Annotated in this window: 45 protein-coding genes; 6 read left to right on the top strand and 39 right to left on the bottom strand. The window is 37.8% G+C overall.

The genetic code is table 11. The features are described 5' to 3' along the window. Nucleotides 1–188 precede the first annotated feature (188 nt). The 21 genes from V7127_RS22150 to paaA form a co-directional block, all read right to left on the bottom strand. Nucleotides 189–1,340, bottom strand: a complete 1,152-nt coding sequence (locus tag V7127_RS22150; protein ID WP_335348133.1) for a homogentisate 1,2-dioxygenase — start codon at nucleotides 1,338–1,340, stop codon at nucleotides 189–191. Between the two features lie 14 nt (nucleotides 1,341–1,354). Then, entirely contained in the window at nucleotides 1,355–2,266 is a 912-nt protein-coding gene (locus tag V7127_RS22155; protein WP_335489697.1) for a fumarylacetoacetate hydrolase family protein, read from the bottom strand. Nucleotides 2,267–2,270: 4 nt separating this feature from the next. Beyond that, on the bottom strand, nucleotides 2,271–2,891 hold the full coding sequence (locus V7127_RS22160; protein WP_335489701.1) for a flavin reductase family protein: 621 nt from the start codon (nucleotides 2,889–2,891) through the stop codon (nucleotides 2,271–2,273). Continuing rightward, nucleotides 2,866–4,035: a histidinol-phosphate transaminase gene (gene hisC, locus V7127_RS22165; RefSeq protein WP_335489703.1), complete on the bottom strand. Its 1,170-nt coding sequence runs from the start codon at nucleotides 4,033–4,035 to the stop codon at nucleotides 2,866–2,868. The genes V7127_RS22160 and hisC overlap by 26 nt, the downstream gene beginning before the upstream one ends. Beyond that, nucleotides 3,992–5,113 (bottom strand): 4-hydroxyphenylpyruvate dioxygenase, encoded by a 1,122-nt coding sequence (gene hppD, locus V7127_RS22170; RefSeq protein ID WP_438824054.1) that lies wholly within the window; start codon nucleotides 5,111–5,113, stop codon nucleotides 3,992–3,994. Before hppD ends, hisC begins: the two co-directional genes overlap by 44 nt. An 82-nt stretch (nucleotides 5,114–5,195) precedes the next feature. After that, entirely contained in the window at nucleotides 5,196–6,626 is a 1,431-nt protein-coding gene (lpdA, locus tag V7127_RS22175; protein WP_335489706.1) for a dihydrolipoyl dehydrogenase, read from the bottom strand. Next, complete coding sequence (locus V7127_RS22180) at nucleotides 6,627–7,838, bottom strand: dihydrolipoamide acetyltransferase family protein (RefSeq protein WP_335489709.1); 1,212 nt, start codon at nucleotides 7,836–7,838, stop codon at nucleotides 6,627–6,629. Nucleotides 7,839–7,848: 10 nt separating this feature from the next. Then, complete coding sequence (locus V7127_RS22185; RefSeq protein WP_335489712.1) at nucleotides 7,849–8,844, bottom strand: alpha-ketoacid dehydrogenase subunit beta; 996 nt, start codon at nucleotides 8,842–8,844, stop codon at nucleotides 7,849–7,851. Continuing rightward, entirely contained in the window at nucleotides 8,841–9,911 is a 1,071-nt protein-coding gene (gene pdhA, locus V7127_RS22190) for a pyruvate dehydrogenase (acetyl-transferring) E1 component subunit alpha (RefSeq protein ID WP_335489715.1), read from the bottom strand. Before pdhA ends, V7127_RS22185 begins: the two co-directional genes overlap by 4 nt. A gap of 99 nt (nucleotides 9,912–10,010) precedes the next feature. Next, the gene (locus tag V7127_RS22195; RefSeq protein WP_335489718.1) at nucleotides 10,011–11,117 is read right to left on the bottom strand and encodes a Leu/Phe/Val dehydrogenase; all 1,107 of its coding nucleotides are present in this window, start codon (nucleotides 11,115–11,117) and stop codon (nucleotides 10,011–10,013) included. Between the two features lie 116 nt (nucleotides 11,118–11,233). Next, nucleotides 11,234–11,617, bottom strand: coding sequence for a thioesterase family protein (locus V7127_RS22200; RefSeq protein ID WP_335489721.1), 384 nt, complete (start codon nucleotides 11,615–11,617; stop codon nucleotides 11,234–11,236). Nucleotides 11,618–11,806: 189 nt separating this feature from the next. Then, nucleotides 11,807–12,601 carry an ABC transporter ATP-binding protein gene (locus tag V7127_RS22205; RefSeq protein ID WP_335355351.1) on the bottom strand — a complete coding sequence of 265 codons (795 nt, stop codon included), beginning with the start codon at nucleotides 12,599–12,601 and terminating at the stop codon, nucleotides 11,807–11,809. After that, the gene (locus V7127_RS22210) at nucleotides 12,594–13,607 is read right to left on the bottom strand and encodes an ABC transporter permease (protein ID WP_335489724.1); all 1,014 of its coding nucleotides are present in this window, start codon (nucleotides 13,605–13,607) and stop codon (nucleotides 12,594–12,596) included. The genes V7127_RS22205 and V7127_RS22210 overlap by 8 nt, the downstream gene beginning before the upstream one ends. An 18-nt stretch (nucleotides 13,608–13,625) precedes the next feature. Further along, entirely contained in the window at nucleotides 13,626–14,684 is a 1,059-nt protein-coding gene (locus V7127_RS22215; protein ID WP_335489727.1) for an ABC transporter substrate-binding protein, read from the bottom strand. Nucleotides 14,685–14,962: 278 nt separating this feature from the next. Continuing rightward, on the bottom strand, nucleotides 14,963–15,838 hold the full coding sequence (gene paaX, locus V7127_RS22220; protein WP_335346494.1) for a phenylacetic acid degradation operon negative regulatory protein PaaX: 876 nt from the start codon (nucleotides 15,836–15,838) through the stop codon (nucleotides 14,963–14,965). A 124-nt stretch (nucleotides 15,839–15,962) separates the two neighbouring features. Then, a complete protein-coding gene (locus V7127_RS22225; protein ID WP_335489730.1) occupies nucleotides 15,963–16,742 on the bottom strand; it encodes an enoyl-CoA hydratase-related protein in 780 nt (259 codons plus the stop codon). Next, nucleotides 16,735–17,043, bottom strand: coding sequence for an EthD family reductase (locus tag V7127_RS22230; RefSeq protein WP_335346496.1), 309 nt, complete (start codon nucleotides 17,041–17,043; stop codon nucleotides 16,735–16,737). Before V7127_RS22230 ends, V7127_RS22225 begins: the two co-directional genes overlap by 8 nt. Nucleotides 17,044–17,069: 26 nt before the next feature. Further along, a complete protein-coding gene (paaD, locus tag V7127_RS22235) occupies nucleotides 17,070–17,564 on the bottom strand; it encodes a 1,2-phenylacetyl-CoA epoxidase subunit PaaD (protein ID WP_335489733.1) in 495 nt (164 codons plus the stop codon). 18 nt (nucleotides 17,565–17,582) lie between these two features. Then, complete coding sequence (paaC, locus tag V7127_RS22240) at nucleotides 17,583–18,398, bottom strand: 1,2-phenylacetyl-CoA epoxidase subunit PaaC (RefSeq protein WP_335489736.1); 816 nt, start codon at nucleotides 18,396–18,398, stop codon at nucleotides 17,583–17,585. Further along, nucleotides 18,385–18,741 carry a 1,2-phenylacetyl-CoA epoxidase subunit PaaB gene (gene paaB, locus V7127_RS22245; protein WP_335489740.1) on the bottom strand — a complete coding sequence of 119 codons (357 nt, stop codon included), beginning with the start codon at nucleotides 18,739–18,741 and terminating at the stop codon, nucleotides 18,385–18,387. The genes paaC and paaB overlap by 14 nt, the downstream gene beginning before the upstream one ends. 32 nt (nucleotides 18,742–18,773) lie before the next feature. Next, complete coding sequence (gene paaA / locus V7127_RS22250) at nucleotides 18,774–19,679, bottom strand: 1,2-phenylacetyl-CoA epoxidase subunit PaaA (RefSeq protein WP_335489799.1); 906 nt, start codon at nucleotides 19,677–19,679, stop codon at nucleotides 18,774–18,776. A 411-nt stretch (nucleotides 19,680–20,090) separates the two neighbouring features. Between paaA and V7127_RS22255 the strand changes: the two genes are divergently transcribed. Further along, entirely contained in the window at nucleotides 20,091–21,464 is a 1,374-nt protein-coding gene (locus tag V7127_RS22255) for a dipeptidase (RefSeq protein ID WP_335489743.1), read from the top strand. 35 nt (nucleotides 21,465–21,499) lie between these two features. On the opposite strand, the gene V7127_RS22260 is transcribed toward V7127_RS22255, so the two are convergent. The 7 genes from V7127_RS22260 to V7127_RS22290 all read right to left on the bottom strand — a co-directional run bounded on the left by V7127_RS22260 (nucleotide 21,500) and on the right by V7127_RS22290 (nucleotide 28,665). Then, nucleotides 21,500–22,765, bottom strand: a complete 1,266-nt coding sequence (locus V7127_RS22260; protein ID WP_335489746.1) for an MFS transporter — start codon at nucleotides 22,763–22,765, stop codon at nucleotides 21,500–21,502. A gap of 189 nt (nucleotides 22,766–22,954) precedes the next feature. Further along, nucleotides 22,955–23,320 (bottom strand): hypothetical protein, encoded by a 366-nt coding sequence (locus tag V7127_RS22265; protein ID WP_335489749.1) that lies wholly within the window; start codon nucleotides 23,318–23,320, stop codon nucleotides 22,955–22,957. 166 nt (nucleotides 23,321–23,486) lie between these two features. Further along, on the bottom strand, nucleotides 23,487–24,368 hold the full coding sequence (gene sdaAA, locus V7127_RS22270) for an L-serine ammonia-lyase, iron-sulfur-dependent, subunit alpha (protein WP_335354636.1): 882 nt from the start codon (nucleotides 24,366–24,368) through the stop codon (nucleotides 23,487–23,489). Nucleotides 24,369–24,582: 214 nt separating this feature from the next. Then, a complete protein-coding gene (gene sdaAB, locus V7127_RS22275; protein WP_335489752.1) occupies nucleotides 24,583–25,245 on the bottom strand; it encodes an L-serine ammonia-lyase, iron-sulfur-dependent subunit beta in 663 nt (220 codons plus the stop codon). A gap of 197 nt (nucleotides 25,246–25,442) precedes the next feature. Then, nucleotides 25,443–26,150 (bottom strand): helix-turn-helix transcriptional regulator, encoded by a 708-nt coding sequence (locus V7127_RS22280; RefSeq protein ID WP_335489755.1) that lies wholly within the window; start codon nucleotides 26,148–26,150, stop codon nucleotides 25,443–25,445. Between the two features lie 128 nt (nucleotides 26,151–26,278). Further along, nucleotides 26,279–26,512, bottom strand: coding sequence for a hypothetical protein (locus V7127_RS22285; protein ID WP_335346506.1), 234 nt, complete (start codon nucleotides 26,510–26,512; stop codon nucleotides 26,279–26,281). Between the two features lie 176 nt (nucleotides 26,513–26,688). Beyond that, on the bottom strand, nucleotides 26,689–28,665 hold the full coding sequence (locus V7127_RS22290; RefSeq protein ID WP_335489758.1) for an LTA synthase family protein: 1,977 nt from the start codon (nucleotides 28,663–28,665) through the stop codon (nucleotides 26,689–26,691). A gap of 307 nt (nucleotides 28,666–28,972) precedes the next feature. Here V7127_RS22290 and V7127_RS22295 point away from each other — a divergent pair, with 307 nt between their 5' ends. Both V7127_RS22295 and V7127_RS22300 read left to right on the top strand, forming a co-directional pair. Further along, entirely contained in the window at nucleotides 28,973–29,158 is a 186-nt protein-coding gene (locus V7127_RS22295) for a hypothetical protein (RefSeq protein WP_335354641.1), read from the top strand. Nucleotides 29,159–29,265: 107 nt separating this feature from the next. Then, entirely contained in the window at nucleotides 29,266–29,880 is a 615-nt protein-coding gene (locus tag V7127_RS22300; protein WP_335489761.1) for a hypothetical protein, read from the top strand. Here V7127_RS22300 and V7127_RS22305 read toward each other — a convergent pair. Further along, on the bottom strand, nucleotides 29,877–30,011 hold the full coding sequence (locus V7127_RS22305) for a hypothetical protein (RefSeq protein WP_335489764.1): 135 nt from the start codon (nucleotides 30,009–30,011) through the stop codon (nucleotides 29,877–29,879). The genes V7127_RS22300 and V7127_RS22305 overlap by 4 nt on opposite strands. Here V7127_RS22305 and V7127_RS22310 point away from each other — a divergent pair. Beyond that, nucleotides 30,005–31,054 carry a M42 family metallopeptidase gene (locus V7127_RS22310; protein WP_335489767.1) on the top strand — a complete coding sequence of 350 codons (1,050 nt, stop codon included), beginning with the start codon at nucleotides 30,005–30,007 and terminating at the stop codon, nucleotides 31,052–31,054. The two genes, V7127_RS22305 and V7127_RS22310, sit on opposite strands and share 7 nt — an antisense overlap. Before the next feature lie 67 nt (nucleotides 31,055–31,121). Here V7127_RS22310 and V7127_RS22315 read toward each other — a convergent pair whose 3' ends face one another. The 8 genes from V7127_RS22315 to V7127_RS22350 form a co-directional block, all read right to left on the bottom strand. After that, nucleotides 31,122–32,081, bottom strand: a complete 960-nt coding sequence (locus tag V7127_RS22315) for a C40 family peptidase (protein WP_335489770.1) — start codon at nucleotides 32,079–32,081, stop codon at nucleotides 31,122–31,124. A 257-nt stretch (nucleotides 32,082–32,338) separates the two neighbouring features. Further along, a complete protein-coding gene (gene selB / locus V7127_RS22320; RefSeq protein ID WP_335489773.1) occupies nucleotides 32,339–34,231 on the bottom strand; it encodes a selenocysteine-specific translation elongation factor in 1,893 nt (630 codons plus the stop codon). A 10-nt stretch (nucleotides 34,232–34,241) separates the two neighbouring features. After that, nucleotides 34,242–34,961: a YwaF family protein gene (locus V7127_RS22325; RefSeq protein WP_335489776.1), complete on the bottom strand. Its 720-nt coding sequence runs from the start codon at nucleotides 34,959–34,961 to the stop codon at nucleotides 34,242–34,244. A gap of 40 nt (nucleotides 34,962–35,001) precedes the next feature. Continuing rightward, nucleotides 35,002–35,688, bottom strand: a complete 687-nt coding sequence (locus V7127_RS22330; protein ID WP_335343754.1) for a diphthine--ammonia ligase — start codon at nucleotides 35,686–35,688, stop codon at nucleotides 35,002–35,004. A gap of 103 nt (nucleotides 35,689–35,791) precedes the next feature. Beyond that, nucleotides 35,792–38,926 (bottom strand): SMC family ATPase, encoded by a 3,135-nt coding sequence (locus V7127_RS22335; RefSeq protein WP_335489780.1) that lies wholly within the window; start codon nucleotides 38,924–38,926, stop codon nucleotides 35,792–35,794. Next, a complete protein-coding gene (locus V7127_RS22340; RefSeq protein ID WP_335489783.1) occupies nucleotides 38,923–40,068 on the bottom strand; it encodes an exonuclease SbcCD subunit D in 1,146 nt (381 codons plus the stop codon). The genes V7127_RS22335 and V7127_RS22340 overlap by 4 nt, the downstream gene beginning before the upstream one ends. A 232-nt stretch (nucleotides 40,069–40,300) precedes the next feature. Further along, complete coding sequence (locus V7127_RS22345; RefSeq protein ID WP_066288596.1) at nucleotides 40,301–40,501, bottom strand: cold-shock protein; 201 nt, start codon at nucleotides 40,499–40,501, stop codon at nucleotides 40,301–40,303. A gap of 201 nt (nucleotides 40,502–40,702) precedes the next feature. After that, entirely contained in the window at nucleotides 40,703–40,840 is a 138-nt protein-coding gene (locus V7127_RS22350) for a YvrJ family protein (protein WP_066288600.1), read from the bottom strand. A 196-nt stretch (nucleotides 40,841–41,036) separates the two neighbouring features. On the opposite strand from V7127_RS22350, the gene V7127_RS22355 reads away from it, so the two are divergent. Next, the gene (locus tag V7127_RS22355) at nucleotides 41,037–41,315 is read left to right on the top strand and encodes a phage holin family protein (RefSeq protein ID WP_335354650.1); all 279 of its coding nucleotides are present in this window, start codon (nucleotides 41,037–41,039) and stop codon (nucleotides 41,313–41,315) included. 325 nt (nucleotides 41,316–41,640) lie between these two features. On the opposite strand, the gene V7127_RS22360 is transcribed toward V7127_RS22355, so the two are convergent. Beyond that, nucleotides 41,641–41,997 (bottom strand): DUF1259 domain-containing protein, encoded by a 357-nt coding sequence (locus V7127_RS22360; RefSeq protein WP_335489786.1) that lies wholly within the window; start codon nucleotides 41,995–41,997, stop codon nucleotides 41,641–41,643. Between the two features lie 245 nt (nucleotides 41,998–42,242). Here V7127_RS22360 and V7127_RS22365 point away from each other — a divergent pair, with 245 nt between their 5' ends. Next, on the top strand, nucleotides 42,243–43,385 hold the full coding sequence (locus tag V7127_RS22365) for a thermonuclease family protein (protein WP_335489789.1): 1,143 nt from the start codon (nucleotides 42,243–42,245) through the stop codon (nucleotides 43,383–43,385). Nucleotides 43,386–43,459: 74 nt separating this feature from the next. Here the strand turns inward: V7127_RS22365 and V7127_RS22370 are convergent, their stop codons facing one another. Beyond that, the gene (locus V7127_RS22370) at nucleotides 43,460–45,463 is read right to left on the bottom strand and encodes a glycoside hydrolase family 3 protein (protein WP_335489792.1); all 2,004 of its coding nucleotides are present in this window, start codon (nucleotides 45,461–45,463) and stop codon (nucleotides 43,460–43,462) included. Nucleotides 45,464–45,633: the final 170 nt, after the last annotated feature.

The raw sequence follows: 45,633 nt of genomic DNA on the forward strand, positions 1-45,633 counted from the left end.
AATCCATGTTCATAAAATTTTGTATTAAATGTTGATAGAGGATTTAGAAGTAGATTCTTTTTGAGTTAATAAAAATTTAAAAAAACCCGATAATTTTCTCAATTTGAAAAGAAAAATCGGGATTTTTTAATTGATTGTGAAAGTAATATTGTTTTAAATGAATGTGTGTCTTTATTATTTGTATCTAATTAAACCCAAGTATACATATACTTCTCATCTTCAATTGCTAAAGCTTGTTTGACCACGCGGAGAGGCTTAAACGTATCAATCATAACAGCTAATTCAAGTGTTTCCTTCTTCCCGATACTTGCTTCTGTCGTACCTGGATGAGGCCCATGAGGAATCCCGCTCGGATGAAGAGTAATCGATTCCTTATTAATCCCCTTCCTGCTCATGAAATTCCCTTCTACATAGTAAAGTAATTCATCGCTATTTACATTGCTATGGTAATAGGGTGCGGGAATGGATTCAGGATGATAGTCGAACAATCTTGGAACGAAGGAGCAGACAACAAAATTATGTCCCTCAAACGTTTGATGAACAGGCGGCGGCTGATGCACTCTTCCCGTTATCGGCTCGAAATCTTCTATATTAAATACCCATGGATAGAGATAGCCATCCCACCCAATAACATCTAATGGGTGATGATTCAGCACATGAGAATGAAGATAGCCCCTCGTCTTTGTAATAACTTCATATTCTCCCTTTTCATCAAAAGTTGCTAAAAACTCTGGCCCGCGTATGTCCCGCTCACAAAATGGACTATGCTCCAATAATTGCCCAAACTCATTCCGATATCTTCGCGGTGTAACAATTTGGCTAAAAGACTCAATAATCAATGCCTTCGTCTCTTCATTCGCATCCGGAATGACTCGGTAAATAGTACCGATCGGGATCATTACATAGTCCCCTGGACAATAAGTAATCGTTCCAAACATTGTCTCAATAACCCCAGTTCCATAATGAATGAAGATCATTTCATCCCCGTCACCATTCCGGTAAAAACTTTTCATCGGCTGATTTATTTTTGCTGTGCCAATAAGCAAATCATCATTCCCTAATAAATATTCTCTCGCTTTTAGCGCATCCCCTTTTTTCTGAAGCTTATCTGTCATTAGATGCCTGTGCTTTAGTGGTGCTTGGTCCTCATACTCTGGCAAATATTTGCCGATTAGTTCCGAACGGACTACTTCTGTTGGCATGTAATGATGATAAAGAATTGATTGAGTTCCAGAAAAGCCTTTTGTTCCCATAACTTGTTCTCTATAAAGACTGCCGTCCTCTTTTTTAAACATCGTGTGGCGCTTGTGAGGGATTTTCCCCATCTGCCTGTAAATCATTTTTCCACCTCACTTTATTCGATAATGTTTTTTATAGCACCGAGTGCGGTTATTTCTAGTTCGACTTCATCACCAGGCTCCAGCCAGCGGTGGACATCTGTCCCGAGCTCTAATATGCAGCCGCTTCCCACTGTTCCAGAACCAATTAAGTCACCAGGGTATAAGGTTACTCCGTCTGATGCCCTTTCAATCATTTCAGCAAATGAATAATAAATATCACTCATATTACCCTCTGAAAGCAGAACATCATTCACCTTTGCTGTCATCGATAAGTCATAGCCATTTTCGATGCGGTGCTTTTCTAACTCATCCTTTGAAACAATATAAGGACCTATTGATGTGGCAAAATCCTTTCCTTTAGCGGGACCTAGTCCGACCTTCATTTCTTTTCTCTGAATGTCTCTCGCACTCCAGTCATTCAAAATGCAATAGCCAAAAATATAGTCGTCCGCATTCTCAGCCTTAATGTCCTTTCCTTCCTTTCCAATCACACAAGCAATTTCCAATTCATAATCAAGCCAATGACAATGTTTTGGTCTACTTATCATTTCATTCGGCCCTTTAATCGCTAAATGATTAGAAAAGTAAAAGACGGGGATGTCATACCATTCCGGAATCATCTCTAGACCGCGGATTTCTCTAGCGTTTTTTACATGTTCTTCAAATGCATAAAAATCTCGAAAGCTTTTAGGGTTTGGCAGTGGCGCTTTAAGTATCACTTTTTCTAGGGGATACACGCCATGATCTGTAGTTGATAGTGTAGAAGATATATAGGTTAGAAAGTACGGATGGTTTTCCAGAAAAGAAAGCATGTCTTTAGGCAGTACTCCATTTGAGGCTTCATGCATATCCATCACATGGCTATGATCAATCATCCAGCCCGCTCTAATAGAACCGTCCTCTTTTTGAAAGGTTACAAATTTCATATCATCACCCTGGATTTATTTTACGGATTAATTCAAACGTATCTGCCAATGGCTTCGTATACATTTGACCTGCAAGCCGGCCTATAGGCTCTAATCTCTCCGAGTTTATTCTTCCCTTTTCATAGAGTTCATCAGCAACATGAACATGTTCAACCTTTCCAATTACTAGACTGCCGGCTCCTGCCTGTTCGCCAAAGTGAAGAGCCTCATAAAGCGTACACTCAAGGTGGATCTTGGACTCTCCTATTCTTGGTGGCTTTACTATATGGCTGTTTAATTTTGTAAGGCCTGCTACATCTAATTCGTCTATCTCAGCGGGAAAATCTGTTGCACACATATTCATCTTCTCTACAAAATCCTCGCTGACAATATTAATAACAAATTCTTTTGTGGCTTCAATGTTCGTAAGGGTATCCTTTTTTGCTCCATCAGTACCTCTCCTCATTGGCGAGAAGCAAATCAGCATCGGATCCGCACAAATGGCCGTAAAGAAGCTAAATGGGGCTGCATTGACAATCCCTTGTTTATCTATCGTTGTAACAAAAGCAATTGGGCGCGGTAAAATAGAACCAACTAATAGCTTATATGCCTCTCTCCATTCAAGATTCCCTGGTGTTATTTCCATCCTCACACCGCCCATCTTTTAGGATTCGCCTAAGTGCTTGAAGGAAAGCTACATTATCAGCCCTTGTGCCTAAAGTGAATCTAAATGCATCAGCATAGCCGCTGAGCTTCATTGGTCTTACGAGAAACCCATTCGAAATCAACCCTTTTGACAATGAATACTGGCTATAAACAAATAGAAAATTTGCTTCGGAAGGGAAAAATTCTAATTCTAATTTCCGCAGCTGTTCAGTGATAAAAATTCTTTCCTTAGCGTTTTTTTCGGCACATTCTGTGATAAACTCTTGGGCCTCTATTGCCCGAACAGCTGCTGCTTGAGCTAGCTGATTTACATTAAACACTTCTTTTACTTTATTTAGTTCTTTTACAATAGATGGATGCATCATTCCGTACCCAACACGCAGCCCGGCTAGCCCATATATTTTTGAAAAGGTTCTTAAAATGATTAAATTTGGATGCGCTTCCAGAAGAGGAATGGATTGTAAATATTGCTCGGTTGTCGCATATTCGTAATAAGCCTCATCCAGAACGATTAGGACATTTTCTGGGATGTTTTCAATAAAGTTATTTAACTCCTCTTTTCCTACAATCGTTCCTGTAGGATTATTAGGATTGCAAATAAATATCATTTTCGTTTTTGGTGTAATCATATCAAGCATAGCTGATAAATTATGAACTCCGTTTGCCAAAGGGACTTTGACCGCAGTCCCGCCCTCTATCACAACATTTGTTTCATATCGGGGAAAGGTGATGTCAGCCATCAAAGCCTCATCACCTTTGTTAATATAAGCACGGGTAAGCAGTCTAATGATTTCGTCTGATCCGTTCCCAGCGAAAAACTGATCTTCCTCTAGGTTGTAAAAATAAGCGAGCCCGCTTACTAACTCGGAAGTGTTTCCGTCCGGATATAAATGCAGCGTTTGCAAATGCTGATGAATAGCTTCTTTTACCTTTGGTGAGCACCCATAAACGTTTTCATTATCAGACATTTTCCACACTCTATTTAGATTGTACTTCTCTTTTATTTCGTCTGGCGAAAGCCCAAGGGGATATGATTGAATTTCTTCTAGTATACTTTTTGTTTTGATTTTGACCATAAGGTTATAGATTACCTCTTCTTTCCTGCTCTCGTTCAATGGATTCAAACAAAGCCTTGAAATTCCCTTCACCAAATCCTCTTGCGCCTTTACGCTGGATCACTTCAATAAATAATGTTGGTCTATCAACAACTGGCTTCGTAAAGATTTGCAGTAAATAACCCTCATCATCACGATCTACTAAAATACTTAGTTCTTTCAGCTTTTCAATTTCCTCATCAATTTTGCCGACACGCTTCGATAAAGCCTCATCATAATAGGCGGCAGGTGTATTCAAGAATTCTACTCCATTTTTGCGAAGTATGCTGACCGTACTGACAATATCTTCTGTTAGAAGCGCTAGATGCTGAACACCTGGTCCATTGTAAAATTCTAGATACTCTTCAATTTGTGATTTACGTTTTCCTTCAGCAGGCTCGTTTATCGGGAATTTAATTCTGCCGCCATTATGCATGACCTTAGACATCAATGCAGAATATTCCGTACTAATATCTTTGTCCGTGAAGTGTGTCATCTCTTTAAAACCCATAACATTTGCATAATAACTAACCCACTCTTCCATACTTTCCACATTGCCGACAACATGATCAATTCCAATAAAACCTGCATCTTCAATTGGTATATTCATATTAATTGGTTCATAACCTGGCATGAAAACACCTTTATAGTTATTCCGTTCTACTAAAGTGTGGATCGTATCCCCATATGTTCCGATGACAGCCTTTTTAACAGTACCATGCTCATCCTCGATTTCGAACGGAGGCATAATTTCAATTGCCCCTCTTGAAACAGCTTCTTTATATGCTTTCTCCACATCATCTACCGTTAAAGCAACATCCTTTACTCCGTCCCCATGCTTTTTCACAAATGATGAGACTCTGCTCGCTTCGGTTAAGGAGCCTGTAATGACGAGACGAATTTTTCTTTGCTGAAGAACATAGGAAACGGTTTCTCTATTACCCGTCTCAAGCCCAGAATATGCCACAGGCTTAAAGCCAAAAGCGGAGCAAAAAAAGTAACAGGATTGTTTTGCATTGCCCGAGTAAATTTCTAAATAATCAACTTCCTTTACCGGAAAAAAATCCTCCACTTTCTGCTTGCTTTCCNNATTTATAATTTTCTGAATTAATATTATATGAATAGTGACAATGTTCTCAAGAGTACATGTTAAAGCTATAATGCACATCTGCATTAAAGGAACGTGCTATTTAAACCTTTATTTTTTTCATCAAATTTGGAGGTAGGTGGATGGCTTGGTTTTTTATTGCTTCTACTGCCTCTAGTAACCCTTCGTTTAAGCTTGGATGCGGGTATAAGGGGAACAGCAAATCCTCATCTCTTGCAGCCATTTCAAGCGAGAATACTCCGCTGGAAATTAGTTCAACGGCCCCATATCCAATGATGTGCATTCCAAGTAAGAGATGATGATCCTTATCGAAAATTACTTTAATCATTCCTTCTTTTTTTCCAAGGATGGCAGCATAGCCATTCGCAGATAATGGAAAATGCGCTGTATCTACTGAGTGCCCTTGCCTAATGGCTTCTTCCTCAGTTAGACCTACATAGGCAATAGGAGGGCTAGTATGAGCTATGATTGGCAGAAAACGCAAATCTGCCTCAGTTCTTATACCTGCAATTGCTTCTGCAGCTGTCTTGCCCTGCTTAATGGCTTTAACAGCTAAACATGGACCTTCTGTCACATCACCAATGGCAAATATATGATTCTTAGAAGTACGGCACTCGTGATTAACGACTAAAAATCCGTTTTTAGCAGTTTCTATCCCTAACCGATTAATCCCTAATTGATCTGTGTTTGGGATTTGTCTGCCGGAAACAAATAAATGTGAACCCGTTATTTCTTCTGTGCCTGTCTTATTTTTTATAAAAATGCTTACTTGTTCATCCTTAGTATATGCTTCTGAAATGAAGTTGCTTTTGAGTACTTGAATATGTTTTTTCTTTAATATTCGAATAAGCTCACGGTTTATCGATGAATCTAACATGAAGTCATCATGTTCGTTTATAAGTACAACTTCAGAGCCAATAGCGTTAAAGGCCATCGCTATTTCTAAGGCAATATAGTCATGACCATAAACAAAAAGCTTTTCAGGCACTATTTCAAGATTGGTGATCGACCAAGAATTTAGAACTCTTTCATGATCAATTTGTATTCCTTCCGGCGGTTTCGGAGAGCTCCCAGTAGCAATGATCGCATGGTTAAAACGATAAATATCATATTGATCCCCATTTTCAACACCAATCTGATCTTCTGATAGAAAAAACGCCGATCCGCGAATGATTTCAACCTTATTCGCTTTACATAAGGAAAGGACACCATCTCGAAGCTGATTAATCGTTTTATTTTTGTAAGCTTGAAGCTTATCCATATTAAACTTAACACTGCCAGCTTCAATTCCGAGTTCATTCATTTCTATCAAGGATTCATATTTAGCAGCGCCATGGGTCAGGACTTTAGACGGGATACAGCCCTTATTTAGGCATACACCTCCGATTTCTCCCTTTTCGATCAGCGTAACCGATTCTCCAAGCTGAGCAGCTCGAATTGCCGCATGATATCCTCCTGGTCCACCGCCGATAATTATTAAATCACGTTCATGAGCAAGGTCGCCGACAACCATTTACACCAACTCCAGCAAAAGCATTTTTGGATTTTGAATTAATTGTGAAAACCGATTTGTAAAACGGACAGCACTCGCCCCGTCTGCTACACGATGATCGAAGGACATAGAAATATTCATTATGGAGCGGATCACAATTTGATCATCATCTGTTACTATTGGCATTTTCTTCGTCTTATGAAAGGATATGAGTGACACTTCAGGATGTTGAATAATCGGAGTAGCCCCAAAGCTTCCACCTAGAGGACCAACATTACTAATCGTAAATGTTCCGCCGGTTATTTCCATTATGCTTAATTGATTGGCTAAAGCTTTTTCCGTTAACATTTTCATTTCGTCATGAATAACTCGAATGGATTTCTTCTCAACGTGTCGAAGAACGGGAACGATTAAACCCTCTTCTGCATCTACTGCCATACCAATATGGTGTTCTTTTTGGAGATAAATAACTTCATTTTCCTCGTCAAGCCGACCATTAAAAATAGGAAATTCTAATAGACAAATAGATAAAGCTTTTATGAAAAAGGCAGTTGCAGATATGGTTTGATTGATTTTCTTTAACTCAGCTCTAAATTGGATTAGTTCGGTAACATCCACTTCTTCAAAATGAGTACAATGGGGAATTGTATTTAAAGATTGAATCATTTTTTTCGCAATTTGCTTCCTTCTTCCTCTGAAAGGAATGGTGTCTGATTTTAATGGGGATAGTTCTGCAGGTGCTACTGTCTCATTTCTTGTTTTTTGGCTGCTTCTATCGGATTCCTGTTGTTGTGAAGAAGCCATTAATTGATAAATATCTTCATCTGTGATTCTTCCAGCTAGTCCAGAACCATTAACACTTTCAATACGAATGCCGTTTTCCCTCGCAATTTTTCTAGTAAAAGGTGAAGCAAGAATACGCTTTTTATTGTCTTTTGCAATAGTCATAGTATGATTGGCGACCATTTTAGGGGGTGCTACAGATTGATTATTTAAGCTCCCTTCCTCTTCTAAGATTAATAAAGTTGTCCCAACAGGTACGGTCTGCCCTATTTCAACTTTAAATTCTCGAATATATCCCGTACGCGGTGCAGGAATTTCCGCGGTCATTTTGTCTGTTTGGATTTCAATGATTGGTTCATCGGCCCGGACAAAATCACCTGCCTTAACTAAAAAGCAATTAATATCTGCTTCGGTCATTCCTTCTCCAATATCATGTAATTTGACTTCCATTCCATCCCTCCTAAAACGACATGACTTTATGAATAGCAAATTTCACTCGATCAGCAGTCGGTAAATAATGATCTTCAAATCCAAAGTATGGAACAGGGGTATCAAATCCAGTCACCCTCTCTACAGGTGCTTTTTGATACAAAAATGAAGTATCGTTAATGATGGCTAATACATCATTCCCAACTCCTCCAGTGGCATGTGCCTCATGAACAATAACAGTACGGCCAGTATTTTGAACTGATTCAGCAATGATGTCTTTATCGATCGGGTATAAAGTTCTTAAATCAATAACATCACAATGAATGCCTTGATCTTTCATTTCTTTCGCTGCTTTCATGACAATCGGGACCATAGCTCCCCAAGTAATGATGGACACATCGTCCCCTTCCAGCATTTTTTTTCCTTTGCCTATTTCTATCGTGTATTTTCCTTCCGGCACATCTTCTCTGCCAGAACGGTAACACCTCATTGGTTCCATAAATAATACAGGATCTGGATCTTCAATCGCTGCAATAAGCAATCCCTTCGCATCATATGGGCTGGACGGGCATACAACTTTTATTCCTGGCATATGGGTAAATATAGCTTCCGGGCTATCGCAATGAATTTCAGGAGCTCTGACACCTGCACCATATGGAGCGCGAATGACCATTGGAACAGTAAAGTGCCCCATTGTCCTCATCCTTAGTCTTGAAGCGTGTGTCATAATTTGCTCATAGGCAGGATAAATAAAGCTAAGAAACTGAATTTCAATGACAGGTAAAAATCCATTAACCGCCATTCCAATTCCTGCGCCAACGAAACCCGCTTCACTTAAAGGCGTATCAATGACCCGGTCAGCCCCGTATTTCTCCTGAAGACCTTCAGTGGCGCGAAATACCCCGCCATTTTTTCCAATGTCCTCTCCTAACAGCAATACTTCTGGCCTTTTCTCAAGCATTGTATCCAGAGCATCGGTAATAGCTTGTATGAGTGTGAGCGTTTTGGTTTTGATCACAGTACTCATCTCCCTTCACCTCCTATAAATCTTAAATACTCCTCTTTTTGCTGAGTAATTTGCCAAGTCGGCTCCGCAAAAACATAATCAAATATATTAGCAGGGTCAGCAGGCGGAAAATCTTCCATTTCCACAACCGCTTTTTCTATTTCATGTGTAGCTTCCTCTTCCACATCACGCACCCATTTTTCATCATATAATCCTTCATTTTTCATCCACCTTTCAAGGCGGAGAATAGGATCTGTTTCTGATCGGCGGCCATTGCTCTCCACTTGGCAGCGGTATTTCGATGGATCATCAGCGGTCGTATGAGCCCCATATCTCCATGTGACAGCTTCAATTAATGTCGGTCCTTCACCCTTTCTCGCTCTCTCCAATGCCTTTAACGTTTCAAAATAAACAATAAAAACATCGTTTCCATCGATCCGGACACCCGGAATATCATAGGCTAAGCCCTTTTGTGCAATGGTCTTGGAATTCATTTGCTTGTTGATTGGGACGGAGATTGCAAATTGGTTATTTTGATTAAAGAAAACGACCGGCGCTTTAAATACACTTGCAAAATTAAGCCCTTCATGAAAATCCCCTTCAGATGTGGCACCATCCCCAAAGTAAGCAATGGCTGCATGGGTCGTTCCTTTTTTCTTTTCTGCCAAAGCTGCTCCGGCTGCGTGTGGAATCTGGGTGGCAATCGGGATACCTGGAGGAAAAATCTTTTTTCCAGCCGGAGGGACACACCCTTCGTTTCGTCCATTCCAGAATAAAAGAATATTCCTTAATGAGTGGCCAAAAACGAAGGCTGCCCCATGATCACGGTACGTAGGGAACATCCAATCTGATTCGTTTAATGCAAGCGCACTTCCTACCTGGGAAGCTTCCTGTCCTTCGAATGGTGCATATGTGCCTATCCTTCCTTGTCGCTGGAGACTCACGGCCTTTCGATCAAAAAGGCGGATTCTTACGAGCTGCCTATAAAAATTTCTGGCCAATTCCTCTGTAATCTTCTCCTTATATTCTGATGCTGCTATTTGTCCGTTTGGATCCATTACTTGAAGCATCGGAAACTGAATGTCCATTTTCTCACCCTTTGCTAAATATTTTTAGAGACTATTAGGTCTAAACAAAAATAAAATAATCATTACCACATTATTAATGTTGTTATTACAGCAAAAAAGTTAAGTCCTCACTTCCCATTTTGGACGTTTCTTGTGAGAAAAAAAGCTATTCCGGCGTGCTCTCGCTTCAATGCGTCTTTCACAAAATTGATTAGCTGCTTCCACTGTTGTTATTCCTTCTGCATTTGCGTACTCGTAAATATGGAGAAGAGAGTTATAAATGGCTTTTGTTTTTTGCAAGACTCTTTCTTTATTCGGTGTATACAGCTCATCTGCTACCTGAATTAATCCGCCAGAATTAACAATATAATCAGGCGCAAATATAATCCCTTTATCCATTAGCTTTTGTGCATGATGAAGCTCCAAAAGCTGGTTATTAGCTGAACCGACAACGGCCTTTACGGATAATTGCTGTATCGTATCGTCATTAATTATTCCACCCATTGCACATGGAATAAAAATATCTGCGTTTGCCCCATAAATCTCTTTACTTGATAAAGCTTTAACAGCTGCTCCGGAAGTTTTTGCTTTAGAAAGCAGCTTATCGATTGCTTGCTGATTAATGTCCGTTACGTATAAATCCGCGCCTTCCTCCAGCAGCCTTTCAGCTACCTTGTATCCCACTTTTCCAAGTCCCTGAATCGCATAGCTTTTTCCGCTGAGATTATCAGCCCCAGTTAATATCTTATTTGTTGCTTGAATTCCATAAATAACTCCTTGTGCAGTCGGCACAGATGAGTCCCCGCTTCCCCCGTAAACTTCATCAACCCCAACGATACAATTTGTTTCCCTTAATGCATGAATGAAATCATCTGGTGAAGTCCCCATATCTGTACCCGTATAGAATCTTCCATTTAATGATTCTACGAACTGTCCGAACGCACGGAATAGCTCCGGTGTCTTATCTTTATGAGGATCGCCAATAATAACTGCTTTTCCTCCGCCAAAATCAACATCCGCAGCAGCACATTTATATGTCATACCTCGGGAAAGACGCAGTACATCTTCCAGTGCATCCTCTTCACTTGAATAAGGGAGCATCCTGCAGCCGCCTAGGGCTGGACCGAGTTTTGTACTATGGATCGCAATAATAGCCTTTAAGCCAGTTAACTCATCATTACAAAATACAACCTGTTCATGGTCTTTTATCTTCGAAAACAAATTCATGAACAATTCCCCCTAAACATTATGTTAACGCTTACAACCATAGCCATCTTTAAACTTGCTTTACTAATAGGTTTGCACGTTTAAAAAATGATAGATTAAGTGAACTACTGCGAGCATTATAATAGCTTGCTCATAATTTTAGTTTTCGGAAGGATTGCCTGCTTAACCTCCCCTGTGCCAATAAGCTTTGTATCATGGATAACAAAAACATCGGTCATAATCTTATTGTCTTTCCTTTCAGTTAGGACCGCCTTTATTTTCAATTTAGAACCTTCTGGGGCTGGAAATATATGTTTAGCTGAAACAGAAATCCCCATTCCTTCCTCATGCTCTTCTAAAAAAGGCAAGATGATTTGCCTAGATGCCCATTCCATATGGTAGATCATCATCACAGTCGAATATGTAGGATGAACAACTTTGCCTTCGAATTGAGCAAACATTTCAGGAGTCACTACTGCCTCGATCGTAACCGAATAACCTGCCGTTAAACCTGGTTTCATTCGATCCCTCCATAATTTATACAATAATAAGTATGACGTTTAATTAACGATATGATACCATTTCGTATAATGAATAGTCAATAAATTGTAAAATTTTAAAAAATTCTTTCTTCTTTATATTATGGTCCTTACATAATAAAAAGGATTAATTAGTGAACAATCTCTAATTAATCCCTTTAATGTTTAATATTAAGATAATAAAGCCCGATCACTTGCCATTTTCGAACCTCGAATTCTCTGAAACTCATTTAATAACTGTTCGATCGTCAAGTTTCCTTTTTGATCCTCTTCTACCTGCAAGATTATTTGACCTTTATCCATCATAATTAGTCTATTGCCTAAATCAAGAGCTTGCTGCATATTATGAGTGACCATTAATGTCGTCAGATTGTATTTTTCTACAATTTCCTTTGTTAAATTCGTAATGAGCTCTGCACGTGCTGGATCAAGGGCGGCTGTATGCTCATCCAGCAACAGGATTGCCGGCTCTGTAAATGTGGCCATCAATAATGAGAGTGCCTGCCTTTCTCCTCCTGATAGCAATCCAACTTTAGCCGTGAGCCGATTCTCTAACCCTAAATGTAGCGTTTGGAGCACTTCTTGAAAATATTCTTTTCTTTTCTTCGTAACCCCTTTTCGTAACGTTCTCTGCTTATTTCTGGAATAAGCCATTGCTAAATTTTCTTCAATCGTCATACTCGGAGCAGTACCAGCCATTGGGTCTTGAAACACACGCCCAATTAACTTTGCTCTTTTGTATTCCGACATCATCGTAACATTCTGTCCATCAATAGATACAGTGCCAACGTCAGGAATCATGACGCCAGAGATCATATTCATTAAGGTTGATTTTCCAGCCCCATTACTGCCTATTACGGTAACAAAATCTCCTTTATTTAACTTTAAATGAATACGATCTAAGGCAATTTTCTCGTCAGGTGTTCCTTGATTAAAAATTTTATGAATGTGTTTGAGCTCAAGCATATGGCCCCTCCTTTCTATCCGAAGGGATATTACTCATGGCCAAGCTTTCCGCTTGTTTTCTCGCTTTCCTCTTTTTCTCTTTTGAAGAGTCAATTATTTTTGGAAGAATGAGAGCTAAAATAACGATCGTTGCCGTAATTAATTTCATATCACCAGGCTCAAGGAAATCTACCCTCAAAGCAAGTGTCACAACGATTCGGTAAATAATTGCGCCGCCGATAACCGCTAAAGTTGTTCTTGCAATCGTTTTTGTTCCAAACAGCGCCTCTCCGATAATAACTGATGCCAGCCCAATAATAATCATCCCAATGCCCATCCCAACATCAGCAAAGCCACCCTGCTGGGCTATTAGCGCTCCAGAAAATGCAACCATGGAGTTGGAAAGGCCAAGTCCTAGAATGACTGTTAAATTTGTATTGGCTGATAAGCTTCTAATCATTCGCTTATTGTCGCCAGTCGCTCTTATAGCCAGCCCAATTTCAGTCTGCAGAAACTTATCTGTTAGGAATTTGATCAAAAAGGTAACAATCAACATGAAAATTAATATACCCCATGTCCTTGGCAAGCTATCTCCAAGCCCCACTGCAGAAAGAATACTATTAAAAAAGGAGTTTAACCCCGTTTTATCCCAAGTATCTCTAACATTTGTTATAGCTGTTTCTGTATTCAATAACGGAACGTTTGATTTCCCCATAATTCGGAGATTAATCGAATAAAGAGCAATCATCATTAATATCCCAGATAGGAGAGCATTGATCTTTCCGAACGTATGAAGGACACCCGTAATACAGCCTGCAGCAAACCCAGCGATAAGTGCGAAAACAGTGGCTAGAAATGGATTTATCCCGCTAACAATCATTGTCGCTGCAACAGCCGCGCCTGTTACAAAGCTTCCATCTACCGTTAAGTCTGGAAAATCCAGCACTCGAAATGATAAATAAACTCCGAGTGCCATAATCGCATAGATAATTCCAGCTTCAAACGCTCCAAATACTGCCGTGAACATTATGAATCACACCCTCTGTTATTCGCCTTCATAAAACTCCGCAATTTTCTCCCATTCTTGCTTTACTTCAAGTCCCTGCTGTTCAGCAGCTTTCTTATTAATCATTAATGTTAAACTGCTTGGAAGTTCAACCGGAATGTCAGATGGCTTTTTATTACCTTTTAAAATTTCTGCAGCCATTTTTCCAGTCTGGTAGCCGAGATCATAGTAGCTAAAGCCACTTGCTGCAACCGCCCCACGCTTCATAGAGTCAAGCTCACCAACGAATAGCGGCAGCTTCTCGCTATCCGCAACTGATATAACAGATTCTAAAGCAGAAACAACCGTATTATCTGTCGGGACATAAATGGCATCTACTCTGCCTACTAATGATTCAGTAGCCTGCTTTACTTCGGCAGATGTTGATACGGAGGCTTCAACGATCGTTGCACCCTTCGCTTCAGCAAGTTTCTTCACTTCTGCAACCTGCACTTCAGAATTTTGTTCACCTGCATTATAAATGACGCCAATCGTCTTCGCTCCAGCTTCATCAATGATAAAATGAATGGTCTTTGCGGTACCCTCCGGATGATTATCTGTTGTACCTGTAATGTTATCGCCTGGTTTATCGAATGCCTCTACAAGACCCGCTCCGACTGGATCGGTTACAGATGTAAACAGAATTGGTATATCCTTCGTTGCATTTAGAGCACTAACTGCACTTGGAGTGGCATTGGCAAAAATTAAATCAACCTTATCGCCAACAAAGTTATTGGCAATTGTCTGTGTATTATTCATATCAGCTTGCGCGTTTTGGAAGTTAAATTCCACATTTTCCCCTTCTTTAAATCCTTCATCCTCTAATGCCTTTTTAAATCCTTCTGTTGCAGCATCTAAGGAAGGGTGGGCAACAAACTGGGTAATGCCAATCTTCTGTTTTTCCTGTTCTTTTTCTTTTTCGGCCTCAGCAGGTTGGGCTGCTTCCTCTTTTCCTTTTTCAGCCTCAGCAGGTTGGGCTGCCTCCTCTTTTCCACATGCACTAAGCATGAGCAGAACTGCTGCCAATAGGAAGAATAAAACTTTTAAAGACCTTTTCATCTTGAAATACCCCCTCTTTATAATAAATATTAAACACTGCAAAAATCGCAGTGTGGACTACCTATGTATAAAGCATCTTTTATATGATAAATAACGTAGATAGCGTAAATATATCGTTATATTATCATTTTACGAAGTAAACAGTCAATAATATTCAAAAAATTTAATATATTTAGATTAATATATTATCACTTTGGAAGCAAGAAAAAAAGCATACAGAATTATTCTGTATGCTTTAAATCCACCCTTCTTTCATACTAGGACGAATGGCATCATAACTATTCAACAATATACGGGTGATCGAGCACATCGTAATTAACATCTTTGTGCTCAATCTCGTTTCCTTCTCTAAACACAGTTTCAAAAAAGCGGGAAGCTGGCTTTGCTAACTCTTTATAATATTCACTAAACAAGGATGCTGCATGACTGCCCAACCATTTATCAGGAAGCAGCTCCTCAGGCAGTCCCGGATCAACAAACAAAAATTTTCTATATTCATGAACGAGCTTAGTCCTTTCCACAAAGCACTCAGCATCGGACATTTGTCCCTTTTGTATTTTATTTTTATCAATGATGTATTTCTGACTATATTCGGAAATAAACAATTGATACTTGGAATTAATGTCCTCGAGGTTCCAGCTCTTCTCAACTAAACGAAAATTATCATGTGGCCCTTCATATTTGGCGATAAAGAAATCGACATAATGACTGATATCATATTTATCAATGATTTCATTAACTTGTTTTTCGAGATTATTTGCCGAAATCCAGCAGCTATTAGATAAGGAGCCAAATCCGCTCCATACTAATTCTTTTCTAAGTTCATCCCTTACTGTCCGAATTTCCTCTGGAATGGTGTACATGAATATTCTCCACTGTCCATCCCACTTTTCCGGCATAAGTTTAAATATCCTTTTAGCCGCTTCATCAATCCTCTTTTGACCACGATTTGTTAAAGAATAATAGCTTTTATTGCCGATTTTATCGGACTGAACCCAGCCTTGCTTATTCATCCTAGAAATAGCTGCCCGAACAGATTGATCATTATGACCAAATTCACTTAATAACCGAATTAAACTTCCAATCCAAATTTTACTGCCATAATGTGATATATAGTCTCCATATAAAGTAAAAATCATTGATCTAGTATTCAAGTACCTTCAATCCTCACTTCATTTCATATAGAAAGAATGTCGAAATAATTACGTTATGAAGTAATTCTACTATATAAAATGAAATATTCATAACATTTTAAATCCTAGCATTATGTTATATTCTCTATCTCCCCTTGAAATTCGGCCTTCTTTTTTCCTGAAAAGCCTTCATGCCTTCTTTTTGATCTTCAGTTGAAAATAATAAATAGAAATTTTTTCTTTCAAAATCCATGCCTTCTTCAAGAGGGACATCTACCGCTTTCAGCACCGATTCCTTTATTAAGCGAATAGATATCGGTGCTTGATTGGCTATATGTCTAGCCATTTTTAATGTTTCTTCCATTAGAACCTCACTAGCAAAAAGTTGGTTGACTATCCCAAAATGGAGAGCTTCTTTTGCCAAGATTCTTTTTCCAGTAAAAAGCCATTCCATCGCCTTTGTTTTACCAGCTAGCTTTGTTAACCGCTGCGTTCCTCCTGCACCAGGCATAACACCAAGATTTACTTCGGGAAATCCGAATTCCGCATCCTCCGCGCCGTAAAGAAGATCGCAGCATAGGGCAAGTTCAAAACCCCCGCCAAGAGCAAACCCCTGGACAGCTCCAATTATTGGCTTCTTTATCATGGCCAATCGGTCCCAATCCTTGAATTGATTGCGCAGTTCAAAATCGATTGCATCGTCATTAGCCATTTCTTCGATATCAGCTCCAGCAGCAAATGCCCTTCCTTTGCCGGTCAATATGATGACTTTGACATCATCTTTCTCTTCAAATTCTTCCATAACAGTTAGAATTTCTGAAACCATTTTGCGATTAATTGCGTTAAGTACCTTTGGACGATTTAAGGCTATGAATCCTAGCTTTCCATCAATGGCAGCTTCAATAAATTCATAGTCATTACCCATCTACGCTTTCACCAATCATTAATGTAATTAAATCACCTGCAAATTTCATTGCATCTTTGCCTGAAGCCTTCCCTTCATCGGTTCTCATCGCCGATTGAAGTGACTCTAGACTGTCATAATGCATTTCACACATGAGGTAATACTTCCCTTCCCCACCCATTGGACTGCCTACAATTCTAGTAACCTCCATTTTGCGAAGTCCAGGGATTTTTTCCGTAAGAGGAGCGTGTGTTTCAAAGTAATGCTTATCAAAAGCTTCTTTGTTTTCAGGATGCTTGTATAATGCGATAAGTTTTGCCATTTTACTTTCTTCCCTTCAATTTGTATTTATATTGTTGAAACAGGTTTCATAGCTTCGAAAGGGTTTTTGCAAGTCCTGCAGTATAGAATGCTGCGACAGGCAGTTGGCCCAAAGAGATTGTCTAGAGTTGTATAGTTGGAGTCGCAAAACGGGCAATTCACTTGCCACTCTCCAGTTTCGCGGATATGTTTTGGAGGAGGGGCAATTCCGAATTCTTTTAAATCCTCTCTCCCCTTTACTGTAATTCGGTCTGACGTCCATGGTGGGTGGTAAATGAATTGTACATCAATTAGCTCAAAAGCAAATTGAGATTTAATTTCTTTAACTACGTTATGACGGATAATTTCAAGAGCTGGGCAGCCCATAAAGGTTGGAAGCAGCTCAATTCTGACGGAGGAGCCGTCCACTGTCACTTTTTCTACCATCCCTAAATCGACGATCGAAATAGAGTCTATTTCTGGATCCTTAACTTGATGAAGCACTTTAATAATTTTGTCTGCAGAAGTATTTGTTTTCTTCATTCTAAACAATCCTTCTTCCTACCAATTAGCGGCGGGATCTGTATGATATACTTCGGAAAGAATGGCTAAAGCTATGTCGAGGTCCTTTGAGTGTTCACCTAAACGTCCATTCCCGCTCTTCATTCCAAACGATTCTGGCAACGGTAGATTGATCGCTTCAAAGACTGGAAGCATGGCAGACCTCCACCTCTGTTTCAATACGTCTTCTTCCTCAATCAAACCTAATTTTGTCATCTCACTCCCCTGTGGCCCTAATGTTAGTACACCTTCGAAATCAGCAAACACTTTTGCAACAGCAGCTTCCATTCTTTTTCTTGCCTCACCACCAGCATTCATTAATTGCACAAACCATGTTTTCCAATGTAGAAGATGGTAGAAGAGCTCCATATTCACATTGATTGCCATGTGGGCAAGTGGTTGATAGGATGAATTTTTCAAGGAGTCCATACGGATTTTCTTTGCCTGATCGTAGAAGTAATTTCTGACGACTGCAAACGCAAAGTCATACTGGGGCATTGATAAATAGTGGCCCGGACCATTAACCATTTCAAGCAAAACAGCATTTCTTCGGTCCTTAGCTTTTCGTGAATGCGCTAATTCATCAACACTGCCTTCACCAAGTTCTTCTAGAAGCTGATAAAACATCGCCGCATGCCCCATTGTATCTTGGCTAATGGAGGAAAAGGCAACGTCCTCCTCAATATGAGGAGCAAGGCCAAGCCATTCCGATCCTCGGTAGGCGAGTATGAAATCATCATCAGCGAGCTGGTATAAGAGTGCTGTTAATGAAGATTTATATGCAGGATCCAGTGATGAAATATCAGTCTTGTTCACTCTTTTTCAATCCTCCCCATGACAAAATTTCCTTTTCATCAAGCATTGCTTGTTCATACTGACGCCATTTTTTTCTTAAATAGCCGTATCCCTTCGTATTTCGATAATCTTTATTATCAAGCCGCATCAATGTCTGCTTTTCCTCAAGAGACATTTTTCGAATATCCGAGCTTTTTATTACCCAAATATCTGCTACCGGCTCCCTCCGCATAAAGTTTTCCTGTGCCATAACTAATGCAAGCTCTTGATTTGGAGCAAGCAAGGAAAACTGATATTGTAATGGGGAGGTGTCCGTCCTTTTACTGAAAACCTCGAATTCCTGGTAAAATCCTCCACTGCTCAAAGGCTCTCCTCCAATCTAATTTCTTCATAAATTCAATGATTTACATTTGCCAGCGCATCACGGACCCACTGATTTTCAACATAAGTTGTTTGCCGCAATTCCAAACGTTCCTTTGATTTCGGGCCTTTATTCCTGACAATTTCTTTAAACCGGTCCCAGTCAGGCTGCTTATAAACCCATTTTCCCTGCTCTTTATCAAAATGCATCGTTTCATCCGGGATTGTTAATCCAAGAGAAATGACTCTAGGAATGTATTTCGAAAAGAAATCCTGTCTCAGTTGTTCATTCGTTTTGGTTCGAATTCGATATTTAATTGTAATGTCTTGCTTAGAAGTTCCAGTCGTTGATGCATCTGCCGGACCGAAGAACATCAGGAGGGCATCCCACCATCTATTAATGGCACCTTGAACCATCTCTCTTTGTTCCTTTGTTCCTTCAGCCAATGCCATAATGATGGACTCGCCATGCTGGGCATGGAAAACTTCCTCTGCACAAATTCTTTTCAACGCTCTTGCATAAGGCCCATATGAAGCATCTAGCATATTGGTTTGCGAAATGATGGCTGCACCATCAACAAGCCAGCCAATTAATCCTGCATCTCCCCATGTCGGGGCTTCCATATGAAACACATTATGAAATTTCAGCCTTCCGTTAAATAAATCGTGCATAATATCTTCACGGCTTTTACCGAAAGGCTTCATTAAATCTTCTGCAACTCTTAATAGAAGCTGCCCGTGTCCCATTTCATCCTGTACCTTTGCCATGATCCCAAGCTTTCTTTTTAATGAAGGTGCTTTCGGAACCCATTCCTTTTCAGGCAACGCCCCCATAATTTCACTAATTCCATGCATTGAAATTAATTTAATCAGCGTTATACGATATTCGTCAGGCATCCAATCATCTGCTTCAATTTTTTCACCATTGTTGATACGATTCATGAAGTGCTCGTATTTCTCCTCATCTGTTAAGTGCTCGTTAAAAATCGTTATTGACAAATTACTCACCCCCAAATTTTAATAACGTTTTAATTACTTCATACAATTTACTTAAAAATTAAAATCGATCCTTTAAATAATTTTATATAACGTTTATTTATCGTGGTGATTATTATGTGTCATATATTTATCACAAAGATACATTGGAAATGGTAAAAAGTCAATGAGTTTTCTGAAAATTTTATATATTTATTCACCCAATTTTCTTCATTGAAAATCCGATGCCTGACGGTAGTGGCTTAGAGTTTTTATCCAAACAGTTGACTATGTTATAGTTAGATAGGACAAACAATTTGGAAAGATTATGTAAAGGTAATTCCGGAATAATGACATAAGGACATGGAGGAAGGTAAAATGAATCAAGCAGTATTGGATTTTCTTCAGGATAAAAGAGAAATACATCTTAAGGAGCTCTTTGAATTTTTAGCAATCCCAAGTATTAGTGCCCTGCCCGACCATAAAGACGATGTACAAAGGGCAGCCCAATGGACAGCTGATGCACTGGCAAAAATAGGGGTTGAAAATGTAAAAATTTACGAAACAAAAGGGCATCCCGTTGTCTATGGAGACTGGTTAAAGGCCGAAGGAAAACCGACAGTTCTTATATATGGCCACTATGATGTACAACCTGTAGATCCCCTTCATTTATGGGTGACTTCCCCATTTGAAGCAGATATTAGAGATGAAAAAATATATGCTCGTGGTGCCAGTGATGATAAGGGACAAGTATTCATGCATTTGAAAGCCATTGAAGCAATCCTGCAAACAACTGGCACTCTTCCGGTAAACTTTAAGTTTTGCATTGAGGGCGAAGAGGAGATTGGAAGTCCTAATCTTCCAGCTTTTGTTGAAGAAAATAAAGAGCTTTTATCAGCTGATGTGATTGTTATATCGGATACGGGCATGATTGATAAAGGCAAGCCTACCATTTGCTATGGTCTACGCGGATTATGCGGCTTACAAATTGATGTGAAAGGTGCAAAAGGAGATCTGCATTCAGGTTTATATGGCGGAGCTGTGCAAAACCCTATTCACGCCCTAGTCCAACTAGTTAATACATTCCATGATATCGATGGAAAAATAACTGTAGATGGATTTTATGATCAAGTTCAGCCTTTAACTGAAGATGAAAAACAAGCATACGATGCTTTGGAAATGAGTGATGAAAGCTTTAAGCAGCAAGCTGGAGTCACAGAATTATTCGGAGAAAAAGGCTATACGACATTAGAAAGATTATGGGTTAGGCCGACACTTGAAGTAAATGGGATTTATGGGGGTTTCCAAGGTGAAGGCATTAAAACAGTCATCCCTTCTGAAGCTACTGCAAAAATTACATGCCGTCTAGTCCCAAATCAAGATCCTGATGAGATTGTAAACCTTTTAAAGCAGCATATCGAAAAAAATAAACCAAAAGGTGTAGAGGTGAATATTTCTTTATTTGATAAGGGTTCACCGTATGTCACTCCTTTTGACCATCCAGCTATTCAAGCTGCTGGCCGTGCCTATGAAAAGGTATATGGAGTTCCTACATCCTATACACGTGGAGGCGGATCCATTCCGATCGTAGCGGCATTTGATCAAATATTAAAGCTTCCTGTTGTCTTAATGGGTTTCGGTCTGCCTGATGAAAATTTCCATGCGCCAAATGAGCATTTTCATTTAGAAAACTTTGATAAAGGTCTTGATACAATTTGTTATTATTGGTATGAACTGGAGAAATCAATTTAAGTTAAAAGACGCCACTTTAGCTGGCGTCTTTCCATTTATCCAAGCACTTTACTGCCGATTGTTCCCGCATGGCTTTTTCGCATATATAAGAACATAAAAAAGAACAGAATGGCGCTAGCTCCTCTTAGAATAGTAGAAATAGTCATGGCCACGTCCATACTAGTATTCTCAAGAAGGAATACACCGAACTGTGGAGCAATAAACGCTACAAGTGCTAGCAATATATTATAATTCGAAATACATGTACTGCGATTATCCTCCGTTGTAACCTCTAATAAATGATTAAATAATAATAACACGGTCCCCGAGACGAATAAGCCAGAAGAAGCATTTACAATGACAAGATAAACTAAATTAGTGGAGAGCACAGTCAAAATTGGAGTACTGGCCATTCCTAAAGATACCAATATCAGCATCTTTGCATTGCTGTGTTTGTCGGCCATTCTCCCCCACCATTTAAAACTGGCTATCTGAGCAATTTGATTGGAAACTGTAAATAAACTGATCCAAAAAGCAGTCGCTCCTGCATATTTTATTTGGTAAATACTAAATAATGACCACGCCATTTGCCATCCAAAATTAAAAAATAAGCAGCAAACTAAAAAATAAACGAATGGTTTATGTTTATAAACCTGGAGGCCTAGATTTAGTTTCTTCTTTTCTATTTTCTTATCAGTCTTTTTTTCTTTATGCTTCAATAAATAGTAAACTTCCAATAACCCGAAAAGGAATGCACAAATAAATAATAGCTGAAATGGCAAAGCATTGCTCTTATCAAATTGCTGCAAGAGAATACCGATCAAGAAGGTAGATATCATCCCAACAATAGTCATCATTTTATTTCGGTCACTAAAAAAGCCGCTTCTTCTTTCGTCAGGAATAAGGTCTCCAATAAAGGATTGCCAGCTTAAATTGGCAAATGAACCAGGTAAATTCATAAATCCAACTAAAAGAACAAATGCCCAGCTCCGATATTCAACAGGTAGATATATGACAAAAAACATTGCGATGAGAAACAAACGTGCAGCCAGAAAGGAATAAGCTGTAAATTTCTTCTTTTCTTCTAATTTGCTTAAAATGATTGATCCGATCAGCATCGCGAACATCCCGACAAATTGCGGCAATGAACTAATTAATCCGACCTGATAATTTGTAGCCCCAAGAACACTAATAGCGAACAAGGGAAAATAATTGTTACTAATATTTAGGACAATGGTTGTTGCAATTCCATTTCGGATACTAAGCTTTTCATTTGCCTTTAATGTACTATACGACTGTGGCATTTTTTCCTCTTCCTTCATTCATGGAGCTATTTATTTCGTCATTCTAAATAATTTTTCTTTAGCTATCATAATCCCTCCTCAAATAAGATGCAAGGGGGTTTCTGCGTTTTAGGAAAAATTTTATTACTGGACTCACAACAGCTTTTCGAAAAAGAAAAAGAAGCCATATTTCCGGCCTCTTTAGATATAGCATATAACTAAAAATAATCAGCTGACCATGTTCTTACCCTTTAGCATCAAAATAGCTTCTTCGTTTTTAGCAATTTTCGTTAATTGGGCATCCAAACGCTGATTAATACAAAGTAATTCTTCGCTGAATATTTTAATTGAAGCCCCTTTCAAATATTGAAAAAAGTCATTTAATTCCTCTCTTTGATAGGATTCCATTTTTTCAACTATGTCCTTAATATCAGACAAATCAATTTGATTCACTTCTATTCTATGTTCAATGCTATCGACTTTCTCCAATCGATCCAGCCGTCTCTCCAGCGATTTAATGTTATCACTGATTTCAGCAACTTGATTTCTTATGTCATTCATTCCAATCAATATTTTCGTTAATATCTCCTCCATCACCTATCGCTCCTTATTTTTATTACATTCATCTTACCACCATTGACTAGTAGGAATCTGTGAATATTTATTTACAATGATAATGATTTACTAAAATATGTCAGAAGTGTGAATAGCAAAAACAAAAAAACCTGGACATTCACCATATCCAGGCATCTCATGTATTTTATTTTTTTTCGCCAAATATTTCTGCTTCTAGTCTTCGTCCTGTTGGAGTTGCAGCAAGGCCGCCTTCAGCCGTTTCTCTTAATGCTGATGGCATTGACTGACCAATGAGGAACATCGCATGAATGACTTCATCACATGGAATTCGGCTTTTAATGCCAGCTAGAGCCATATCAGCTGCGGTCATCGCATTTGAAGCACCCATTGCATTTCGTTTCACACAAGGAACTTCTACTAATCCTGCAACAGGGTCACATACTAAGCCAAGCATGTTTTTCAATGTAATGGCCATTGCCTCAGCAGCCTGACTAGGTGAACCTCCAGCAAGCTCGACAATAGAGGCAGCCGCCATCCCGCTTGCCGAGCCCACCTCAGCCTGACAGCCGCCAGCAGCACCAGAAATAGACGCATTGTTTGCCACAACAAAGCCAAAGGCTGCAGAAGTAAATAGAAATTCAATCATTTCCATTCTCGTTGGATTTAAGACTTCCTTCACTGCAAATAATGTACCAGGTACAACACCTGCAGAACCAGCAGTCGGAGTTGCACAAATAGTACCCATTGCTGCGTTAACTTCGTTCGTTGCTACTGCTTTACTTACCGCATCCAGCAGAATATTTCCTGATAATGATTTTCCGCTTTTAATATAATTTTGCAGCAGAACTGCATCTCCACCCGTTAAACCGGAGACTGAAGTAACCCCTTTTAAACCGCGCTCAACAGCTTCTTCCATAACCGTTAAATTACGATCCATCTTAGCAATAATTTCTTCTCTAGTAAGCCCAGTTACTTCAATTTCCTGCTGAATCATAATTTCTGCTATTTTCACTTGTTTACTTTCAGCAAGCTCAACAAGTTCAGCTACATTTCTAAATAAAATCATCTTTCCACCCCTAATCCTGGCTATATAATCAAATGCGCCTTGGCGTATTTGTGCCCGATTTTTTTCGAGCTCGCTCGAAAAATTCCATTAAAAAATCGAGGCATCCGCCGGAGGCTTTAACTTTATTCAGCCGTGGTTTAACATTCCACTAAATTAGTTATTATTATTTACTCATCTCCCATTTATAGAAACAGGGGATTTCTGCTGAATAAAGTTAATCAACCATTCTAATAATCTGCGTTACATTAGGTACATTTTCTATCTCTGCAATGACATCCTGTTGGATCTTTTGATCTACCTCTATCACCATTAAGGCCATTTTTCCCTTTTCCTTACGGGAAACCTCCATATGACCAATATTGATTTCATGATTGGCTAATATTTTTGTAACAGATGAGATAACACCAAACTGATCGTTATGAACAACAAGAATAGCTGGATGTTCGCCAGACAATTTAAGCCTAAATGAATTTAGTTCAGTTATTTCAATCGTGCCTCCGCCAATTGAAATACCAACAACCTCTAAATCACCTTTTTCATCATATAAATTAATCCGAACGGTATTCGGATGATCTGGTACCATTTCCTCTACAGAAAATACAATCTCCATTCCAGCCTCTTCAGCAAGCTTCAGTGAAGAAGGAATACGCTCATCGTACGTATCAAAATCTAAGAGCCCGCCAACTATTGCTACATCCGTCCCATGGCCTTTATAGGTTTTGGCAAATGAACCATATAAAGATATTACTGCTTTCTTTGGAAGCCGGTTAAATAATGTTCTGGCCACACGTCCAATTCTTGCAGCTCCTGCCGTATGAGAGCTGGATGGGCCAATCATGACCGGACCGATAATATCAAAAGCGGATCTATATTTCATGTCGAATGCTCCTTTATAATAAATATTAGAATAACTTATCTCGAGTTGGAGAACTGTCTAGCTCCAGCGCCTACCCCCTCGAGGTCACAAGCCAATCCTCCCAGAAAGGTAAAGAACACCTATCCGGGAGGCTCGTCTTGTGCTTGTCGGGGGTGACCAAGGCGCTTCCGCTTTTCTATTAATTTATGAGTTCAAAATTATTTATGTTCAGCAAGCTCTTCTGGCTGAAGCTCATTTATTGTTCTAATTTTTTGTAAATAATTATAAACCGTGAATTTTGAAACACCGAGTACTGATGCCACATAATCTGTTGCACCTTTTATTAGAAATGTCCCTTTTTCATCAAGCTGCCTAACACATTCCACTTTTTCATCAAGGCTCATTAGGGATGGCGCTTTCTTAAATCCGAGCAAAACTTGTTCAACCATTTCATGGATAACCTCTTGGACAGAGGTGAAGAAGTTTTCTGATTTTGTATGCTGTTGTTCATCAAAGCTAATAAATTCTTCGATTTCACCGCCAAATTGCATTAATAGACTTATATCATAATTAATACATAAAGCACCGATAATCTTACCGTGAATATCACGAAGGAAGATCGTTGCTGATTTCATCACATTCCCTTTGCTCGACTGTGTTTTATAGCTCGGAATATCCTCTATTTCCTGATCCTTTTTTGCTAGCTCGTTTAACACTAGATCCGTAATGGGAGAGCCAATTTTTCTTCCAGTCACACTCCCAGCAAGATGAATAAGCGATCTTTTCAAATCTGAAAAATCATGAACGGCTACTTCACAACGAGACCCAAACATCTTTACAAGCATATCGGCTGTGCGAATTGCTAAATCAAATATTGGGCGATGAGATTCCTTCAATTCTGACACATCCTTCATAAACTTTTTCATTTAAACAAGTAATATTATAATATCACAAAATTTGTGTAGTTAAAATAATATTTTAATAGCTACAAAAATTTTGTAACAGCCTTCAAAAAAAAGAAGACTCCGCTTAACAAGTCTTCTCACATTTCATTTTATACATTTTTTAAAACTAAATTTAAGCGGTTTTCCCTCTGCACCTTCTCATCTTCTGTTGCTAAATCATATTTCTTTAACAGGTGAAATACTTCATTTAATATATCCTGTGTATGTTCTTCATTAAAGAAAGCCTCAAATAGCGGAGCCATGCTATTAGGTAAAAATTCTTTTTGCTGCTCGTACTTCAGCTTAACATCTTCAAGTGAATGATCTAATTTACACTCGCTCATTATTATTCCTCCTGTCTAATGAAACTATAACTTCACTTTACTATATAGATGATCGATAGTCTAATTTCAAATATTTTTGTTTACATAATAATATTATGTTAAACATTTTTTTTGTACATTATGAAACAGTTTTAAAGCAACAAAAAAGAGCGAAGATTTACTCTCCGCCCTTCCCATTATTCCACATTGCCCGTTTGTTTTCCTGTTTCACTTTTGATCGGATCTTCCTTTTTTATATACTGATAATCATTTCTGTCAATCGGTTCATAGCCATCTGGCTGATAGAATCTTAGAAGGTCTTTATACACGATGTTATCTGATATTTGCAGTTCAGCTTTTGCTTTTTCAGCTAAATGTGCATATTCTTCTCCATCTACAAGCTCACCTGTTTCATTGGAATAGAATTTTTCGTCCACTTGGGTCACTTTCGGAGAGACAAAGTCTCCATTGCGGAATGGAATGACTTCACGATGGTTTTTAGACAAAAGATCAGAGCCAATTTCCAAATAATCCTTCGTATCAATTCCTAATAAATGCAGCACTGTTGGACGAACATCTACTTGGCCGCCAATTTGATGCTGAGCTCCGCCATCTACTCCTGGTACATGGATGAATACCGGAACTCTTTGCAGATTTCTAGCATACTCAAAAGGAGTAATTTCTTTTCCGATAATTTCAGCCATCGCATCATTATGGTTCTCTGAAATGCCATAATGATCGCCATACATGACAACAACCGTATTATCATATAGTCCTGATGCTTTAAGGTCATTAAAGAACTGTTCAATTGCCTGGTCCATATAATTCGCAGACTGGAAGTATTGGTTCACTACCTTATTATCAGTTTCAGCTGCAGGGAAATCAGTATCCCCTTCATCCATTTTAAATGGAAAATGATTAGATAGAGTAATGAATTTTGTATAAAAAGGCTGTGGCAGACTTTCTAACATCGGCATGGATTCAGTAAAGAATGGTTTATCCTTCATGCCATAGTTTTTCGTGTTTTCTTCACTCATATCGTAATATTCTGCATCAAAAAATTGATCATATCCTAAAGAACGATACATTTCATTGCGATTCCAAAACGTTTTATAGTTTCCGTGGAAAACTGCTGACGTATATCCATGTGTTTTCAAAATAGCTGGTGCGGCATGATACGTATTTTGAGCTTTTGTTACATAGACAGAACCTTGAGACATCGGATATAAAGAATTATCCATAATAAATTCAGCATCTGATGTTTTTCCTTGACCTGTTTGGTTAATAATATTATCAAAATAGAATGTTTCGCCATTATGCGCCAATGAGTTTAAAAATGGAGTTACCTCTTGGCCGTTTAACTTGTAATCGATAATAAAGGTTTGAAGTGATTCTAAAGAAATGTAAATCACATTCATTCCTTTCGCTTTTCCAAAGTATTCAGGATTAGGCGCAGCATAATTGGCTTTAATATAGTTCTCCACTTCTGTAATGTCGTTTGAATCAGCTAAAGCTCTTTGACTAGCTGACCTTGCATTCTGAATGACATCATAAACAGAGAAATTATAAGCACCTAAATATTTCACAAGATAGTTTCTGTCAAAAGAACGAGTAAGCAATTGTGGACGATCTGCTTCAGCCAGACCTAGATTAATAATAAAAGTTAGGATAGCTGCCGCAATCACATACTTCGCAGGCTTTCTGCTTACTGTCTTACTAGGGTTGTACCATTTTTTAAAGATAAAAAACGCCAGGATAATTGTATCAATAAAGTAAAATACATCAAAAGGACTCATGAGGGATAAAGCACTTCCTCCTAATTGCCCCCCGTTCGTCTTCGTTTGCATGACGACTGGAACTGTAATAAAGTCATTGAAGAATCGGTAATAAACAACATTTGCATATAATAAAAACGACATCAGGAAGTTCATCGTAATGAATAATACTGATTGCATCCGTCCTTTAAAAAATAAAGCAAAACCTAGGAATAATAAGGCGGAACTTAATGGATTAAGAAACAATAAAAATTCTTGAAGTTTATTATCAATTCCTAAACTAAATTCTATTCTGTACGCTGCATATGTTTTTAACCAAAAGAGAATGACGATAAAGAAGAAAATTCTCATTCTTTTTTCTTTCATTAATTCCTTTGTTAAAGGTAATAATTTTTTCATAGTTTACACCTCATAATTGTAAAAATCAGAAAAACTTAGCAATCGCTAAGTTTACATTAGTTGTTTATTTGCAATCAAATAATTATCAGTTTGGTGAACGTTTAATAATATAACATAAAAAAAATAAAAATTAAACAGGGATTTACAATATATTATTAGTATTATTTCTTCAAAATTCTGCAAAAAATTCAAAAATTATCGGATGATAAACGAAATTTATTTACAATAATTTTTCACCTTATTCAGTCCTTTCACCCGAACAACCCCCTCTTTTTTTGCATAAATTGTAGTAAAGGAGGGATACATTATGAATCCATTAGCTTTACTATATTTAGCATGTATTTTGGCTGGACTTGCTTTAATGAAGGTTCCTACATCTGCTGTGATCACGGCAGGTATCGCGAGTTTATTTCATATTTTAGGCGTAATTGCAATCATCGTTTTCTCTTTGGCGCTGCTTTATCTAGGAGTCAAAGCTTTAATTGGTAAATAAAATGAATCAGGAGATCTTTACATGATCTCCTGGTGTACATAAAGACAAGTTAGAATATTGAAACTCTTTTACAATTATTCCGTCATATTATTAAAGGAGTTAAAATTATGAACAAGTACTTATTTCTGCTCATTGGATTTCTTTTATTAACGGGATGTGCTGAAAAAAAAGCGGAATCACCAAAACCAAAAGGGACTGCAGAAGAAATAAAAATTGAAGAGTATTTTCCTCAAGAGAATAAAACATATGTATACCGAGGTGAAGGGAATGAATATGCAGCCTTTACTGAATTTTTTTATCAAAGAACAGACAGCTATCTTCCTTCTATTGTTGAAAATGGCGGAACTAGAATATTAAAAATTTATAAGTTAACGGATAAAGGAATTTATCAGGTTTATGATCGGCCTGAATTCTATGATGAAGAGATTCCACCTTTGGCAGAGTTAGAAAAGCAATTTAACCCTGTCCCACTTTTAATAAAACCATTACAACTCGAGAAATCATTTAATGGCTTTACAATAAGTCATACAAATGCGGAGCTGCTGCTCCCTACTGGCAAAGTAAAAAATGTCGTCATCATCGAACAGTATGATATGGAAAATGAGACGATTGTCCGAAAGTATTGGGCACCTGGGATGGGGATGGTTAAGCAGGAATTTGTTTCATCAGAAAAGAATACGGAAAAGTTCTCAGTTACGTCAGAGCTTGAAAAAATTCATTAATCATGGTAAGGCATGCTAATTGCACCATTTCGGTTATCAAGCATGCCTCTTAATAATTTATTATGAATGTATAAAGCAGTATAATAGGGAAGATCCACGATTTTCATAGAGAGGGGCCATACATATGTCATATCCAAATACAGATGAGATTTTTCAATTAATTTCTAAGCTTGTATCCATTCCAAGTCCATCTGGAAATACAAATGAAGTCATCACATTTGTTGAAAATTATTTAAAAGAATTAAAGGTCGAAACAAAAAGAAATCGCAAAGGCGGTCTAATTGCAACGATCGGCGGCCAGGATGATACGAACCATCGAATGCTTACAGCTCATGTAGACACACTTGGTGCCATCGTTAAGGAAATTAAACCGAGCGGAAGGTTAAAGCTTGACCTAATTGGCGGATTTAAATATAACTCAATTGAAGGGGAATATTGCGAGATTGAAACGGCATCAGGAAAAAAATATACCGGGACAATCTTAATGCATCAAACGTCCGTCCACGTATACAAAGATGCAGGCAAGGCTGAAAGAAACCAGGATAATATGGAAGTGCGTTTAGATGAAGTAGTAAAAAATGCTGAGGATGTTCGTGCCTTAGGCATTGAGGTCGGAGATTTTGTCTCTTTTGACCCTAGAGTGGAAATAACACCGTCTGGATTTATTAAATCAAGACATTTAGACGATAAGGCAAGCGTAGCCATTCTTCTGCTATTAATTAAACAAATCCAGACCGAGAAAATCGAACTACCCTATACGACCCATTTTTTAATATCTAATAATGAGGAAATTGGTTATGGTGGTAATTCAAATATTACTCCAGAAACAGTTGAATATTTGGCTGTAGATATGGGAGCCATGGGTGATGGTCAATCTACTGATGAATACACAGTATCTATTTGTGTAAAGGATGCGAGCGGACCTTACCACTATGGTTTAAGAAAAAGACTTGTTCAGCTTGCAGTGGATAACCAAATTGATTATAAGCTAGATATTTATCCTTTTTATGGATCAGATGCATCTGCCGCAATCCGGTCAGGTCATGATATCGTTCATGGCTTAGTTGGACCTGGAATTGATTCATCCCATGCTTTTGAACGTACTCATAAGTCTTCCATTGATAATACAGCTAAATTACTCTATCATTACGTTTTATCAGAAATGATCGAATAAACACTAGTAAACCAAGCCCTTATTAGTGGCTTGGTTTACCTTTTTCTGCAAAAAAAAAACATCTAATTTAAAAGGCAGTTTTCGCACCCAAGTAACGGGTTTTCCAATAGGTTAGAGTCATATCGCTAATTGTGACCCCAGTAGACGATCCAGAGTGGATAAATTTATTGTTTCCAAGGTAAATTCCTGCATGGGATGGACCAGCAGAACTTGTATTAAAGAACACAATATCCCCTATGTCTGGTGATGAAACTGACTTTGTTGCATTCCAAATGGTTAAGACTGTTCGCGGAATAGATATTCCTGCATGATTAAAAACATAGTTTAAGTAGCCGCTGCAATCAAATCCCGCAGGTGAGCTCCCTCCCCAAACATACGGCACACCTATATATTTCTTTGCTTCAGCAATCAGAGCATCAACCTTTGAAACTTCACTTTCTTTAATTTGAGTTGCAGTTGCCTGTTGAACCGTTAATTTTTGACCTACATAAATGACGTTAGAATTTAAACTATTCATAGACATTAACTGTGTAACAGATAAATTATTTTCAGTTGCTATTTTCCAAAGAGAATCTCCATTTTGGACGGTATATGTATTAATTGAATCAGGACGATCAAATGGAGGGGCAGGCTGAGCTGGCTTGACAAGTAGTTTTTGCCCAGGATAAACAAAGTTAGAATTCAAATTATTCAAACTTTTTAATGCGTCAATCGTTAGTTTATTGGAATTGGCAATTCCCCATAATGTATCACCACTTTTGACAATATAGTAATCTGCTTCTCTATTAACTTCTTCATGATTATGTGGTTCCATTAGATTCAAACTTTGTCCCGGATAGATAACGTAATCTGTAAGGCTGTTCCATTCCATAAGCTGACTAATAGATAGATTGTTTGCTTGGGCAATTTTCCATAACATATCACCCGATCGGACTTGATAAGTCAATTCGTGAGCACTTGCAGGATTCTGAAATGCAGTAAATACTAACCCAGCTGTTGCTGTCAACGTCAGTAGTTGCTTTCTCATGGTGTCCACTCCTTATTTTTTCTTATACACCCTTATTTTAGTAATAAATCTATTAAAATCCTATATGTAAAAATTGGCCTGGACGGGAATTTAACCCTATAGATACCAATACTGGGCATAGTGTAAAGATTACCCAAAAATCCATAGGTATTTAACCCTAAAAACGAGATCTAAGTAACCCCTAGATAAATAAAGCAAGTTAATTATTTGTTTAACACGAAAAAAAGAAGCTGATTGTAATCAGCTTCCCCATGAATTTATGCTCTGTCCTGCCACACCCTTTTATTTTCGACTCTCTTTGTATAACCTAAAGAATCAAGCTTCTCTAGAAATGGGATCATATACTTACGTGAAAGATCGAGGATGTCTTTTGCATCACCTACTTCAAATTCTATAGTGGTTCTCACTCTTAATTTTTCAACAGCTTTATTGAAGTGCTCCGCATGCCAATAGAATTGTTCGTCAAGGGAGATCACTTCTTCGATATCCGTTAGAAATTTTGTTAGGTCTAGTATTAAATCATTTGGAATTCCGGCTTTCGTAATATAATCATTGAAATACTTAACCTTTAATCCGTCTTTTTTCAAATCTGCAAGCATATTTTCGGTGCGCTTCTGCCAGCTTTTTGGTACATGAGGCGTAAATTCGCTTAGGAAAACAAATTGATCCTTCTTACCGAAAACACTTGTTTCAATCCCCTGCTCTAACACAAATTCTGCTAGTTTCTTAGGGGATTGTTTACTAATTAATTGCAAGAGCTCTGCCCTATTCATCCCTGCTTTCAAAGTACTCTCACCGTGAAAATCCTGTAAGAGAGTCTTCATGTCTTTTTCAATTGATTCCTTGATTATAAACAGGGTGTACTCTTTTCCGCCATATAGGAGAAACTCTTCATCCATTAAATAGTTTTGAAGCTCTTGTTCCGCAATAGATGTTCTTTTCAAAATCTCTTGAAACGGCAAACTTTTTGCCTCATAAAGTGCAGCATAAATTCTTTCTTTTGGTGTACCTTCTTTTTTCTTTTCAAGGTCATCAACTGTCTTTTGTCCAAATCGATATTTTTCTCCTCTTGGGTCAATTACCCAACCTCCGCCAATTGTCTCCTGTGGACTAGGACGTCTTAATATAAAGCGGTCCCCTCTTTTCGTGACAACCTCCTCGTCCAAGCGGATTTGACAAAGGATTTCCTCTGCTTCCGACTTTATTTCATTACGATCAAATAACACAATCCGCCCCATAACCTCAGCTGTTCCAATATGACATTTGATTGGCATGCGCTGCTTAACTAAATATTCTAAATCCCCTACAAGACGAATGGCGACATCAATTGTTTGCGTGACAATAAAATGCTCTGAAGAGACTAGCACATCACCACGCTGAATATCCTCCTTTGCAATTCCGGACAAATTAATGGCAGTCCGCTGACCCGCATAGGCGCTTATAGCTGGTTTATGGTGGACTTGAAGCTGCCTTGCACGTGTTTCCAGCCCTTTTGGCATAATCTTTAATGCTTGTCCTTCCTCTACTGATCCTTCATAAACAGTTCCTCTGACTACTGTACCCTGCCCTTTCACAGAGAACACTTGATCAATGGGAAGACGAAAAGCACCTCTAATATCTCTAGGATCCTGTTTTTTTAATTCATGAATAATGAAATGTTTCAAATCCTTTATTCCTTGACCAGTTAAACTATCGACAAGCATAAATGGTGCGTCTTCAAATATCGTACCTTTTAGTTCACCTAATATATCATCTTTTACAAGGTCAATAAAATCATTGTCAACACGATTAATTTTTGTAATTGCAATAATACCGTTCTTAATCCCTAATAAACCGAGTATATGTAAATGCTCACGGGTTTGCGGCATGACTCCTTCATCGGCCGCAACAACGAGTAAAACTAAATCAATTCCAGCTACTCCAGCTATCATCTGTCTAATAAAGCGTTCATGACCTGGAACATCTACTACTGAAATTTCCAGCTCTTGATCTTCATATAAAGGAGCAAAACCAAGTTCAATTGATATTTGCCTTTCCTTCTCTTCTTTCAATCTGTCCGTATCAACATTGGTCAGCGCTTTCGTAAGCGTTGTCTTACCATGATCGATATGGCCCGCCATACCAATTGTGAAATATCTTTTCGTATTCAAAAGCTGTCACCTACCTCTGTATTGCTTTTACCTTTACTTTATTGCAAATTACGAGCAAAAGGAAGAAGAAAAACAAAGTTGCTCCCTCTAGAGCTAATATATAATAAGGAAACGGACCAAAATAATCTAATAATGATGCATTTGAAGGTTTATACGCTAGAAACATATAATTCCCGCCTGTCACCTTATTCGCTGCAAAAGCAAGACAAGCGCTCCCATTTAGAAATAAGAAAGACATGATTAGACCCTTTCCATTAGGTGTATAATCGTGGACTATCCAAAAATAAAAACAAGTCCAAATGATAAAGATATGAGTTATAAAAAATTGGAAATAACGAAAATGAGGAAAACCAAGAAATAACTCAGGCGTTATTACCGCCATTGCTGCTCCCGTTATCCCAATAAAGAAAACAATTTGAAATATAAAATTTGATTTAGAAGTAAGTAAAATAAGACAAAGAATAAGACTTAATGAACAGAGCTGTAGCGGTAACGTAAAAGATATATCCCAATAACCATCTTTAATAAGCCATATATGATACATGGCTTCCAAAACGAACAGACTTAAAAACATGAGAATTCTAACAGACTTATCATGTTCCTTTAAATGGTTTTTCTTTGAATAAAGGAAAATCGTGCCACCTATTAAGATAATGATCATCATAAAATGCTGAAAAGAAAATGCTTCAAATGGAAAAAGAGAATATTCATGACCAAATACTTTGTTCAATGAAGGATTCCTCTCTTTTATTTAATTTTTTTGTTCCTTGTTAATTTTCAACTTTTGTCTGAAGTTCAAATTGGCTAAATTCCAGCTTCTTCGTAGTCTCTAATTGAATAATTTCCGGATTCTTAAGAATAATCTTCTGCTTAAACAACGGTCCATCATATACAAATGAATGATACTCACCCGATTCACCCATCGGACACATTTCCTTCGTCTTTACATCCTCTAAAAATGAAAAGTCCAGCTCTCTTCCTAGCCACGATTCATCTAGAATATCCTCCCGTATACGAATAACTGTTGCCTTATAACCAGATTGGAGATAGTCCTCAAGCATACGAAGAGCATCTTCCTGCTTTCCCCATAGCGGGTAAATAGCTTGAAGTCCAGCAGCTACTGCCATCTTTTCTCCCCACTCACGATGACCTTGTAAATATAAATCACCAAAGGCGATGCCTTCTATATGATACTTTTCTTTTAATATCGTTAATGTATTGATAAAACTATCTGTATACTTCTCAAAGGTGGTGGAAATAAACTCTATAGGGATATCCAGGCACTCTCCTTGCAGCTTTACCAATTCTAATTTTTCACCATGTCCAAATGTTCTGCCCAATTCAATCGGCACGGTCGTCACTAAACAAACGACATCAATTCCATTCTTTGTTAATACGTCAAGACTGAGGCAGCCATCTTTTCCGCCGCTCCAAGATAAAGCCACTCTTTTTTTCATAGTAATCATCCTTCTTACTAATTTATGACTATATTAGCATAAATTGTACTTCTATTATGAAAAAGAAAGGATTGAATCATCGGATTCGCACCTTTCCATGATGTTAAGATAAAAATTGAAATTCAGTCTGACTTCCTGTTTGAGTTGCTATAACTTCAAGGCGGGCATCTATTCTTTCCTTGAGCTCAGGTACATGGGAAATAATTCCAACCAGTCTTCCGCTGCTTTGTATATCCATTAATGCCTCAATCGCTTGATCAAGTGACTCTGGATCGAGAGTTCCAAATCCTTCATCTATAAACATTGTTTCTAATGAGACACCGCCAGCATATTGCTGAACAACATCAGCTAACCCTAATGCGAGAGCTAAAGCCGCTTTAAAGCTTTCTCCCCCAGATAGGGTTTTAACATGTCTTTCTTGTCCAGTATATTGATCAAAAACAAGCAGTTCTAAACCACTTTGTACATTCCCTTTTGAACGATCCGTTTTCCTTAACAATTCATATCTTCCACTCGTCATTTTTCTCAATCTTCCATTTGCTTCTCTTAAAATATCATCAAGAAAAGCAGCTAATACAAAGCGCTCAAAGGTAATACGGTACGTGTTTTGTCCCTTTGCGATATCATATAAATGACCAATTAATTTATACCTGTCTTCCAGTGCTTTCATACGCCCATTAATTTCATTAATATTTTCTGCTGTTCCTTCATTATGTTTTTTCTTCATATATAAATCCGTATATTCTTCTTGAAGCAAACGAATATGTTCCTCGTTTTCTTTAAATAATTTGCTAATCTGTTCTAAATCGGGCATTTCAACATCCTTTAACAAGTAAGAAAGTTCTTCATAACGGTCATGAACGGATCGCAGCTCTTCCCGGTAATCCCTTAATGATTGATCTAGCATCTGAATTTCTTGTTCAGACTTCTTCGATTCATTGTATTCTGTGTACGTTCCAAAACCTTGATCATTCATCTTCTGAACAAATGCTTCTCTTTCCAGAGTTAATCGTTCTTTTATTCTATCTGCCTGTTTTTTGATGGTTTCATATTTAGCCGATTCTGCGAGGAAATTTTCCTTTGTGTCCTGATATTGCTGCTGCACAGTTTCCAAAAGCTTTATTAGATCCTCATGTTTTTTAACGGCGTTTTTCAAACGTGTTTCATAAACCTCAGCTGAATGTAGATCAGGAGGTATTTTCGCTATCATTCTTGTTAAATTGGTTTTTTTCTCTGTAAAATTAATGGTTTCATTATTTATTTGTTCTATGTTCAATTGAAGCTGCTTTAAATATATCTCTCTATCCTGCTCCAATAATTTTAGCTGGTTTAAGCATGCTGGCATTTTAGCTTGTCTTTCGGATAATATGCTTTGATTCTGAACAAGTTCGTTTCTCTCCGCCAATATGGTTTCTTTCACCATAGGTAATGAATTAATTGTTAAATCATCACGCTGATTCTTTATTTCTTTAAGTTGTGAATCCAGTGCTTCTTTTATTGAATTTACAATTGACTGTGAATCATAAAAAGCTGACTCAGCCTTTCCTTTTTCCTTTTCAAGCTCATCTGCCTGTTTTTTTGCGGCTTTTAAATCTTTTTCATCAGGGATTGATTCTGAGACAGCAGCTAGATTTGGATGATCCATTGATCCGCAAACAGGGCATGCTTCCCCATCAATAAGTTTATTTGCAAGTAGACTAGCTTGTCCATGCAGCCATTTTTGTTCCAGCAGGTCGATCGTTGCCTTTGCATCAGCTAATCGTGAAACAAAGTGATCATAATAACCTTTTCGCTTTTCAAAATTCAATTTTGCCTGATCATAGCGGAGAACTAATTCTTCGTACTTATTAAATCTTTGCATTTCTTCTTCTAATTTCTCTAATTTTTGAGCATTTTGAAGAAATGTAAGCTGTTCTCTCTCAATCTGTTGTTTTTCTTCTTGTAAAAGAAGGATGGCTTGTTCTGATTTCTTTAAAGAATCTTCTAGCTGTGACTTTTCAATCTTTCTTTTTTCAAGGGCTTTTTCAAGCATATTGACCTCTTTCTTCACAATGGAAAGAGATTCAATGTCTTCTTTCATATTATTAAGAGAACTGATTTCCTCAGCTAGAGCCTTTCTTTCATCTTCCCGATTTTTTTCTTCTTCCCATTTCTTTTCATGCTCATCTAATAGATCTGACAGTGATGTAATCTTTGACTTTATTGACTGAAGCTCATGATTAGCTTCATCTGACTCTTTTTTCAAATGATGACAAAGCTCTTCCTGCTGAGCAAGCACGGCTGCTTTCTGGGCAAGATTAATTTTTTTCTCTAGTTGAATGTAAGCTTCCTTCTCATTATGAAGTTCAGTCTTTCTTTTTTCTAATTCTTCTTTAGCCTTTAGCTGTTTTACAATGGTCTCTGCTTCAAATAGCTTTTGCTGAAGTAAATCCCGTTTTTCTTGTTTGCCTTTTAATTGATCTGCTAGCTTTGCCAACTCTGCAGCCATACATTCCATTTCTATCTGTAATAAAGGCATGATGAGTGCATCATTTACACTTCCTGCATTCAAATATCCTTTTAGCTCATCATTAAATATAGCAGAAATTTGCTGAATGGCTTGATCCCGGTTTTCTATTTGCTTTTCGACTGATTTCTTTAGTTCGACTGCATCTTCCTTTAGCTTTTCTTCGATCCGCTTATACACTTGCGTATGGAAAAGCCGCTGCAAAATGACTTCCTTTTCCTTACTCTCTGATGTAAGCAGCTTTCTGAATTCTCCTTGAGGAATCATTAATATTTGCCTAAACTGGTTGCTGTCTATAATCATGATTTCTTTAATCTTTTCATCTACATCACGAATATTTGATGCTAGAATTTGCTTTTCTCCATTTTCATTGATCATATACAATTCAGCTTTTGCACCTATCGTTGTATAACCGTCCCCACGTTCCTTCTTCTTCTCCTGTTGAGGGGATCTTGTGATAATAAACGTTCTTTTTCTTAAAGAGAACTTAAGTGTTACCTCTGTTAATAATTCATTTCTAGCAAATTGGCTTCTTAATTCAGGCCCATTTCGATCTTCTCCACTTGCTTTTCCATAAATAGCATAGCTAATTCCATCAAAAATAGTCGTTTTTCCCGAACCGGTTTTACCAGAGATCACAAACATCGTCCGATTTCCAAGCACTGTAAAATCTATCGTTTCTGTACCTGCATATGGCCCAAACGCCTGCATGATTAACTTTAAAGGTCTCATATAGCTGCACCATCCTTCAAAGCCTTTTCAATGACATCAGTCATAATAGCCTTCTTGTCATCAGTAAATTCTGAAGTTGTCATTTCTTGATAAAATTGCTGAAAAAGTTCAAGCTCAGACTTTTTCTCCTCTTTAACTGAGGTGAAGAACTGTTTCTTTTTCATATCAGTGATATCGATTTTTCGCTCAAGATGCAGAACATTTGGATAGATTTGCCGGAGCTTATTAATGGGATCTATTAAGGCGCCTTCATCATGGAGAATGATTTTCAAATAATCATCAACCATTTGCTTCTCGTAAAAACCTGGATCCATTAATTCATCCAAAAACCCTTCTATTTCCCTCATATCTTTTTGTGGAGAAAGTTTACGCACCCGCAAATCAAAATGGCCCTTTTCATCCATTTCGATAATGGAAACTGACTTTTCTTGTTTTGACTCCGAAAAAGAATACTTGAGAAGTGAACCTGAATAACGAATCCTATCATGTTTAAGAGCATCTGGGCTATGAAGATGACCGAGTGCTGTATAAGAAAATGGTTCAAATAATTCTGCTCCTACGCATCCAGATCCACCTACAGAAAGAGTTCTCTCCGACTCACTTGTTTTTCCGCCAAGAACAAAAGCATGACCAACGAGTACATTTGGTTCACTAGGATTCAAGGAATCTTCAATTCTCCCGATAACCGCTTTCATCGCGTCCTGATGCGTATGAATGGTGTCATCTGCGAACAATTGCCGAACAATTCCTGGCTCCGCATATGGGACAAGATAGAAATTAACACCATTAATATGTATTGGCCGAACGTTAGATTCTAGCTTACCTGATAAATAAAACTGACTTTTCTGGTACCATGAGCTCCCAAAAGATAAACGTTCTGCACTATCATGATTGCCGCCAATTGCCACAATAGGTGTTTTTAACTCTACATTGATTTTGAACAATATGTCATTGAGCAGTTCAACTGCCTCAGTTGGAGGTATCGATCGATCATATAAATCTCCGGCGATTACAACAGCGTCCGGCTTTTCTTCCGCAACAAGATCAACAAATTGCTTCAAGAAATAGCGCTGTTCTTCTGTCATATAAATTCCATGTACAAGCTTTCCTAAGTGCCAATCTGCTGTATGAATAAATTTCAAAATCTTCACCTTCTTATCTTATATATTCATAGTCTCAAATACACTCATTATATCAAATTTAAGTTTTTATAGGTCTGGAATAGAAGTCTGAGGAATTAATTACTAAGTGGATATCAGCATGAGAACATACGTACTTATTATAGCATACCCTACTGAAATATTTCTGATTTTTAATTAAATTTAGTAAAATAAAAAAACAGCCCCACAAAGCAGGACTGTTTATGATTTATGATTATAGTTTATTTACGTTAGCAGCTTGTGGTCCACGAGCACCTTCAACAACTTCGAAAGATACTTCTTGACCTTCTTCTAATGTTTTGAATCCTTCAGTTTGGATTGCAGAGTAATGTACGAATACATCGTTTCCGTCTTCACCTTCGATGAATCCGAAACCTTTTTCAGCATTAAACCATTTAACTTTACCGTTTTTCATGTAAAAAAATCCTCCTATAGGCTGTTGAAAGCCTTGTGTTAATTCACCATTCACAACGATTATAGCTTTTACTCCTCATTACTCATCCAAACAAAAGAATTCTTTGGAAATTTAGCTTTCAAAAATATAATTCGATGCATAACGGCTGATTTAAATTTAGCATTTTTGGAATTGAAAGTCAATAATTGTGAATTATTAGAATTACTCCTTTAAACGATCAGGAAGCCCCTGAATGGAATTTACGACTACGTCTAGCTTCGCTTCTATTCTGTGCAGCAAAAATAGTGTCACAATGATCGGAAAGCCAACTTCGCTTATTAATGGTAAGAGCTCCTCCATTACTCCGCACTCCTTTCTATAATAATATTAAAAATTTAGCATTTCACCTCCTGTTACTTTCTATATATAGGTGCTATTCCAAAAAAGATATGGCTGCTATGTATTCTTCTATTTCAAAACAAGTTGGGAAATAAAACAAGCCAAATTGCTTGAATCACATAATATATATAAACACTGAAATAGGAGGTGACTTTTTTTGAATCTAATTGAGTATTTAAACCAGAATTATATAATGCTAGTACCTGCTCTTTGGGTGTTGGGGTTTGCGCTTAAACAAACACCAGCCATCCCTGATTGGTTGATTATTTGGATACTCTTTATTGTATCAATCACAATTGGAAGCGTGGCATTTGGATTTTCTATAGATGGTTTTATTAACGGGATTACAGCTGCTGGAGTTGCTGTGCTAGGACATCAAATGTATAAGCAAACAATGATTAGAAATAGTTCTAATAAAAGTAAAAAAGGGCAATAAAAATACAAAGGCCTCCGATGAAGAGGCCTTTCCTATTGTCTCAAAAAAAATGACCGTTCATTAAAATGAACGGCCAAGTGTAGTTCACAAGACCTAAGGGAGGAGATCTTCCATATTATTTTATTAAATTTGTGCCATTTGGCTTGGACAATCCCTTCCGCATTTTCATTATTTTTTGGTTCTTATTGTATCAAATTTAATTTATTTCATTTTTTAAAGGGAACAATCAATTTTACATCATTAAGATGGCCTAATTTTATTTGTTTTCAGAACTGATAGTGCGTCCTTTGTATCGTTAGCAATTGTAATTGGATGTTCAATTTTTTCAAAATGGATATACATAAGTCTTGGTACATCCAAATAACCAATGATTATTGAGGACTGTCCATATAATTCCATTCTCATGCAAACTGGAGATAAAAGGATTAATTTCATTTTGCAGAATGACTGTTTTCCCTAAACATAGTGCCCTGCCGTCCTGATCTATATTTTCAAAGGAAAAGGCCAGAGGTACAAACATAAACGACTCTGCCCTTTTGCCTAAAACTACAGAGTGAATGTTTGTCGGGGATTTTGTCGCTGTACATACACCATTAATAATAGAAGGAGTCGCTCCAAGAATCTCCGCAAAATAATGGCAGAGCGCATCGGGCTGCTGCAAATTGCTGTTATTCTCCAGCATTCATCATCTCCTGAAAATTTCCCCATTCAGGATAATGTATTCAACAATGATTTTTAGGAGCATGACTCTATAAATATAGCCTAAGACTTGGCGTTAAACCTCAATAAAAACAATGTTTATTGCAATAACTATCTTTTACATATTTTACATTTCTATTTCGGACAAATAATGACAAAAAACATGTATAATTAACATTGATTGTATTCTTATGTTAGAAACTAAGGTTTAGGAGAGAGGAAAATTAAATGAAATTCATTAAAGGAATCATAATAGCTATCATTCTATTATTCATGTTAATCATGGCTATTGCAGTACCAATTGCATTAATTGGAACAGTTGTGTTTTTAATCGGGTTATATTTGTCAAATCAAAAGAAAAAGGGAAACATAATCGTCAAGAAACCAGGATTGATTGTTACCGCAGGATTCATCTTGTTTTTAATTCTAGGGGTTTCCTTTGCCGATACTACTGAAACAGCAGATAAAAATAATGATAATCAAGTAGCAAGTACAACTAAACAAAAAGATTCAGCCGAAAAAGAAGCGGCGGAAAAAGCTAAGAAAGCGGAAGAAGAAGAAAAAGCTAAAGCAGAAGCAGAGGCGAAAGCAAAAGAAGAGGCAAAAGCTGAAGCGGAACGCTTAGAAAAAGAGAAACTAGAATCCGAACAAAAAGCAAAAGAAGAACAAGCTAGCAGCCTAGGTTTGGAACTGGTGACGATTAGCAGAGTTGTAGATGGGGATACATTCGAAACTTCCGATGGCAGAAAAGTTCGCCTTGTAGGAGTGAATACACCTGAGTCTACCACGAAAACAGAAGAATACGGCAAAGAGGCAAGCAACTATACCACTTCAAAGCTCGAAGGGAAACAAGTTTATTTACAGAAGGACGTTTCAGATACCGATCGCTATACTCGTTTTCTGCGAATTGTTTGGCTTGATATTCCAACGAACGATATGGATGAAAATGAAATTCGAACAAAAATGTTTAATGCTGATCTTGTATTAAATGGATATGCAGAACCTTCTACTTATCCGCCTGACGTGAAATACAGTGATTATTTTGTAAAATTTGCCCGCGAAGCGAGAGAACAGAATACCGGTTTATGGGCATTCGGAGCGGAAGGTACTACAAAGGGTGACCTGGATTCCAAAACAACAGCATCTAGCAGCGGCTCAGCATCTTCATCAAAAAGCACAAATAACAACACAAGTTCAAATACAAATTCGAATACAGGCTCCACTTCCACCGCCCCTTCAAGCAGCGGCAGCGAATCATATAAAAACTGTACGGAATTAAGAAAGGTTTATCCTAACGGGGTTCCTGCTGATCACCCTGCCTATGAATCAAAGCATGACAGAGACAAAGACAATTGGGCATGTGAAAGGTAAAATAAAGCTTTAAAAAACACTTGGAAATTGATATCCAAGTGTTTTTTTATCATGTTTTTAGCAAAAATCTTTTCCTATTGATAAGAAAGTCCGAAATCATACCCATATGCATCTCCATTTTTGTTTCGATACACATAGGATGGAACTTCGCCAAATCCTGGTATATCCCCAATCTCATTGTCTACTGCTGTCTGATTAGCTGGTATTGTAAAAGGAAGTTTCCCAACAGGATTAAATCTCCCTCGAATGACATCTACTAAAGCTTCTGTCTTCACTCCAAAAGTTGCCACAATAGCCGCTGCATTCGGTTCGATTTCATTGATTAACCATGGGCTCCTCATATTAATAGCGGTAATCGTTGGAACCTTTTTCTGAATCTCTATGATTCTGTTTACATTATCAATCCCTGTATCAGGGCCAATTATGAGCATAGGTTTTCTTTTCATAAAATCCTGTTTAGGCTTCACCCAAACAAAAGCATGGGTTGCATCATCTAATCGATCCGTAATTGTCATTTTTGCATCATATTTTCGAATCTTATCGATAAGATTTTTCGTATTTGACCCATTAGCTCCTCCAGGAAATGCCTCAACATATAGCTTTATTTGACCGATTTTGCTATCTGACAAAGGTAATAGATTGTTCCCATTTCGCAGTAATACAACGGACTTACGATGGGCTAAATCTGCACGTTTTTGAGAGTTTGGGTTATCAACGACTGCCAGTGCTTTTTTCGGATCTACATATGGATTCTCGAAAAGTCCTAGTTTCATCATCTCTGTAAGTAAATAAGTGACGGAGCGATTCACTCTTGCTTCACTAACCAAACCTTGTTTCACAGCATTAATAATAGGAGCAGGATTTGTAACACCAGAAAAAATATTCGTTCCAGCATTTAGCGCTTTTGCAAACCTTTGTTCAACAGACAAATTTAGTGCCCCCCAAGCCTTGTCGACTACTGCACTAGTATCAGAGTTTACATAACCTAGGAAACCTAGTTCTTTACGCAGGTAATCATCAATAAATTGTTTGTTTAAAGCAAAGCCAACTTCTTCAAATTGCTGTGTGGCACTATAATGTGGCAATCCCTGTTCGGCACTCTCATTGCTAGGATATGAATAATAAGGCATAATCGATGTTGTATCTGCAGCAATTGCGGCTCTAAAAGGAGGCATATGATACTTTAGCAAACTGCCTTCAGTTGGGTAAAGATTATATCGTCCTTCTTCAAAATGAGGATCAGTCCCTTTTACTCGTGCTCCACCGCCTGGAAAATGCCTGACTGTCGTTGTTACACTATTATCATTAAGAATATCCCCTTGAAATCCTTTCACAATTCGCCAAATAATGTCTGAAGTCAGGGTCGGGTGCTCCCCAAATGTTTCATCGTTTCTTAACCATAGTGGATCAGTCGCAACATCAGCTGAATATCCGAAAAGTTTACGGATTCCTGTAGCCCTAAACTCTTTTGAAGCGATTTGGGCAAATTCCGTTATTAAATTCAAATCGCGAGTTGCCGCAAGTCCTAAAGTGGCAGGCCAAAAAGAGAATTGTCCAGGCTTGTCCATATCTATTTCCCCAGAAGATGTAGGAACCTCAGAATGGTTTCTTGGATTTGAAATAATGACAGCCGGAATGCCTAATCTTGTATTTTCTGCAGCTGCTTGTAGCTGATTATTATATTTGGCGATTACATCGGCACTTGGTGATTCACGAAAAATAAAATAACGGGTGTTTTGATTAATCATCTTATTTGGTAGTTCCAATTTGCCATTTGTAAATTTCGGAAATTCAGGAATAATTAACATTCCTGCTTTTTCCTCCAAAGTCATCCGCGAAACAAGATCTTTAACACGTACTTCATCTGTAAGCTGCCAATTTTCATATGGATCCAGCTTTTTATTGCCATTCAAATCTTTAAACTGTTTTCCATTGACAGTTATTTTTCCTATTACTCGATACTCCATCTCAGGCTGAGCATTATATCTAATTTCAGCACTTGCCTGAGGAATGAAGATTAAAAAAGATAAAAAGACAGTAAAAGAAGAAGTCATTATTTTCTTTAATCTTATATTCATTTATTTCCCTTCCTTTTTATGAAGAATATAGGACTTTCTCTATTACTGTCTCTTTTTTACAGATAATTTATCCGAAAATAAAAATGAAATCATAATTCAATGCTCTACATTTTCTTTGTAACAGGAAAACATTGGTGTTTATTCCCTAGTAAAGCAGAGTAGCTTTAATA

This window comes from Bacillus sp. JJ1773 (assembly GCF_036962035.1).
Lineage (GTDB): Bacteria > Bacillota > Bacilli > Bacillales > Cytobacillaceae > Cytobacillus.

Excerpts from the sequence above, each read along its gene's own strand:
- V7127_RS22150 (WP_335348133.1), bottom strand. The coding sequence starts at position 1,340 with ATGATTTACAGGCAGATGGGGAAAATCCCTCACAAGCGCCACACGATG.
- V7127_RS22155 (WP_335489697.1), bottom strand. The coding sequence starts at position 2,266 with ATGAAATTTGTAACCTTTCAAAAAGAGGACGGTTCTATTAGAGCGGGC.
- V7127_RS22160 (WP_335489701.1), bottom strand. The coding sequence starts at position 2,891 with ATGGAAATAACACCAGGGAATCTTGAATGGAGAGAGGCATATAAGCTA.
- lpdA (WP_335489706.1), bottom strand. The coding sequence starts at position 6,626 with ATGGTTGTCGGCGACCTTGCTCATGAACGTGATTTAATAATTATCGGC.
- V7127_RS22180 (WP_335489709.1), bottom strand. The coding sequence starts at position 7,838 with ATGGAAGTCAAATTACATGATATTGGAGAAGGAATGACCGAAGCAGAT.
- V7127_RS22185 (WP_335489712.1), bottom strand. The coding sequence starts at position 8,844 with ATGAGTACTGTGATCAAAACCAAAACGCTCACACTCATACAAGCTATT.
- pdhA (WP_335489715.1), bottom strand. The coding sequence starts at position 9,911 with ATGGACATTCAGTTTCCGATGCTTCAAGTAATGGATCCAAACGGACAA.
- V7127_RS22195 (WP_335489718.1), bottom strand. The coding sequence starts at position 11,117 with ATGAATTTGTTTTCGAAGATAAAAGACCATGAACAGGTTGTATTTTGT.
- V7127_RS22200 (WP_335489721.1), bottom strand. The coding sequence starts at position 11,617 with ATGAAACCAGGTTTAACGGCAGGTTATTCGGTTACGATCGAGGCAGTA.
- V7127_RS22205 (WP_335355351.1), bottom strand. The coding sequence starts at position 12,601 with ATGCTTGAGCTCAAACACATTCATAAAATTTTTAATCAAGGAACACCT.
- V7127_RS22210 (WP_335489724.1), bottom strand. The coding sequence starts at position 13,607 with ATGTTCACGGCAGTATTTGGAGCGTTTGAAGCTGGAATTATCTATGCG.
- V7127_RS22215 (WP_335489727.1), bottom strand. The coding sequence starts at position 14,684 with ATGAAAAGGTCTTTAAAAGTTTTATTCTTCCTATTGGCAGCAGTTCTG.
- V7127_RS22225 (WP_335489730.1), bottom strand. The coding sequence starts at position 16,742 with ATGGGTAATGACTATGAATTTATTGAAGCTGCCATTGATGGAAAGCTA.
- V7127_RS22230 (WP_335346496.1), bottom strand. The coding sequence starts at position 17,043 with ATGGCAAAACTTATCGCATTATACAAGCATCCTGAAAACAAAGAAGCT.
- paaD (WP_335489733.1), bottom strand. The coding sequence starts at position 17,564 with ATGAAGAAAACAAATACTTCTGCAGACAAAATTATTAAAGTGCTTCAT.
- paaA (WP_335489799.1), bottom strand. The coding sequence starts at position 19,679 with ATGAATCGTATCAACAATGGTGAAAAAATTGAAGCAGATGATTGGATG.
- V7127_RS22255 (WP_335489743.1), top strand. The coding sequence starts at position 20,091 with ATGAATCAAGCAGTATTGGATTTTCTTCAGGATAAAAGAGAAATACAT.
- V7127_RS22260 (WP_335489746.1), bottom strand. The coding sequence starts at position 22,765 with ATGAAGGAAGAGGAAAAAATGCCACAGTCGTATAGTACATTAAAGGCA.
- V7127_RS22265 (WP_335489749.1), bottom strand. The coding sequence starts at position 23,320 with ATGGAGGAGATATTAACGAAAATATTGATTGGAATGAATGACATAAGA.
- sdaAA (WP_335354636.1), bottom strand. The coding sequence starts at position 24,368 with ATGATTTTATTTAGAAATGTAGCTGAACTTGTTGAGCTTGCTGAAAGT.
- sdaAB (WP_335489752.1), bottom strand. The coding sequence starts at position 25,245 with ATGAAATATAGATCCGCTTTTGATATTATCGGTCCGGTCATGATTGGC.
- V7127_RS22280 (WP_335489755.1), bottom strand. The coding sequence starts at position 26,150 with ATGAAAAAGTTTATGAAGGATGTGTCAGAATTGAAGGAATCTCATCGC.
- V7127_RS22285 (WP_335346506.1), bottom strand. The coding sequence starts at position 26,512 with ATGAGCGAGTGTAAATTAGATCATTCACTTGAAGATGTTAAGCTGAAG.
- V7127_RS22290 (WP_335489758.1), bottom strand. The coding sequence starts at position 28,665 with ATGAAAAAATTATTACCTTTAACAAAGGAATTAATGAAAGAAAAAAGA.
- V7127_RS22295 (WP_335354641.1), top strand. The coding sequence starts at position 28,973 with ATGAATCCATTAGCTTTACTATATTTAGCATGTATTTTGGCTGGACTT.
- V7127_RS22300 (WP_335489761.1), top strand. The coding sequence starts at position 29,266 with ATGAACAAGTACTTATTTCTGCTCATTGGATTTCTTTTATTAACGGGA.
- V7127_RS22310 (WP_335489767.1), top strand. The coding sequence starts at position 30,005 with ATGTCATATCCAAATACAGATGAGATTTTTCAATTAATTTCTAAGCTT.
- V7127_RS22305 (WP_335489764.1), bottom strand. The coding sequence starts at position 30,011 with ATGACATATGTATGGCCCCTCTCTATGAAAATCGTGGATCTTCCCTAT.
- V7127_RS22315 (WP_335489770.1), bottom strand. The coding sequence starts at position 32,081 with ATGAGAAAGCAACTACTGACGTTGACAGCAACAGCTGGGTTAGTATTT.
- V7127_RS22330 (WP_335343754.1), bottom strand. The coding sequence starts at position 35,688 with ATGAAAAAAAGAGTGGCTTTATCTTGGAGCGGCGGAAAAGATGGCTGC.
- V7127_RS22335 (WP_335489780.1), bottom strand. The coding sequence starts at position 38,926 with ATGAGACCTTTAAAGTTAATCATGCAGGCGTTTGGGCCATATGCAGGT.
- V7127_RS22345 (WP_066288596.1), bottom strand. The coding sequence starts at position 40,501 with ATGAAAAACGGTAAAGTTAAATGGTTTAATGCTGAAAAAGGTTTCGGA.
- V7127_RS22350 (WP_066288600.1), bottom strand. The coding sequence starts at position 40,840 with ATGGAGGAGCTCTTACCATTAATAAGCGAAGTTGGCTTTCCGATCATT.
- V7127_RS22360 (WP_335489786.1), bottom strand. The coding sequence starts at position 41,997 with ATGCTGGAGAATAACAGCAATTTGCAGCAGCCCGATGCGCTCTGCCAT.
- V7127_RS22365 (WP_335489789.1), top strand. The coding sequence starts at position 42,243 with ATGAAATTCATTAAAGGAATCATAATAGCTATCATTCTATTATTCATG.
- V7127_RS22370 (WP_335489792.1), bottom strand. The coding sequence starts at position 45,463 with ATGAATATAAGATTAAAGAAAATAATGACTTCTTCTTTTACTGTCTTT.